This is a genomic window from Pseudarthrobacter sp. S9 (assembly GCF_050156545.1).
Classification (GTDB): Bacteria; Actinomycetota; Actinomycetes; order Actinomycetales; family Micrococcaceae; genus Arthrobacter.
In genome coordinates, this window is record NZ_CP189576.1 from 1,699,974 (window position 1) to 1,756,815 (window position 56,842).

50 protein-coding genes, 1 tRNA gene and 1 pseudogene (2 of these 52 only partly in view) are annotated in these 56,842 nt (G+C 67.1%); 25 read left to right on the forward strand and 27 right to left on the reverse strand.

The window, feature by feature from the left end; translation table 11 throughout:
- Positions 1 to 70: the 3' end of a GGDEF domain-containing protein gene (locus ACQCSY_RS08020; protein ID WP_427134669.1), read on the forward strand. The gene continues 758 nt to the left of window position 1, outside the view; the window shows 70 of its 828 coding nt (coding positions 759-828); its start codon lies off the left edge, out of view; its stop codon occupies positions 68 to 70.
- Positions 71 to 89: 19 nt separating this feature from the next.
- On the opposite strand, the gene ACQCSY_RS08025 is transcribed toward ACQCSY_RS08020, so the two are convergent.
- Entirely contained in the window at positions 90 to 590 is a 501-nt protein-coding gene (locus ACQCSY_RS08025; protein WP_427134671.1) for a MarR family winged helix-turn-helix transcriptional regulator, read from the reverse strand.
- Positions 591 to 1,048: 458 nt separating this feature from the next.
- On the opposite strand from ACQCSY_RS08025, the gene ACQCSY_RS08030 reads away from it, so the two are divergent.
- The 4 genes from ACQCSY_RS08030 to ACQCSY_RS08045 are packed head-to-tail and all read left to right on the forward strand — an operon-like array spanning position 1,049 to position 8,787.
- Entirely contained in the window at positions 1,049 to 4,231 is a 3,183-nt protein-coding gene (locus ACQCSY_RS08030; RefSeq protein WP_427134673.1) for an efflux RND transporter permease subunit, read from the forward strand.
- A complete protein-coding gene (locus ACQCSY_RS08035; protein ID WP_427134675.1) occupies positions 4,228 to 4,698 on the forward strand; it encodes a hypothetical protein in 471 nt (156 codons plus the stop codon). Before ACQCSY_RS08030 ends, ACQCSY_RS08035 begins: the two co-directional genes overlap by 4 nt.
- A gap of 1 nt (position 4,699) precedes the next feature.
- Positions 4,700 to 7,840 (forward strand): efflux RND transporter permease subunit, encoded by a 3,141-nt coding sequence (locus ACQCSY_RS08040; protein WP_427134677.1) that lies wholly within the window; start codon positions 4,700 to 4,702, stop codon positions 7,838 to 7,840.
- A 41-nt stretch (positions 7,841 to 7,881) separates the two neighbouring features.
- Positions 7,882 to 8,787, forward strand: coding sequence for a hypothetical protein (locus tag ACQCSY_RS08045; RefSeq protein WP_427134678.1), 906 nt, complete (start codon positions 7,882 to 7,884; stop codon positions 8,785 to 8,787).
- Positions 8,788 to 8,880: 93 nt separating this feature from the next.
- On the opposite strand, the gene ACQCSY_RS08050 is transcribed toward ACQCSY_RS08045, so the two are convergent.
- Positions 8,881 to 8,953 (reverse strand) — tRNA-Lys (locus ACQCSY_RS08050).
- A 194-nt stretch (positions 8,954 to 9,147) separates the two neighbouring features.
- On the opposite strand from ACQCSY_RS08050, the gene ACQCSY_RS08055 reads away from it, so the two are divergent.
- From ACQCSY_RS08055 to ACQCSY_RS08065, 3 genes are all read left to right on the forward strand, one after another.
- The gene (locus tag ACQCSY_RS08055; RefSeq protein ID WP_427134680.1) at positions 9,148 to 9,804 is read left to right on the forward strand and encodes a hypothetical protein; all 657 of its coding nucleotides are present in this window, start codon (positions 9,148 to 9,150) and stop codon (positions 9,802 to 9,804) included.
- Between the two features lie 360 nt (positions 9,805 to 10,164).
- Positions 10,165 to 10,782: a DUF47 domain-containing protein gene (locus ACQCSY_RS08060; RefSeq protein WP_427134682.1), complete on the forward strand. Its 618-nt coding sequence runs from the start codon at positions 10,165 to 10,167 to the stop codon at positions 10,780 to 10,782.
- Between the two features lie 4 nt (positions 10,783 to 10,786).
- The gene (locus ACQCSY_RS08065; protein WP_427135741.1) at positions 10,787 to 11,800 is read left to right on the forward strand and encodes an inorganic phosphate transporter; all 1,014 of its coding nucleotides are present in this window, start codon (positions 10,787 to 10,789) and stop codon (positions 11,798 to 11,800) included.
- Between the two features lie 85 nt (positions 11,801 to 11,885).
- Here the strand turns inward: ACQCSY_RS08065 and pstB are convergent, their stop codons facing one another.
- From pstB to pstS, 4 genes are all read right to left on the reverse strand, one after another.
- The gene (gene pstB, locus ACQCSY_RS08070; protein WP_427134684.1) at positions 11,886 to 12,665 is read right to left on the reverse strand and encodes a phosphate ABC transporter ATP-binding protein PstB; all 780 of its coding nucleotides are present in this window, start codon (positions 12,663 to 12,665) and stop codon (positions 11,886 to 11,888) included.
- A gap of 49 nt (positions 12,666 to 12,714) precedes the next feature.
- Positions 12,715 to 13,824, reverse strand: coding sequence for a phosphate ABC transporter permease PstA (pstA, locus tag ACQCSY_RS08075; RefSeq protein WP_427134686.1), 1,110 nt, complete (start codon positions 13,822 to 13,824; stop codon positions 12,715 to 12,717).
- A complete protein-coding gene (gene pstC / locus ACQCSY_RS08080) occupies positions 13,825 to 14,757 on the reverse strand; it encodes a phosphate ABC transporter permease subunit PstC (RefSeq protein WP_427134687.1) in 933 nt (310 codons plus the stop codon).
- Positions 14,758 to 14,911: 154 nt separating this feature from the next.
- A complete protein-coding gene (gene pstS / locus ACQCSY_RS08085) occupies positions 14,912 to 16,033 on the reverse strand; it encodes a phosphate ABC transporter substrate-binding protein PstS (protein WP_427134689.1) in 1,122 nt (373 codons plus the stop codon).
- Positions 16,034 to 16,286: 253 nt separating this feature from the next.
- Between pstS and ACQCSY_RS08090 the strand changes: the two genes are divergently transcribed.
- The 4 genes from ACQCSY_RS08090 (at position 16,287) to ACQCSY_RS08105 (ending at position 19,479) form a co-directional block, all read left to right on the forward strand.
- Positions 16,287 to 17,414 (forward strand): FUSC family protein, encoded by a 1,128-nt coding sequence (locus tag ACQCSY_RS08090; protein WP_427134691.1) that lies wholly within the window; start codon positions 16,287 to 16,289, stop codon positions 17,412 to 17,414.
- Between the two features lie 60 nt (positions 17,415 to 17,474).
- Positions 17,475 to 18,848: a DNA repair protein RadA gene (radA, locus tag ACQCSY_RS08095; RefSeq protein WP_427134693.1), complete on the forward strand. Its 1,374-nt coding sequence runs from the start codon at positions 17,475 to 17,477 to the stop codon at positions 18,846 to 18,848.
- Positions 18,849 to 18,982: 134 nt separating this feature from the next.
- The gene (locus ACQCSY_RS08100) at positions 18,983 to 19,333 is read left to right on the forward strand and encodes an SHOCT domain-containing protein (RefSeq protein WP_427134695.1); all 351 of its coding nucleotides are present in this window, start codon (positions 18,983 to 18,985) and stop codon (positions 19,331 to 19,333) included.
- Complete coding sequence (locus tag ACQCSY_RS08105) at positions 19,333 to 19,479, forward strand: hypothetical protein (RefSeq protein WP_427136043.1); 147 nt, start codon at positions 19,333 to 19,335, stop codon at positions 19,477 to 19,479. Before ACQCSY_RS08100 ends, ACQCSY_RS08105 begins: the two co-directional genes overlap by 1 nt.
- Before the next feature lie 64 nt (positions 19,480 to 19,543).
- Here ACQCSY_RS08105 and ACQCSY_RS08110 read toward each other — a convergent pair whose 3' ends face one another.
- Both ACQCSY_RS08110 and ACQCSY_RS08115 read right to left on the reverse strand, forming a co-directional pair.
- On the reverse strand, positions 19,544 to 20,764 hold the full coding sequence (locus ACQCSY_RS08110; RefSeq protein WP_427134697.1) for a fatty acid desaturase family protein: 1,221 nt from the start codon (positions 20,762 to 20,764) through the stop codon (positions 19,544 to 19,546).
- 13 nt (positions 20,765 to 20,777) lie between these two features.
- Positions 20,778 to 21,860 carry a ferredoxin reductase gene (locus ACQCSY_RS08115; protein WP_427134699.1) on the reverse strand — a complete coding sequence of 361 codons (1,083 nt, stop codon included), beginning with the start codon at positions 21,858 to 21,860 and terminating at the stop codon, positions 20,778 to 20,780.
- 97 nt (positions 21,861 to 21,957) lie between these two features.
- Here ACQCSY_RS08115 and ACQCSY_RS08120 point away from each other — a divergent pair, with 97 nt between their 5' ends.
- Positions 21,958 to 23,160: a PucR family transcriptional regulator gene (locus tag ACQCSY_RS08120; RefSeq protein ID WP_427134701.1), complete on the forward strand. Its 1,203-nt coding sequence runs from the start codon at positions 21,958 to 21,960 to the stop codon at positions 23,158 to 23,160.
- A 187-nt stretch (positions 23,161 to 23,347) separates the two neighbouring features.
- Here the strand turns inward: ACQCSY_RS08120 and ACQCSY_RS08125 are convergent.
- The 3 genes and pseudogenes from ACQCSY_RS08125 to ACQCSY_RS08135 all read right to left on the reverse strand — a co-directional run.
- A pseudogene (locus ACQCSY_RS08125) lies at positions 23,348 to 23,553 on the reverse strand (transposase); the annotation flags it as partial.
- A gap of 565 nt (positions 23,554 to 24,118) precedes the next feature.
- Positions 24,119 to 24,472, reverse strand: a complete 354-nt coding sequence (locus ACQCSY_RS08130; RefSeq protein ID WP_427134703.1) for a hypothetical protein — start codon at positions 24,470 to 24,472, stop codon at positions 24,119 to 24,121.
- A 438-nt stretch (positions 24,473 to 24,910) separates the two neighbouring features.
- Positions 24,911 to 26,524 carry a peptide chain release factor 3 gene (locus tag ACQCSY_RS08135; RefSeq protein WP_427134705.1) on the reverse strand — a complete coding sequence of 538 codons (1,614 nt, stop codon included), beginning with the start codon at positions 26,522 to 26,524 and terminating at the stop codon, positions 24,911 to 24,913.
- Positions 26,525 to 26,859: 335 nt separating this feature from the next.
- Here ACQCSY_RS08135 and disA point away from each other — a divergent pair, with 335 nt between their 5' ends.
- Positions 26,860 to 27,936 carry a DNA integrity scanning diadenylate cyclase DisA gene (gene disA, locus ACQCSY_RS08140; RefSeq protein WP_427134707.1) on the forward strand — a complete coding sequence of 359 codons (1,077 nt, stop codon included), beginning with the start codon at positions 26,860 to 26,862 and terminating at the stop codon, positions 27,934 to 27,936.
- Between the two features lie 80 nt (positions 27,937 to 28,016).
- On the opposite strand, the gene ACQCSY_RS08145 is transcribed toward disA, so the two are convergent.
- Entirely contained in the window at positions 28,017 to 28,769 is a 753-nt protein-coding gene (locus ACQCSY_RS08145) for a hypothetical protein (protein WP_427134709.1), read from the reverse strand.
- Between the two features lie 280 nt (positions 28,770 to 29,049).
- On the opposite strand from ACQCSY_RS08145, the gene ACQCSY_RS08150 reads away from it, so the two are divergent.
- The 3 genes from ACQCSY_RS08150 to ACQCSY_RS08160 are packed head-to-tail and all read left to right on the forward strand — an operon-like array spanning position 29,050 to position 31,112.
- Positions 29,050 to 29,868: an A/G-specific adenine glycosylase gene (locus tag ACQCSY_RS08150; protein ID WP_427135743.1), complete on the forward strand. Its 819-nt coding sequence runs from the start codon at positions 29,050 to 29,052 to the stop codon at positions 29,866 to 29,868.
- A gap of 28 nt (positions 29,869 to 29,896) precedes the next feature.
- Positions 29,897 to 30,394, forward strand: a complete 498-nt coding sequence (locus ACQCSY_RS08155; protein WP_427134710.1) for a hypothetical protein — start codon at positions 29,897 to 29,899, stop codon at positions 30,392 to 30,394.
- Between the two features lie 25 nt (positions 30,395 to 30,419).
- The gene (locus ACQCSY_RS08160; RefSeq protein ID WP_427134712.1) at positions 30,420 to 31,112 is read left to right on the forward strand and encodes a hypothetical protein; all 693 of its coding nucleotides are present in this window, start codon (positions 30,420 to 30,422) and stop codon (positions 31,110 to 31,112) included.
- Positions 31,113 to 31,122: 10 nt separating this feature from the next.
- On the opposite strand, the gene dhaM is transcribed toward ACQCSY_RS08160, so the two are convergent.
- From dhaM to lysS, 9 genes are all read right to left on the reverse strand, one after another.
- Complete coding sequence (gene dhaM / locus ACQCSY_RS08165) at positions 31,123 to 31,800, reverse strand: dihydroxyacetone kinase phosphoryl donor subunit DhaM (protein WP_427134714.1); 678 nt, start codon at positions 31,798 to 31,800, stop codon at positions 31,123 to 31,125.
- A complete protein-coding gene (dhaL, locus tag ACQCSY_RS08170) occupies positions 31,797 to 32,432 on the reverse strand; it encodes a dihydroxyacetone kinase subunit DhaL (RefSeq protein ID WP_427134716.1) in 636 nt (211 codons plus the stop codon). Before dhaL ends, dhaM begins: the two co-directional genes overlap by 4 nt.
- A gap of 2 nt (positions 32,433 to 32,434) precedes the next feature.
- Positions 32,435 to 33,436, reverse strand: coding sequence for a dihydroxyacetone kinase subunit DhaK (gene dhaK / locus ACQCSY_RS08175; RefSeq protein WP_427134718.1), 1,002 nt, complete (start codon positions 33,434 to 33,436; stop codon positions 32,435 to 32,437).
- A gap of 294 nt (positions 33,437 to 33,730) precedes the next feature.
- A complete protein-coding gene (locus ACQCSY_RS08180) occupies positions 33,731 to 34,240 on the reverse strand; it encodes an amino-acid N-acetyltransferase (protein WP_427134720.1) in 510 nt (169 codons plus the stop codon).
- Between the two features lie 52 nt (positions 34,241 to 34,292).
- Entirely contained in the window at positions 34,293 to 36,431 is a 2,139-nt protein-coding gene (locus ACQCSY_RS08185; RefSeq protein ID WP_427134722.1) for a prolyl oligopeptidase family serine peptidase, read from the reverse strand.
- A gap of 159 nt (positions 36,432 to 36,590) precedes the next feature.
- On the reverse strand, positions 36,591 to 39,083 hold the full coding sequence (locus ACQCSY_RS08190; protein WP_427134724.1) for an ATP-dependent Clp protease ATP-binding subunit: 2,493 nt from the start codon (positions 39,081 to 39,083) through the stop codon (positions 36,591 to 36,593).
- A gap of 336 nt (positions 39,084 to 39,419) precedes the next feature.
- A complete protein-coding gene (locus ACQCSY_RS08195; RefSeq protein WP_427134725.1) occupies positions 39,420 to 39,746 on the reverse strand; it encodes a histone-like nucleoid-structuring protein Lsr2 in 327 nt (108 codons plus the stop codon).
- 135 nt (positions 39,747 to 39,881) lie between these two features.
- Positions 39,882 to 40,070, reverse strand: a complete 189-nt coding sequence (locus tag ACQCSY_RS08200) for a hypothetical protein (RefSeq protein WP_427134727.1) — start codon at positions 40,068 to 40,070, stop codon at positions 39,882 to 39,884.
- Between the two features lie 2 nt (positions 40,071 to 40,072).
- The gene (gene lysS / locus ACQCSY_RS08205) at positions 40,073 to 41,605 is read right to left on the reverse strand and encodes a lysine--tRNA ligase (protein ID WP_427134729.1); all 1,533 of its coding nucleotides are present in this window, start codon (positions 41,603 to 41,605) and stop codon (positions 40,073 to 40,075) included.
- A gap of 89 nt (positions 41,606 to 41,694) precedes the next feature.
- Here lysS and ACQCSY_RS08210 point away from each other — a divergent pair, with 89 nt between their 5' ends.
- From ACQCSY_RS08210 to ACQCSY_RS08220, 3 genes are all read left to right on the forward strand, one after another.
- Positions 41,695 to 42,657, forward strand: coding sequence for an alpha/beta fold hydrolase (locus ACQCSY_RS08210; RefSeq protein ID WP_427134731.1), 963 nt, complete (start codon positions 41,695 to 41,697; stop codon positions 42,655 to 42,657).
- Positions 42,658 to 42,703: 46 nt separating this feature from the next.
- A complete protein-coding gene (locus ACQCSY_RS08215; protein WP_427134732.1) occupies positions 42,704 to 43,330 on the forward strand; it encodes a thymidine kinase in 627 nt (208 codons plus the stop codon).
- Positions 43,331 to 43,404: 74 nt separating this feature from the next.
- Entirely contained in the window at positions 43,405 to 44,238 is an 834-nt protein-coding gene (locus tag ACQCSY_RS08220; protein WP_427134734.1) for an alpha/beta fold hydrolase, read from the forward strand.
- 8 nt (positions 44,239 to 44,246) lie between these two features.
- Here ACQCSY_RS08220 and ACQCSY_RS08225 read toward each other — a convergent pair whose 3' ends face one another.
- On the reverse strand, positions 44,247 to 45,161 hold the full coding sequence (locus ACQCSY_RS08225; protein WP_427134736.1) for an Lrp/AsnC family transcriptional regulator: 915 nt from the start codon (positions 45,159 to 45,161) through the stop codon (positions 44,247 to 44,249).
- 251 nt (positions 45,162 to 45,412) lie between these two features.
- Between ACQCSY_RS08225 and ACQCSY_RS08230 the strand changes: the two genes are divergently transcribed.
- From ACQCSY_RS08230 to ACQCSY_RS08250, 5 genes are all read left to right on the forward strand, one after another.
- Positions 45,413 to 46,267: a transporter substrate-binding domain-containing protein gene (locus tag ACQCSY_RS08230; protein ID WP_427134738.1), complete on the forward strand. Its 855-nt coding sequence runs from the start codon at positions 45,413 to 45,415 to the stop codon at positions 46,265 to 46,267.
- Between the two features lie 32 nt (positions 46,268 to 46,299).
- Positions 46,300 to 47,028, forward strand: a complete 729-nt coding sequence (locus ACQCSY_RS08235; protein WP_427134739.1) for an amino acid ABC transporter permease — start codon at positions 46,300 to 46,302, stop codon at positions 47,026 to 47,028.
- A complete protein-coding gene (locus tag ACQCSY_RS08240) occupies positions 47,025 to 47,801 on the forward strand; it encodes an amino acid ABC transporter ATP-binding protein (protein ID WP_427134741.1) in 777 nt (258 codons plus the stop codon). The genes ACQCSY_RS08235 and ACQCSY_RS08240 overlap by 4 nt, the downstream gene beginning before the upstream one ends.
- A gap of 193 nt (positions 47,802 to 47,994) precedes the next feature.
- On the forward strand, positions 47,995 to 49,593 hold the full coding sequence (locus tag ACQCSY_RS08245) for a 5-guanidino-2-oxopentanoate decarboxylase (protein WP_427134743.1): 1,599 nt from the start codon (positions 47,995 to 47,997) through the stop codon (positions 49,591 to 49,593).
- 34 nt (positions 49,594 to 49,627) lie between these two features.
- On the forward strand, positions 49,628 to 51,301 hold the full coding sequence (locus tag ACQCSY_RS08250) for an amidohydrolase (RefSeq protein ID WP_427134745.1): 1,674 nt from the start codon (positions 49,628 to 49,630) through the stop codon (positions 51,299 to 51,301).
- Positions 51,302 to 51,342: 41 nt separating this feature from the next.
- Here ACQCSY_RS08250 and ACQCSY_RS08255 read toward each other — a convergent pair whose 3' ends face one another.
- The 5 genes from ACQCSY_RS08255 to ACQCSY_RS08275 all read right to left on the reverse strand — a co-directional run.
- Complete coding sequence (locus ACQCSY_RS08255; protein WP_427134747.1) at positions 51,343 to 52,815, reverse strand: MDR family MFS transporter; 1,473 nt, start codon at positions 52,813 to 52,815, stop codon at positions 51,343 to 51,345.
- A 97-nt stretch (positions 52,816 to 52,912) separates the two neighbouring features.
- Positions 52,913 to 53,818: a pantoate--beta-alanine ligase gene (gene panC, locus ACQCSY_RS08260; protein ID WP_427134749.1), complete on the reverse strand. Its 906-nt coding sequence runs from the start codon at positions 53,816 to 53,818 to the stop codon at positions 52,913 to 52,915.
- 14 nt (positions 53,819 to 53,832) lie between these two features.
- Positions 53,833 to 54,753 (reverse strand): Rossmann-like and DUF2520 domain-containing protein, encoded by a 921-nt coding sequence (locus tag ACQCSY_RS08265; protein ID WP_427134751.1) that lies wholly within the window; start codon positions 54,751 to 54,753, stop codon positions 53,833 to 53,835.
- Complete coding sequence (locus ACQCSY_RS08270) at positions 54,746 to 56,377, reverse strand: PH domain-containing protein (RefSeq protein ID WP_427134753.1); 1,632 nt, start codon at positions 56,375 to 56,377, stop codon at positions 54,746 to 54,748. Before ACQCSY_RS08270 ends, ACQCSY_RS08265 begins: the two co-directional genes overlap by 8 nt.
- A 24-nt stretch (positions 56,378 to 56,401) precedes the next feature.
- A protein-coding gene (locus tag ACQCSY_RS08275; protein WP_427134755.1) for a PH domain-containing protein crosses the window boundary here: on the reverse strand, positions 56,402 to 56,842 show its 3' portion. 72 nt of this gene lie beyond the right edge of the window; the window shows 441 of its 513 coding nt (coding positions 73-513); its start codon lies off the right edge, out of view; the stop codon is at positions 56,402 to 56,404.

Here is a 56,842-nt window from a genome sequence, read left to right on the forward strand (position 1 = left end):
GGCCGCGGGGCGCAGCCGCGCCGTCGTCGGGTTGGCCATGGCCGGCAAAGAGGCCCGGCTGACTAGTTAAACAAACTAACTACCGGTCCTTAACGCTGCGGGGGCTCGGTAATCGCCTCGCTCATGCGCCGGAGAAATTTGATGACTATCCGCGCATCCTCGACGCTCAGTTCTTCTGCAACGGCCATCATCCTGCGGTGCAGGTCCCCGAGCGTCGCCCGGACTGCCGAGTCCGTTACCACGGTCGGCACGATGACGAGCGAGCGCCGGTCCGTGGGGTGGGGGTCCCGGCGGACATGGCCACTGGCCACCAGCCTGTCGATCAGGGAGGTCGTGGACGCGGTGGTGATGCCCAGGATGCGGCTCAGGTCCTTGGGGCCCACACGTTCGCCGCCGGCCTCGGCCCGCAGCAGATAGCGGAGGGCAAGGAGGTCCGTCTCGCCCATTCCCATGGAAGCCTGGGTGGAACGCCGCGTGGCGGCTTCCGAAATGCGGTAGTCACGCAGCGCCTGCAGAATGGCGCCGGGCGGATCCAGGCGGTCATCGGGGCCGTACCAATATCCCGAACCGGGCGAACTGTGCGAGCTCATTCGGCAATCCTAGCTGAACTGATAACTAGGCGGACTTGCAATTCTAACGTCCGAATTCCGGCAAGGAAAGGCACGATCTGCCATCCCCGCAAATCCTTACCATATTTATATGATGAAATGCCGACATTTACCTGTGAAAAGCCTCAGAATTCGTCTATGGCGCATTGACGCCGGTGTGCCCGGGGATCATTATTACTCTTGACGGCTGGGGGGCGCTAAGGCACTGAACCAAGGAGCCGCGCCGTGGATAGCAACTCAGCAGTTTGCTCAACAGCATTAGCATTTGGCCGACACTTCCCGGGAATCAATTCCGAGGCAGAACCGCGCCCAAGCATCCCCCCACCAACGATCAAACCCGACGGCCCGGGCTACCGACGACGCCGAAGCCGCCGCCATTGCGCCTCGGCCCAGGGCAAATCGGCCCAGGGCAAAGCTGTGAAGCCGGCGGGGTTCCGGCCATGATGAGCGCGATACTCCGTTGGGTCCTGCAGTTCCGGCTTCTGGTCCTGGCCATGGCGGCGGGAATCCTGGCTATCGGGTTCACGAGCCTGCCGAGCATGTCCGTGGATGCCTTCCCGGAATTCGCCCCGCCGCAGGTCGAGATCCAGACTGAAGCCCTGGGCCTTTCTGCGGCCGAGGTCGAACAGCTGATCACCTCCCCCATGGAGGCCGACCTCCTGAACGGGGTGGCTTGGGTGGAGGCGATCCGCTCCAAATCCGTCCCGGGCCTTTCCTCGATCCAGATGGTCTTCAAGCCGGGGACCGACCTCTTTCGCGCACGCCAGCTTGTCTCAGAGCGACTGACCCAGGCGCGCGCGCTGCCAAACGTATCGGCGGCGCCCGTTCTGATGCAGCCGCTCTCCTCGACCAGCCGCGTCATGATGATTCGGCTTACCTCCAACGACATGTCCGCCATCGACATGTCCGTCCTGGCCCGGTGGACCATGAAGCCCGGACTCCTGGCCGTACCCGGCGTCGCGAACGTGGCGATCTGGGGCCTGCGCGACCAGCAACTTCAGGTCCTGGTGGATCCCGCCCAGCTCCAAGCCAAGGGCGTAACGCTGGACCAGGTCATCAAGACCACCGGCAACTCCGTGTGGGTTTCGCCGTTGAGCTACCTGGAGGCATCCACACCGGGCACCGGCGGCTTCTTCGAGACGGGCCACCAGCGGATCGGTGTCCAGCACGTCCTGCCGATCACCACGCCAGAGGACCTGGGCCAGATTCCCATCGAGGGTCCGGCTGGCAAGTTGCTTCTCGGGGACGTGGCCAAGGTCCAGACAGACCATCAGCCGTTGATCGGCGATGCCCTGCTCAGCAAAGAGGCTGAACTGTTGCTGGTCATCGAGAAGTTCCCGGACACAAACACGATTGACGTGACCCGCGGCGTTGATGAGGCGCTCCGCGCACTCCAGCCCGGGTTGCCGGGCGTCACGATCGACACCTCCGTTTACCGGCAGGCATCATTTATCCAGGAAGAGGTCGGCACGCTTGGCATCGCCCTGCTGATCACCCTGCTGTTGATCGTGGCCATGTTTGGCCTGGTCTTCCGTTCGTGGCGCACAGCCCTGATCAGCCTCATCACGATTCCGGTGTCCCTGACAGCGGCGGCGCTGGTGCTCTACCTGCGCGGTGTCGGGATGAACACCTTGGTCCTGGCAGGCATGGTCCTGGCGCTGGCCGTCATGGTGGGTGATGTCGCCGAAGACCTCAACGGCGTCGCCCGGGCAGGCAACACCGCCGCCAGGACCCGCGACGGCGGGCCACAGGGCAAAGAGGCGCAGAACAACCAGCGCGACGCCCTGATCCCGGGGGCCCTGCGGGCAGTCCGTACGCCGATTCTCTACTCGATGTTGATCATGGCGCTGGCCGTCATGCCTGCACTCTTCATTGCCGGCCAGAACGGGGCCCTCTTCGGCCCCTTGGTGCTGAGCTACCTGCTCACCCTGGCTGTCTCGATGATCGTCGCACTGACGGTTACCGCCGCGCTCGCGTTCTTCCTTCCCGTGGGGTCCTCCGCGCCGCCGGAACGCCAGTCCCTGAAGCGTCTTGAAGGCGGTTACGGCCAGCTCGTGACACGCCCGACCGGGAAGACCCGGTGGGTATTCGCCGCCTCCGCGGTTGTGGCACTGGTCGGACTCGCACTCGTGCCCCAACTGGCCGCCAACCACCCCGTGGTGCCGGTGCTTGCGGACAAAACCCTCGTGGTGCACTGGAGCACCATCGCCGGCACAGCGGACCAGGAAATGAGCCGGATCACAGAGTCGGCCGCCGAAGAGCTGCGTACCCTGCCTGGCGTCGCGAACGTGGGAGGTCACGTTGGGCGCGCGATCACCTCGGATCAGGTCGGCGATGTCAGTTCGGGCGAACTGTGGGTGACCGTGGCCTCCGACGCGTCGTACAACGACACGGCCGCCGCCGTCGAGCAGGTGATTGCCGGCTATCCGGGCCTTACCAGCAAGGTATCCACCTATCCGCAGGAGCGCATCGACCAGATCCGCGAAGCAGCCGACACCGGATTCGCCGTCCGGGTCTTTGGCCTCGACACGACGATCCTGCGGCAGAAGGCGGCGGAGGTGCAACAGATTTTGGAGCACACGGCCGGCGTCGTTAACCCCCACATTGACGCCCCCGTCGAACAGCCCATCGCCGAGATCAAGGTGGACCTCGCCGCGGCCCAAAAGGCCGGCGTCGTACCCGGCGATGTCCGGCGCGCGGCTGCCGCCCTGCTCCAGGGCATCGAAGTGGGCAACCTCTACGAACAGCAGAAAGTCTTCTCCGTCATCGTGAAGGGCGCGGCGTCCACGCGGAACAGCCTGGACAGCGTCCGCGACCTGATCATCGACACCCCCAACGGCGGGCACGCCCGCCTAGGCGACGTCGCCCAAGTCACCATGGTCGGGAATGAGTCCGTGATCCTGCACGACGACACTTCGCGCCGCATCGATGTGAAGGCCGAGATCCAGGGCCGCCCGCTGAGCGACATCCAGCATGACATCAATGCGAGCCTCCAGCAGATGCAGTTCCCGATCTCCTACCATGCGGAGATCCTCACCCAATATGCCCAGCAGCAAAGCAATTTCCAGTGGCTCTGGCTGCTCGCGGCGATCGCCGCGGCGGGCATCGTGGTGCTGCTGCAGACCGCGACGGGGAGCTGGCGACTCGCCGCCCCGCTCTTCCTGGGCCTGATCCTGGCACTCTCCGGCGGCGTGCTGGCCGCGTTGGCCACGGGCGGCGTCAACGCCCTCGTCGCCCTGGTCGCGTTCGCCGTAGTCCTGGGGATCGCCGCCCGCGGCACCCTCCTGCTGATAGGCCATGTCCGGATCCTGCGTGCTGAGGACACTACGGCATCGTGGCCTGCGTTGGTGGTCCGCGCTGCGAAGGAGAGGCTGGGGCCAACCATGATGACGGCCGTGATGACGGCGCTGGCGCTGCTGCCCGTGGTACTTTTCGGCGGCGTCGTCGGGACGGAAATCATCCTGCCGCTCGCCGTGATCATCTGGGGCGGGCTGCTGACCTCGACCCTTTTCACCCTGTTTGTTGTGCCCGCCGTGCTGCTTCGGTTCGCTCCGGAGGAAGCACTGAGCCCCGTGACCAGCCATGGCACCCCCGCACGGACTGAAAGTCAGGATGCGTCATGAACTCCACATCTTCGCCCCGCGACACCAAGCTCGCGGCCCTCGTAATTGCGGCGTTCCTGGCGGTGTTCATGGCACTGGCGGTCGCCGGCTGCGGCCAGGCGCCGGCAGAGGCCCTCCCTGCCGGTGACGCCGCTGCGACCGTAGAAGAGGTCGCAGGAACGGACCTTCACCGCATCACCCTGACAGAGCACGCCGTCGAACGGCTCGGGCTCAAGACCGAGGCGACAGCCGTGGATCCGCAGACCCAGAAGCTGACCGTCGCCTACGGGGCGATACTCTACGACAGCGCGGGCAAGACCTGGGTCTACGCCAACCCCGAACCCCGGGTCTTCGTCCGCCAGTCCATCACGGTCGAGCGCATCAACGGCGACGTCGCGGTGCTGACCGACGGCCCGCCGGCCGGCACCGTCGTGGTCACGCTGGGGGCCGAGGAACTCTTCGGCGCCGAATTCGATACGGCCCACTGACATGCGCTGGCTCATCGGGATCAGCCTCAAGTTCAGGACCGTCGTCGTCGCCCTCGCGTGCGCCGTAATGCTGCTCGGTTCCCTGCAGCTGGGCGCGGCGTCCGTGGACGTCTTCCCCGAATTCGCCCCACCCCGTGTGGAAATTCAAACCGCCTGCCTGGGTTTGACCGCCCAGGAAGTCGAAGAGCTTGTCAGCGTGCCGATCGAGGCTGCCGTGGGCGGCATGCCCGGTCTGGACGAGCTGCGGTCGAAATCCGTGCCGCAGTTGTCCTCGATCGTGCTGGTCTTCCATCAGGGCACCGACCTGCTCAACGCCCGCCAGCAGGTCTCGGAGCGGATGGCCTCGGTGACCGCGGCGCTGCCCACCTGGGCGGCCCCGCCGGTGATGCTGCAGCCGCTGTCCGCGACGAGCCGGGTGATGAAGATCGGGATGACCTCGTCCGAGCACTCGCTCATTGAAATGTCCATGCTGTCCTACTGGACCATCCGGGCCCGGCTGCTTCGGGTTCCCGGGGTGGCCAATGTTGCCATTTGGGGCGAGCGGCTCCAGATGCTGCAGGTCCAGGTGGAACCTGACAAGCTCAAGGCCCAGAATGTCTCGCTCAACCAAGTCATGGAAGTCACCGCCGGCGCCCTCGATGCCGGCCTGCTGAAGTACTCGCCGGGACGTTTCATCGGCACAGGCGGCTTCATTGACAGTCCCACCCAGAGAATGGGGGTCCGGCACGTCCAGCCGATCCAGACTCCCGCGGATCTGGCCAAGGTGACCATTCGGGAAAAGGACGGTGTGGCGCTGCATCTGGGCGATGTGGCCCAGGTCGTGGAGGACCACCAGCCGCTCATTGGTGATGCCGTGATCAACAGCGGGCACGGGCTCATGCTGATCGTCGAGAAGCTGCCCTGGGGCAACACCCTGGACGTGACCAAGGGTGTTGAGGAGGCCCTCCGTGAGCTGCAGCCGGGCCTGAGCGGAATCAGCTTCGACACCACCATCTTCCGCCCGGCAAGCTTTGTCGAGGAGTCGATCTCCAACCTCAGCGTCGCCCTGCTGCTGGGCTGCCTGCTCGTCGTCATGATCCTCGTCGCCTTTCTCTTCCAATGGCGAACAGCCCTGATCAGCCTCATCGCGATTCCGTTGTCCCTGCTCACGGCCGCACTGGTGCTGTATTTCACGTCTAGTTCGATCAACACGATGGTCCTTGCGGGGCTGGTCATCGCGGTGGGCGTGGTGGTCGATGACGCGATCATCGACGTCGAAAACATCATGCGCCGGCTGCGGCAGCACCGCGCCCGGGGCAGCGACGAATCCGCCTCTTCGGTGGTTCTGAGAGCCTCGCTCGAGATGCGCAGCCCGATCGTGTACGCGACCCTGATCATTGTGGTCGCCGCCGTGCCCATCTTCTTCTTGGACGGACTGACCGGCGTCTTCTTCCGGCCGCTGGCCATCACCTACACCCTGGCAGTCCTCGCCTCCATGCTGGTGGCACTGACCGTCACGCCGGCCCTGGCCCTGATCCTGCTGGGCAACGCCAAACTGGAACAACGCGACGCTCCCCTGGTCCGCGTGCTCAAACGCGGCTACCACGCCGTCCTGACCAGGGTCATGAACCGGCCCCGCTACGGCTACGCAGGCTTCGGAGTCCTTGCGATGGTGGGCCTGGCAATCTTTCCCCTGCTGGGCCAGTCCCTGTTCCCCACCTTCAAGGAACGGGACTTCCTGATGCACTGGATCTCGCAGCCGGGGACCTCGGCGGAGGAGGAGTACCGGATCTCGCAGCGCGGCTGCGCGGAGTTCCTCCAGGTGCCCGGCGTCCTGAACTGCGGCACGCATATCGGCCAGGCGTTCGCCGCAGACGAGATCGTCGGTGTCAACGCCGGCGAACACTGGATCAGCATCGACCGGCATGCCGATTATGACAAGACACTGGCCGCCGTCCAGGAAGTTGTCGACGGCTACCCGGGCCTGCACCGCGACGTCCAGACCTATCTGAAGGAGCGGATCGAAGAGGTCCTGACGGGCGCCAGCGAACCTATCCTGGTCCGCGTCTACGGGGACGATCTCCACGTGCTCCGGGAACAGGCCCAACGGGTGAAGACCATTCTGGACGACATCAAGGGCACCGAGGACCCACATGTGTCCCTTGAGGTCGAGGTCCCACAGATTTCCGTCACGGTCAACCTTGCCGCGGCGCAGAAATACGGACTCAAACCCGGCGACGTAAGGCGGGCAGCCGCGACGCTCGTGGCCGGCGAAGAGGTCGGGGACGTCTTCCGGGACGGCCGGGCCTACGACGTCCAGGTCTGGAGCACCCCGGCGACCCGTGCCAGCGTCACCAGCATCGAGGACCTGCCGATCGATACGCCCAGCGGCCAGCGGGTCCGCCTCGCCGATGTCGCGGCTGTCAGCCTTCAGGCGGTGCCGAACCAGATCGACCGCACCAACGGATCCCGCCGCGTTGAAGTGGGATCGTTCCTCGCCAAGGGCGCAGATCTCGGAACGGTCGTCGGCGAGCTGCAGACGCGGCTGGACAGCCTGGAGCTGCCAGCCGGCTACAGCGTGCAGCTGCTCGGCGAGTACACCGAACGTGAGGCAGCCACGAACCGCCTCATGATCTTCGCCCTGGCGGCTCTTGCCCTGATCCTTCTGCTGCTGCAGACATCCTTCCGGAGCTGGCGGCTGGCCCTGCTGTCGCTGCTGACGCTGCCGATAGCCCTGGTGGGCGGGGTCATGGCGGCCTTCATCTCCGGCGGGGTCCTGTCCTTGGGATCGGTTGTTGGCTTCCTCACGGTGATGGGGATCGCGGCGCGCAACGGCATCCTACTCATCAACCACTGTCAGCATCTGGAAAGGAACGAGGGCGAGACGTTCGGCCGCGCTCTCGTGCTGCGCGGAGCGGCAGAGCGGCTTTCGCCGATCCTCATGACCACCCTGGCGACCGGGCTGGCCCTGGTGCCCCTGGTGGTCATGGGCAACGTCCCGGGCCATGAAATCGAACACCCCATGGCCGTCGTCATTCTCGGCGGGCTGGTCACGTCCACCCTGCTCAACCTGTTCATTGTGCCGTCGCTCTACCTCAGGTTCGCCAAGTCCAAAAAGGCACTGAACAGGGAACGGCCCGACGACGAGCCTGTGACCGCCTGACCCGGGGACCCAAGAGGTAACACCAAGCAAAGGAAAGTCCGATGTTTCGCAAGCACGTTGCTGTTTTCAGCTGCCTTGTCGCGCTGCCGATGTCATTCTTGACGGTCAGCGCGGCGGAGGCCGGTACAGGACGCCCAGCCAGCGCAGCCCAGGCCGCACCCTCGACCGGTTCCTCGACAGACTGCGGCCCGGGGTCGCTCCCCGACTTCAGTGCCGCAAAATTTCCGGACGAGCCGAAGGTGGACAACAAATGGCTCCCGATGGAACCCGGGACGCGCTCCGAGTTCAACGGCACCGTCACGGACCTCACCACGAGCCCACCGGAGGTCCACACCCACCGCGTGGTATCGATCGTGACAGGCCTGACCAAGGTGGTCGATGGGGTCCGGACCGTTGTCCTGTGGGACCGGGACTACTCCGACGGAACGCTGGAGGAATCCGAGCTGGCCTTCTTTGCGCAGACGGACAAGGGGGCCGTCTGGCTATTGGGCGAGTACCCGGAGGAGTTCGAATCAGGAAAGTTTGCCGGCGCCCCCAACACCTTCATCGCGGGGGTGGACGAGGCACGGGCAGGCATCGCCATGCTGGCCCACCCGGCGAAGGGACTCGGCCCCTATACGCAGGCATCAGCCCCCTCGATTGATTTCCTCGACTGTGGGCAAGTGGCCGGCAGGCACGGGAACGCGCTGAAAATCGACGAGTTCAACCCCCTCGACGGCGCCGCCGCCGGCCATCAGCAGAAGTACTACCGCGCCGGAGTCGGCAGCTACAAAGTCACAGCGTCCGGCGGGGACAGCCAGGAAGTCCTGAACCTCGACAAGACCACGAGGCTCGATGCAGCCGCATTGGACGCGGTCAACAAAAGTGCGCTGGCGCAGGACCGCCATGGATACAAGGTGAGCCCCGATGTCTATGGAACGACAGAACGGGCCCGCGCGCAGTCCTGACGGCCGGCCCTCGTTGAGTTCCGGTGGCCGTCGACAAAAAAATCCCGCAGACACCTCAGTGTCTGCGGGATTTTCCACTCTTCGCTAAAAGAGTGGGCCCTGTGGGGATCGAACCCACGACCCACGGATTAAAAGTCCGATGCTCTACCAACTGAGCTAAAGGCCCCGACTGATTGCTCCGAACCGCAGATAAATCCGCTGTTCCAGAGGGTATCAGCCCAGTCCATTTCTGGACGTTAATACTGTACCCCAGACCGGAGCGGACATTTTGCACAAGCGCCGGATACGCCGTCGTCCGTCCCTGCCACTGCCCCGCCGGCATGCTCGACCACCCGACGGCACTGGAGTAGCGTGGTGGGCATGAGCGAGCAAGCAGGATCCAGCACCCCCGGACCGCCCCGGCACCACAAGCCGAAGCCTTTCGCGCCCATCGACTTCGAACCCTTTGCCGGCGGGGCGGATCCCGCCCGGGTATCGGAGGCCGCCCATCTGGCCGCGCAGGCGCTGGTGCGCCGCGGACGGGACAGCGACGACCCCAAGGTCACCCGGCGGCTCGTCAAGCTCGCCGACGAGCAGGGTCTGGAAGCCATTGCCGAGATGTGGGCCGAGAGCCCGGCCCGGTCCCTCCCGGGCGCCCTCTGGCGCCTGTACGCCCTGCGGGCCGCCACCATCCAGGATCCCGAGCGGATTTCGGTCTATTTCAAGGCAGGCAAGGACACCGCGCAGGTTTCGCATGTGGTTGCCGGCGCGGCCGAGCCGCCTGGGGCTGACGAAATGAAGTCGATGGCGGACGCCATCCTCTCCGGCGCGTTCGACGGCGAGTTCGACGTCGCCCTGGAACGGTCCGCCGCGTTCTGCCGCGTGGTGGCGCTCGGCCAGGCAACCCTCGCCGACGGTGCGGAGCACAGCAACGAGAACCACGCGAGCAAGCTCACCCGCAATTCGCACCTGCTGGTCAAGACCGCCGAGGACCTCGAACACGCCGCCAACGCGTGGCGCTTGGGCGAACTGGACTGACCCGGCGGGCGGCATACCAGGGCGTCCGGGTACGCACGGCGGCGCCGGACTGTCAATGTTGACTTGCATCAATTCACGTAGAAAACTGAAATCGGTGCCGAACCGCGAAACCCCCGGGCTTCAACATTTAGCCGCCTAGAGCGGCCTACCGCCGAGAGGCGTATCCGGTTCGGCACCATTTTCATGCCCTCGTCCTTTCGCCTCGTCGACGCGCAGGCGTCATATTCCCGGGGCGCCTTGGGCTTGCCAGTCCCCCGCCAAGGCTGACGGTAAAGTAATCCTTATGCGCGGGTCATCGTCAAGTCACACGGCCGGCAGACCACACCCGACAACCTTGCTCCCGAAGACCGGTGACCCCACGTGAAGCTGCGCCTTTTCCCCCAGGAGCCTGCCGGGCTGAACCTGCTCTCCCAGATGGCCCGCCAGATCGTCCTCGCAACGGGCACCCTTTCGGAGATCCTCGGGGCGCCGGCGAGCGGACATGCCCGGCTCGTGGAGGACATGCACAACCTCGAGGCCAAATCGACGGAGCTGCACTTTGCCCTGCTGACGCATATGCGGACCAGCTTCGTGAATCCGCTCCCGCGCGAGGACATGTACGCCCTGTCCCGCTACCTTAACGAGGCGATGGAAAAGCTCGACGCCGCCGCCGAGCTCGTGGCCCTCTACAAACTGGAGCGGCTGCCTAGGCGGGCCGCGGACCAGCTGGAGATCATCAGCCGGCAGGCTGAGCTCACCGTTGAGGCGATGCGGCAGTTGAACAACCTGGACGACCTCGAGGACTACTGGATCGAAATCCTCCGCCTGGCCAAGCGCGCGGAGCGGACCCACCGGGTCTGGGTGGCGGACATGCTCAATGACATGAAGTCGGCCCAGTACGCGCGCAACCGCGACATCGCCAACCAGCTGGTGGAAGTGACGAAGGACATGCGGCGGATCGCAACCCAGGTGGGCAGCATCATCGTCAAGGAATCCTGACGTGATGATCTTCTTCTTTGCCCTGGTGGTGGTCTGCGCCGGGGCGTTCGCCTTTCTCAACGGCTTCCGGGACGCCTCCGCCTCGGTGGCCCTGGCAGTCCGGACGCGCGCGCTGACTCCCACGGTCGCGGTGCTGCTGGCCGGGATGTTCAACTTCATCGGCGCCGGGCTCAGCGCCACGCTGGCGCTGGCGGTCAGCCGGTCCTGGGTTACGCTTCCGCATGGCGAAAACGGCCTCACGATCCTCCTAGCCGGGCTTCTTAGCGCCGTCGCCTGGGGCATCTACACGTGGTGGCGCGGCATCCCGTCCTCGTCCACTCATGCCCTGGTCGGCGGGCTGGCTGGCGCCGGTGTCGCGAGCATCGCCGTGGGCGGCAACGCCGTGACGGGCGTGGACGACTCCCTGCTGTTCCAGGTGGTGCTGCCGCTGCTGCTGTCGCCGGTGATCGCCTTCGCCGGCGCCTACCTGCTGGTCTGGCCCGCAACCTGGGCGGCCCGCTATACGCCGCCGAACGTCGTGAACAGCCGGTCCCGGCGGGCACAGTCCATCACCGCCGCCGCCGTCGCCTTCGGCCACGGGCTGCAGGACGGCCAGCGCACCAGCGCCGTCGTGATCCTTGCGCTGCTGGCCTCCGGGCTGTCCGACGGCGGCTCCCTGCCGCTCTGGGTGGCGCTCCTCACGGCTGCAATGCTGACCGCGGGGACCCTGGCTGGCGGCTGGCGGATTTCCTACACGATCGGCTACCGGCTGACCCGGATCGATCCCCTGCGCGGGTTCGTCGCACAGCTGTACAGTTCGGTGATCCTGCTCCTGGGCGCGATCGGGCTGCACTGGCCCATCTCAACGACGCACACCGTGACGGCGGCGGTCCTGGGGGCCGGGACCAACCAGGGGTTCCCGGCCACCAACCGCCGGGTGGTGATCCGGATCCTGGCGTTCTGGGTGCTGACGCCGGTTGTCACGGCTGCGGCGGCGTTCGTACTGCAACTGGCGCTCTCACCCCTCACGGGGCACTAGGCTCCAGGGACGCATCGGTTGCTCCACAAGTGCCCTTTTGAGGGGTCAAAACGGCGGTCATGGAACAACCGACGAGTGAGAGTGGTTATCCGAAGCGTCCGGAGACGTAGTCCTCGGTGGCCTTCTGGGTCGGGTTGCTGAAGATCGTGTGGGTGTCGCCGAATTCAATTAGCTTGCCCGGCTTGCCGGTGCCGGCAATGTTGAAGAAGGCCGTCCTGTCCGAGACGCGGGCGGCCTGCTGCATGTTGTGTGTCACGATCACCACGGTGTACTGGTCCTTGAGCTCGTTGATGAGGTCCTCAATGGCGAGCGTGGAGATCGGGTCAAGGGCCGAGCAGGGCTCGTCCATCAGGATCACCTGGGGTTCCACGGCGATCGCGCGGGCAATGCACAGGCGCTGCTGCTGGCCGCCGGACAGGCCCGAGCCGGGCTTGGCCAGGCGGTCCTTGACCTCGTTCCACAGATTGGCGCTGCTCAGTGAACGCTCCAGCAGGGCCTCGGCCTCGCCTCTGGAGATCTTCTGGTTGTTCAGCTTCACGCCGGCCAGCACGTTGTCCCGAATGGACATGGTGGGGAACGGGTTGGGGCGCTGGAACACCATGCCGATCTGCGAGCGCACCGTGACGGGGTCGACACCGGGGCCGTAGAGGTTGTCTCCGTCCAGCAGCACCTCACCTTCGACGCGGGCGCCGGGAATGACCTCGTGCATGCGGTTCAGGGTGCGCAGGAAGGTGGACTTGCCGCATCCGGAGGGGCCGATGAAGGCGGTGACGGACTTGGCGTCGATGTTGATGTTGACGTCCTCGACGGCCAGGAATTTGCCGTAGTAGACGTTCAAGTCCTTGACGTCGATGCGCTTAGACATGGTGTTCCTTCACTTGCTGGAGGTGGGGACGGCGGGCGCTGGCGTTGGCCTAGCGGCCGGCCTTGGGGGCGAAGATGCGGGCAACAAGGCGGGCAACCAGGTTGAGCAGCATCACCAGGATGATGAGGACCAGGGCCGCACCCCAGGCGCGCTGGGAGGACGGACCCGGGTTGGACGGCGAGGTGGGGTTGAGGATCTGCGTGTAGATGAAGGTGGGCAGCGAGGCCATCCACCCGCCGAACACATTGTTGTTGATCGAGGTGGCGAAGCCTGCCGTGACCAGGATCGGTGCCGTCTCACCAATCACGCGCGCGATCGCCAGGGTGACGCCGGAGGCGATGCCGGAGATCGCCGTCGGGATGACCACCTTCAGGATGGTCCGCCATTTCCGGACGCCCAGGGCGTAGGCCGCCTCGCGGAGTTCGTTGGGGACGATCTTGAGCATTTCCTCGCTCGAGCGGACCACCACCGGAATCATGAGCACGGACAGGGCGACGGCGGCGACGGCACCCGTCTTGGTTCCCGGTCCCACGACGACGAAGAAGAAGGCTGCTGCGAACAAGCCGGCCACGATCGAAGGGATGCCGGTCATGACATCGACGAAGAAGGTAATGGTCCGGGCCAGCGAGCGGTCTTCCCCGTACTCCACCAGATAAATGGCGGTCAACAGGCCGACGGGAACGGAGATGATCGTAGCCAGCAGCGTGATCTGGATGGTGCCCATGAGCGCGTGGTAGATGCCGCCCACCACGGGGGCACCTTCCTCGACAGCCTTGTTATCGAAGGCGCCGGTGACGCCGTTCATGGAGGTGGTGAGGAAGCCAGGGTCCAGCAGGCCAGGAAGTCCATTGACGAGGACCGTCCAGATCACGGAGATCAGCGGCAAGAGGGCTATCAGGAAGGCACCCACCACGAGGCACGTGGCCAGCTTGTCCTTGGCCTTACGAGAGCCTTCCACGATGGCGCTCGAGCCGACCAGGCCGACGGTGAAGAGGATGGCCGAGACGATTCCCCAGCCGAAGGCGTTGAAGCCGATCAGGGCCAGGAGTGCCGCACCGAGAACAAGGGCGAGAGCCAAGACGATGTAGGGCGCGGCCTTGGGCAACTGGCCTTTGGTGAGGGCCGAGCGCTTGCGGACCGGGGTCAGGGTGGAGGTCATTTAGTTGGCTCCCGAAAATTCTTTGTGCCGGGTGATGATCCACCGGGCGATCATGTTCACGCCGAGGGTGATGACGAACAGGACCAGGCCGGCGGCGATCAGCGTGCTGACCTTCAGGCCGCTCGCCTCGGGGAAGTTCAGGGCGATTTCCGCGGCGATGGTCTGGTTGCCGGATTGGATCAGGCTGGCGGTGAGGACGCCGGAGGAAAGGACCAGCGCGACGGCCATGGTCTCTCCCAGTGCGCGGCCCAGGCCCAGCATCACGGCGCTGACGATTCCGGGCCGGCCGAACGGCAGCACGGCCATGCGGATCATTTCCCAGCGGGTGGCGCCGAGCGCCAGCGCGGCCTCTTCGTGAAGCTTGGGGGTCTGCAGGAAGATTTCGCGGGTCAGCGACGTGATGATCGGCAGGACCATGACGGCGAGCACGATCCCGGCGGTGAGGATGGTTTTTCCGGTGGCCGAGGCCGGGCCTTGGAAGATCGGCAGCCAGCCCATGTTGTTGGCCAGCCAGTTGTAGGCCGGCGAGATTTCCCTGGCCAGGAACGCCGCGCCCCAGGCACCGTAGACAACCGAGGGGATGGCGGCCAGCAGGTCGATCACGTAGCCGAGACCGGAGGCGAGTCCGCGCGGCGCGAAATGCGAGATGAACAGCGCGACGCCGATCGCGACCGGAGTGGCGATCACGAGGGCGATGACCGCGGCGATCAGCGTGCCGATGACGATCGGCCAGATGTAGGCGAAGAAGCCCTGGCCGCCCTGGATTTTGTCCGGGGAAGCCGTGAGCGCAGGGATAGCCTGGATGACAAGGAAGAGCGCCACACCGAAGAGCACGGCAAGGATCAGGCACCCTGCGGCCAGGGTGGCTGCGGAAAAGACTCTGTCTCCGGCGCGGCCTGCGCCCCGGGACGAGGTCAGGGAGGTGGTGGTCACTTCACGGTCCTTCAGCTTCGATCGGTGAATCTTGGGTAGTTCGAATAAACACGTCGGTTCCCTGCCCCGGGCCGGCCGTCGGTGACAGCCGTATCGGAGCAGGGAACCACAGTCAGGCTGGTGTTTCCACTATGCCTCTACGCGCAGGGTATCCCTAGGCCTTGGCCTTGATGGATTCGATGGACTTCATGGCCTTGTCCTGGAGGGTCTTGGACAGCGGCGCGGACTTGGCGGCCTCGGCGGCTGCCTTCTGACCGGCGTCGGACACGACGTAGCTCTCGAACGCCTTCACGAGGTCGGCGGTCTCCTTCTTGTCGTAGGTGGTGCAGACGACATGGAAGGAGACGAGCACGATCGGGTAGGCGCCCTCGATGGTGGTCGTACGGTCCAGCTTGATGGAGAGGTCGTTGGCGCTACGGCCTTCAACCGGCTTGCCGGCGTCGACTGCCTTGGCTGCTGCATCGGCGGAGATCTTCGTGAAGGAAGAGCCGACCTTGATCTGGGCGGTGCCGAGCTTGCCGCTCACTGCGGAGTCGTCAGCGTAGGTGACTGCGCCGGGCGTGTCGGTGACGGTCTTGACGACGCCGGACGTGCCCTTGGCGTTCTCGCCCTGCAGCGATGCCGGCCAGATGCCTGCAGCCTTGTCGGTCCAGACCTCGGGCGCGGCGGCGGCGAGGTAGTCGGTGAAGTTGGAGGTAGTGCCGGAGTCGTCGGAGCGGTTGACCGGGGTGACCTTGAGGTCCGGCAGCTTGGCGTCCGGGTTCAGCGCGGCGATGGCCGGATCGTTCCAGTTCGCGATCTGGCCGCGGAAGATCTTGGCGACGGTCGGAGCATCGAGCTTCAGCTCCTTGATGTCCGGGAGGTTGAAGGCCACGGCGATCGGGGAGACGTAAACGGGGATGTTGATGGCGCCGTCGGGGCCGCAGACCGTCTTGGAGCCGGCCAGCTCATCGTCCTTGAGGTAGGCGTCCGAGCCGCCGAACTGGGCCGAACCGTCCAGGATCGCCTTGCGGCCGGCGCCGGAGCCGTCCGGGGAGTACTGCACGGTGGCGCCCTGGTTCGCGGAAGCGAAGCTGGTCTTCCAGGCGTCCATGGCTGCACCCTGCGCAGAGGAGCCGATGCCGGTCAGGGTGCCGGTGACCTTGACGCCCGCGGCGGACGGCGTGGCGGACTGGGCGGTGTTCGTTGCGTTGTCCGAACCACAAGCGGTGAGCGCGAGTGCGCCGGCTGCGATGACAGCGATAGCCGCGTGGCGGCCGAAGCGGAGTGCCTTCACTAGATGTACCCCTTCCAGGGATTTTCTGTGCGTGCCGGGCCGGAGAAGGCCGCGGGCAGGAATGCGTACGGTTTGTACCTCTATTGAAGTTAGGTTCCCCAGATGAAGAGAATTGGGGTCCAAAGTGAACGGCCGGTTAACGACGCCGGGACATTGGCTTACATCTGCCGCGTTCCCATTGCGTCCGGCGCGGCTCAGTCGTACTGGCCGCTGTAGGTGACCGGCGGGCGTGGCCAGCAAATAGACTGAACCCATGGCCGCCGCGACTGGACTCTCCGCAAGCAGACGATTCCTGCGCGGCCGGATCCGCACCGGGATGGTCCGGAGCCGGAACTCCCTGCTGCCGGCCATCCAGATGACCGCCTGCGCGGTCGGCGCCTACGCCTTCGCCGAATACGTCCTGGGCCACACCGGGCCGCTGTTTGCGGCCACATCGTCCCTCATTGCCCTGGGCTTCTCCCGCGATCCCCGGCTGCGCCGCGTCGTGGAAGTCGGCCTGGGCTGCACCATCGGGATCGTCGTGGGGGACCTGCTGCTGCACTGGCTCGGCGCGGGGATCTGGCAGGCCGCCGTCGTCCTGCTCTTTTCCATCCTGCTGGCACGTTTCCTGGACAGCGGCACGATCTTCACCACCCAGCTGGGGCTGCAGTCCCTGCTTGTGGTGCTGCTGCCCGCGCCGGCCGGCGGGCCGTTCACCCGCAGCATCGACGCCCTGGTGGGCGGGACCTTTGCGCTGCTGGTGACGATCCTGATTCCGAAGGATCCGCGCCGGGAACCCCGCAACGACGTCAAGAAGCTCCTGCACGAGCTCGCGGAGGTGCTGCGCGAATGCGCTTCCGCCCTGAGTTACAGCGATTCCACCCAGGCATGGCATGCGCTGATCCGGGGACGGAACTGCCAGCCCCTCGTCGATGCCATGCGCCAGTCCCTGCGCGCCTCCGGGGAAGTCGCAACGCTGGCACCCGCCTACCGGCGGCACCGGGAGGAGCTGGACAAGATGGAGCAGTCCCTCAACTTCATCGACCTGGCGCTGCGCAACAGCCGGGTCTTTGCCCGCCGGCTGACCAGCGCCATCAACCATGCGGCGCTCTCGGACGAGGCCACGCAGAACATCGCCGAGGTCCTGCGGGAAACCGCCGACGCCGTTGACGACCTCTCCGTGGGCCTGTCGGAAGTCCACGACGGCGTCCGGCGCGCCCACCTGCGGGCCGCGAAGACGGACCTCAGCGAGGTCGCCGGCCGGCTGCATCCCCGTCTGCTGGAGGTCCGGCTGCTGGAGGGCGAAACGGTGGTCATGCTTTTCCGCCCGCTGATGGTGGACCTGCTCGAAGCCGCTGGCGTGGATTCCAAGGAAGCCCGGGACATCCTGCCGCCGCTGTAAGCCGGGGCCGGCCCGTGCCGCCAGCCCGTGGATGTCGCCGTCCCCGGATAGTGTGGGGCAATGGCTACCAAGACTTCCCGGGCGTCCAAGGCACCGGGCTACAAATGCGCCGAGTGCGGCTGGACCACGGCCAAGTGGGTGGGCCGCTGCGGCGAGTGCCAGGCATGGGGCAGCGTTGAGGAGACCGGCGCCGCCGTGGCACGGACGACGGCGGCCACCACCGTGCTGGAACCGGCCCGCCGGATCGCCGACGTCGACGCCACCACCGCCGCGTTCCTGCCCACCGGCGTGGACGAGTTGGACCGCGTACTGGGCGGCGGGCTCGTGCCCGGCGCCGTCATCCTGCTCGCCGGCGAACCCGGCGTCGGCAAGTCCACGCTGCTGCTCGACGTCGCGGCCAAGTTTGCCCGCACCGCGCAGGATGTCCTCTACATCACTGGCGAGGAATCCGCGGCGCAGGTGAAGCTCCGCGCGGACCGGATCGACGCCGTCGCCGAATCGCTGTACCTCTCCGCCGAAACGGACCTCGGCCAGGCCCTGGGGCAGGTGGACCGGCTTGAACCCCGGCTGCTGGTGGTGGACTCGGTCCAGACCCTGAGCAGCGCCGATGTCGAGGGCAGCGCCGGAGGCGTGTCCCAGGTGCGCGAGGTTGCGGCGTCCCTGATCGCCGCGGCCAAGCGCCGCAATATGACCACGCTGTTAGTGGGGCACGTGACCAAGGACGGCTCCATCGCCGGACCCAGGCTTCTTGAGCACCTCGTAGACGTGGTGTGCCAGTTCGAGGGCGAGCGCCATTCGCGCCTGCGGCTTCTCCGCGCCGTCAAGAACCGCTACGGGCCCACCGACGACGTCGGGTGTTTTGACTTGAACGAGGACGGCATTGTGGGGCTGGCCGATCCCAGCGGGCTGTTTGTCTCGCGGACCAAGGAGCCGGTGTCCGGCACCTGCATCACTGTGACGCTGGAGGGTCGCCGCCCGCTGCTGGCCGAAGTGCAGTCGCTGCTGGCCGAGAGCTCCAGCTCCCAGCCGCGCCGGGCCACCAGCGGGCTGGACAGCTCACGCGTGGCGATGCTGCTGGCCGTGCTGCAGCAGCGGGCAGGCTGCCTGCTGCACAAGGATGATTCCTACGTGGCGACGGTCGGCGGCGTGAAGCTGAGTGAACCCGCCACGGATCTGGCCGTCGCGCTGGCCGTGGCCTCCGCGAAAGCCAAAAAACCCCTGCCGCAGCGGCTCATTGCCTTCGGCGAGGTGGGCCTGGCCGGCGAGGTCCGTCCCGTGCCGGGCATCAACCAGCGCATCCAGGAGGCCCACCGGCTGGGATTCACCCATGCGGTGGTTCCCGCGAGTCCGAACGGGCCCGGTCCCGTCCCCGCCGGGTTCTCGGTCCGGGAGGTCGGGCACCTGGCCGAGGCGCTGGGGCTGCTGATCAGCTGACGGCCGGCCGCGATGGCCCACCCTCAGCGTCAGGCATGGTGCCGCCGCTCCACAAGCGACTAAGGACCCTAGTCGCCGGCGGGCGGCGGGCGCACCATGGGATGAGAGGCGGCCACCGGCGAAGGGATCTGGCCATGATGTGGGGTTACGGAAACGGCATGGGCCTCGTCTGGCTCTGGGGGCTGCTGCTGCTGATCGGGATCGCGGTGCTTGTGCTGCTGGCGGTCCGCATCTTCACGGGTGGAGTCAGCCGCGGCGGTCCTGGACCAGGCGGGCCGGGACACTATGGCCCGGGCCCGTTCAACACTGGACAATTCAACACAGGACAATTCGGCGCGCCGGGCCCGGGCGCTCCCCCCGGCGGCCCCGGACCATCGGGCGGAAGGAGCCAGGCGCGCCTCATCCTTGATGAACGCTTTGCGCGAGGGGAGCTCACCGCGGAGCAATACCGCGAGAACCTGTTGGTGCTGGGCGAGGAGCCGTAGTGCAGCCCACCAGCCGCCGCAACGCCCTGCACCAGGTCGGGCTCGGCCCGGCCGGCGCCGTGCTGATGCCCGCTTCCACGATCGTCGTTGCCCTGGATGCCCAGCCGCTGCGGGGCCTGAAACTCAATCCCGCAGAGGTGCACTAGCGGGGAAAGAAAAAAGGTGCGCCTGCCGCGACGGCAGGCCCACCTTCTCAATCGTTCTTGGGCCCTAGGCCTTCTTGGAAGGCAGGGCCAGCTTAAAGACCTTGGCCCAGGTGGAACCGACCTGCTTCAGCAGCGGGCCCGTTGTGTAGGTCAGGCCATAGCGCTTGCAGATCTCCTGCACCTTGGGCGCCACCTCGGCGTAGCGGTTGGACGGCAGGTCCGGGAAGAGGTGATGCTCGATCTGGTGCGAGAGGTTGCCCGTCATCAGGTGCATGAACTTGGACCCGGAGATATTGGCCGAGCCGATCATCTGCCGGACATACCAGTCGCCGCGCGTCTCGCCCTCGACCATTTCTTCGGTGAACGTGTCAGTGCCCTCGGGGAAGTGACCACAGAAGATCACCGCGTGCGCCCACACGTTGCGGACGGCGTTGGCGGTCAGGGTGCCGTAGAGGGCCTGCTTGCCGGAGCCGGTCAGCATGGCGACGGCGGGCGTGGCGGCGTAGTCCTTGGTGAACTGCTTGAGCGCCTTCCGGCCGAGGGCCTTGAGGTCCTTGACGAGGGCGGCCTTGGTCTTCTTGCCCTCCTTGTAATCGTTCAGTTCGAGGTCGTAGATCGCAATGCCCCACTCGAAGATCGGTGCCAGCAGCGCGTTGTAGAGCGGATTGCCCAGGTTGAAGGGCTTCCATTCCTGCTGGGGGTCCATGCGCAGAAGGTTGTACCCGACGTCGTTGTCCTTGCCGATGACGTTGGTCCAGCGGTGGTGCAGATCGTTGTGCGTGTGCTGCCAGGCGCGCGCGGGGGTGACGAAGTCCCATTCCCACGTGGTGGAGTGGATGTCCGGGTCCCGCATCCAGTCCCACTGTCCATGCAGGATGTTGTGCCCGAGCTCCATGTTTTCCAGGATCTTCGCGAAGCTCAGCAGCGTCGTGCCGGCGATCCAGGCGGGCTTCTTGCGGCTAACCAGCAGCAGGGCACGGCCGGAAAGCTCCAGCCCGCGCTGGATCTTGATCATGCGGCGGATGTAGGCGGCGTCGGACGCTCCGCGCTTGGCGAGGACGTCGTCCCGGATGGCATCGAGTTCTCGGCCCAGCTCGGCAACCTGCTCGTCGGAGAGGTGCGCGGCGGAGGGCGGACGCAGCAACGGGCTTCCGGACTCGGCGAGCGCACCGGGCCGCGTCTTCACGGCCGTGGTCGCCTTTGCCGGGGGAACGCCGTCGTTGGAACCGCCCTCCCGGGCAGCGCCATCTTCGGAAATGTCCGGTCTGTTCGAAACAATCGTCATACGGTGGTACTCCTCAGAGGTCGAGGTTAACGGGTCCGGCGGCTGCCGACACGCACGTCTGGATTAGTTGGCCCGGCTCGCCATGGACTTCGCCGGTGCGGAGGTCACGGATCTGGCCGGCCCTGAGCGGGATGAGGCAGCTGTGGCAGATGCCCATGCGGCAGCCGCTGGGCATCAGGACCCCGGCGTCCTCGCCGACGTCGAGCAGGGGCGTGTCGCCGTCCGCTTCGACTTCGCGGTCGGAGGCCTCGAAGGTGACCAGTCCGCCGTCGTGCCCCTCGCCGCCGGCCAGGCTGGTGCTGAAGCGTTCGATGGTGAGCGTGGCGGCCTGCGCTGCCCCGGCAGGGGTGGATTCCGCGATCTCCGCTTCCCAGAGCGCCTCGGCGTCGTCGAGGAAGCCTTCCGGACCGCAGGCGTAGGCGGCGCGTTGGCGCCAGTCGGGGCAGAGCTGTTCCAGCTCAGCGGCGGAACTGAAGTCCAGCCGTCCGCGTTCCCCCGTGAACCAGTGGGTGACGCGGAAGTTGGGGAACTGGTCTGCGAGCTCGGCGAGTTCCTCACGGAAGATGGCGTCCGCCGCGGTGCGCGCGGTGTGGATGAGCACGACGTCGGAGTCTGGACGGTGCGGTACGAGTGTGCGGATCATCGACATGACAGGTGTGATTCCGCTGCCGGCGGTGAGCATGAGCAGCGGTCGCGGGTGCTCCGGCAGGACGAAGTCACCTTGCGGGGGCGCCAGGAAGAGGACGTCGCCGGGCTTGGTGGTGCGCACAAGGGTCCCGGAGACGGCACCCATGTCGGTGACAGTGATGGCCGGGTCCTTGCCGGCGGGAGCGCTGAGCGAGTAGGACCGCCAGTGGCGGACACCGTCGAGCTCGACGCCGATACGGGCCCACTGGCCGGCAAGGTGTGCTTGCCAGCCGCGGCCGGGGCGGAAGAAAATGGTGGCGGAATCGGCCGTTTCTGGAACCACCCGGGTGACCACGCCGCGCAACTGGCGGGCGGAAAATACGGGATTGAACAGCGACAGAATGTCTTCTGGAGCTAGGGGGGTGGTCAGTAGAGATGCGGCGCGCGCCAGCTTACGGAGCCGGATCATTCATCAAGCTTATGTCAGTTTGGGTCATAGTTCTTCACCCAAGGCATACGATCGACTCTAGGAAACTATCTCCACCGAACAACGTTTTGGATTGTTGATGAACGCAACACCTGCCCGCGAACCCGCCGCCCCCGCCTACGAGCCCCCGTGGCTGGCCCTGCCGCGGGAGGTCAGTGACATGCTGCGGCCCATGATGCCGGGCATCGTCGAGGCCATCATCGAGGCCGTCCCTCAGCTGGTGCCCGCCTATGCCAGGCCCATTGAAGGCCGCTTCGGCCGCGGCCTGCGACGGGGCGTGGCGGCCGCGCTGGACCGCTTCCTGCAGCTGCCGGGGACCAGGCTGCCGGCACTGTCCGAGGAGAGCCGGCAGCTGGTGGCCGGGCTGGGAAGCGGCGAATTCCGGCAGGGCCGGAGCATGGACGCGCTCCTGAGCGCCTACCGCATGGGCGCCCGCGTGACCTTCCGGGAGATGTCCCGGGTGTCCGTGGAACACCATCTGGGCCAGAGCGTGGTGGTGGACCTGGGTGAGTCGATTCTTGCCTACATCGACGAGCTGTCGGCCGTCAGCGCCGAGGCCTACGCCTTTGAGCAGTCCGAACGGGCAGGCGCGGTGGACCGGCGCCGCACCGAGCTGCTGGACTTGCTCCTGCTGGGCCAGGCCGATGAGGCGGCCCTTCGCCAGACGGCGGCCATGGCGGACTGGTCCCTGCCGCAGCGGATGGCGGTGGTGACGCTGCCGGTGGAACGGGCGGCCGGACTGCGCCTGCGGCTGGGGCCGGGAACGCTGGTGATCGAACGCGAGACCGACGCCGTCGCACTGGTCCCGGCGGGAAAGTCCAAGGCCGCCCGTGCCGACCTGGAAAAAGCCCTGCTGGGGCGCGGCGCCTCCGTGGGCCCCGCCGGCGGCTGGGAGAAAGTCCCGGATTCCTTGCGGCTGGCCGTGCTGGCGGCGTCCGTGGTGCCGCCCCGGGACGGGCCGGAGGAACCTCCCATCTGGGCGGATGAGCACCTGGCCCAGGTCATCCTCGGCGCGGAACCCTCGGCGATCGCCGAGCTGGCCAACCGCCGGCTGGCGCCCCTGGAGGGGCTGCGCCCGGCGCAGCGCGAACGGCTCGCGGAAACGCTGCTCTCCTGGCTCCGCCACTGGGGCCAGCGCGGTCCGGTGGCGGCCGAGCTCGGGATCCATCCTCAAACCGTGGGCTACCGGGCGGCGCAGCTGCGTGAGCTGTTCGGCGACGCGCTGGAGGACCCGAAGGCACGGTTCGAGCTGGAACTGGCGCTGCACGCCGGTCGGCGCTAGGCGACCCTTCTATGGGTGCTTGTCAAGCCATGAGGGTCCTGAGCTAGCGGTAGAGTTGCCGGGCGATGTAGCGCTTGAGGCTGCGGCGGATTTCCCGACGGGTTCTGCCCTCCTTGGTGCGGCGTTCGGTGTAGGCGCGGCTGTCGGGGTCGCTCGTCATGCGGGTGCGGGCGATGACATCAAGGGCGCGGTTCAGCTGTCGGTCGCCGTGCCGGTTCAGCCGGTGCCAGGTGGTGTTTCCCGAAGATGCCGGGATGGGGCTGGCGCGGCGAGGGCGGCGAAGGCGGCCTCGGAACGGAGCCTGCCCGTGTGGGAGTAAGCGGTGAGGATTATCGTTGCTGTGACCGGCCCGATGCCCTGAATGTCCTGGATGCCGTTGGCGAGTTCGTTCACGTGCTTGGAGAGCGCGCCGTGGTTGTCCTCGAGGGCACGGGTGAGGACCGCGGTCGCCAGCCGCCGCGCTTCCGCCCGGGCGACTGCCGCTGCGGGATCGTCGCCGGTCCGGCTCCGCCAGGCCTAGATTGTTGGACCTGGGTCTCGCTGAACGGTTTGCGGGCGTCGATACCCAAGTCTGCGCCGCGAACCAGGGCAGTCAGCGCGTTGCGGTCGGCCGTGCGTTGACCGTCCATTGATCGCCGGGCGGCCCAGCAGAACCCTCAGGGCCGAACGCAGGTCAGGGCCTGCGTGTCGGTGCCGAGACCTGCCAGGTGTTGCGGCGGCCGATCCACTCGATCGGGCGGGAGATTCCTGCCGCGGTCGTGGGGAACGTCGCCGTGTCGGTCACCGCACCGACCTCGACACCTGCCCCACGCCGCCGCGCAGCTCCGCCCCAGGCCGAGAAATAACCAGCCCCTCAGACCCACAGCTCAAGAACCTCTGGCTGCGGGTTTTGACGCCCTTTGATTTCGGTTACGGGTTCTGAATAAAAATCAAAGGGCTGCCTGCAAAGTCGGAGGACCTAGTTTTTCGTGTACCTCAGGGGCGGGAAATCGCTCGCCAAATCAGACGCCGGTGTGAGCATCCAGCCTTCTCGGTCTCTCTCGTAGCTGATCACCATGGATGGGTTGGCGTCACTTGCCGTATCTATGGCCAGCAACAACGCATCCTGCATCTGCCGTGCGTGGTCAAGCCTTTCGGTCTGGGTTCCCATGAGGTCGCTGTCGTCGATAAGGGTGAAGGCCTTACCTCCCGCGACGGCTTTCACCGCATATCCCGTCTCCTCGTGGACCGATCCACGAGAAGTTCCAATTTCAGTGACTTTGTCGGCCCGAATCAGGCCCTGGTTGGCGGTACGAATCCACACGTCACCCATTGAAACTCCCTTGGTCTCGATTTACGTAAGGATCTTGTCCTCCATGGAAACGGTAGTCCGCAAGGATCTGCTTGTGCAGCCCCGCAGTCGCCATTCCCACCTGTTATGAGCCTCGAAACCCTTCACGAGGTCACGCACAGGGTCAGTCAACGCACCACCCCGCAGACGGCCCTCTCGCGCAACGCGGCCGAGAGTGTTACCGATGATTTGCCCCTAATGCTGGGCGCAAGCCCCTGGCGACCGCCGAAGGACACCGATTGACTGCGGAAGGCCGCGCGCTGGTCATCAAAAAGGGTCGATATCCTTAGCTCCCCAGCTGTTGTCCGTTGTGTAGATCACGGGGTTTGAGAGTCTGGTTGCTTCGTTTTGGAAGGGCTAGGGTCTTTTCCGTCTACGAGGCAGCTGACGGTTCTCCCGCCGGGCGCCGGGCTGTTTCCCCTACTTGGCGGGGTTGTGGGTGCCGATCGGCAGCAGAGTCAGGTCCGGGTGGTTCTTTTCGATCCGGCGCAGCGCCCAGACGTCATTGAACAAGGCGAGGTATTCGCCGTCGGACCGCAGCAGCACCTCGGCGCCCGGCACGTTGGCCAGCGCCGGCATGGCGTCCGCCGTCGAAATCCGGGCAATGGAGTACGGCAGCCGTTCCAGCCTCATCGGGGCACTGAAATCGTGCGCCATGCGGTCCTCCACGACTTCGAACTGCATGGGGCCGACGGCGGCAAGCACCGGCGCCTGGTCGCCGCGGATGTCGGAGCGGAGCACCTGGATGACGCCCTCGTGCTCCAGCTGTTCGATGCCGCGGCGGAACTGCTTGAAGCGGCTGGGGTCCTTGGAGCGCGCCACCTGGAAGTGTTCCGGGGCGAACAGCGGGATGGCGGGGAACTCCACCGGCCGATCCAGGAACAGGCTGTCACCCACCCGCAGGGAGGACGCATTCACCAGGCCCACGACGTCTCCGGGGAACGCCTCGTCAATGACTTCGCGTTCGCGGCCGAATACCTGCTGGGCGTACTTGGTGGCGAACGACTTGCCGGTCCTGCCCTGGGTGACCACCATGCCGCGCTCGAAGATGCCGGAGCAGACGCGGATGAAGGCGACGTGGTCGCGGTGGGCCTTGTTCATGCCGGCCTGAACCTTGAAGACGAATCCGGCGAAGGGGGCATCGACGGGGCGCGGGTCCCCGTCGACGTCGGGCCGGGACGCGGCGTGCGGGGCGAAGTCCACGAGGGCGTCGAGGATTTCCTTCACGCCGAAGTTCAGGGCGGCCGAGCTGAATAGGATCGGTGTGGCCTTGCCGGCGTGGAAGGCCTCGACGTCGAACGCCAGGTTGGACTCGATGACCAGCCCGGCCTCGTCAACGGCGTTGGACCAGTCGTCGCCTTGGCTGGCGGCGGCCTCGTCCGGGGTGAAGTACTCGGTGAGGGCGATGTTGGCGCCGGCGTTGTTGCGTTTGAACTGCGCGAAGCGGTCATTGCGCAGGTCCCACACGCCGCGGAAGTCGCCGGAGATGCCCACGGCCCAGGTCAGCGGCATCGGCTGCAGCCCGGTGCGCTCGGTGATCTCGTCCATGAGCGCCAGCGCGTCCAGGCCAGGGCGGTCCCATTTGTTGATCACGGTGATGATGGGCAGGTTGCGCTGCTTGCAGACCTCGAATAGCTTCATGGTCTGGGTTTCCAGGCCCTTCGCGGCGTCCACGAGCATCACGGCGCAATCCACGGCTGCCAGCACACGGTAGGTGTCCTCGGAGAAGTCGGCGTGGCCGGGTGTGTCCAGGAGGTTGATTACGGTGTCCCGGTAGGCGAACTGCAGGGCCGCGGAGCTGATCGAGATGCCGCGGTCCTTTTCCATCTGCATCCAGTCGGAGACCGTCTCCTTGCGGTTGGCCTTGCCGCTGGAGGCGCCGGCGGTGCCGATCACCTTCGCGTGCAGCGCGAGCGCCTCGGTCAGGGTGGACTTGCCGGCGTCGGGGTGTGAGATGACAGCGAATGTCCGACGCCGGGCCGCCTGCTTGTGAATCTCCTGGACTCGGGCGGGGCTAAGGACTTCTTGAGACACGGTGCTACTTTCGCTGCGGGCTGGGAATGATCGCGATACGGGGGCCGCGGCGCCTGCACGCCGGCCATACACCCAAGACTCCCAGTTTATCGCAGGCCGCGGGGCCCCGGCACTGGGGCCCAAAGTGCCCTTGCCGGGCGTGGTCCCCGGGTCCGTTCCGGGGTCGTCTTGCGGCAGGTCCGGATGAGCCACTTTGAGGCTTGCCTGTGCGGTTAACGCCCTGTTTTACCTCTACTATGGACAGACCGGGCAACCGAGTATTTTTGATCATGCCGGAAACCTTGGAAACCGGCGTACCTGCGGGCTGGACCCTGCAACTTTGAAGGGGAAAATCTATGGCTCGGAGCCCTGAAGATTCACTCAAGGCGACTCTGGGCAGAGTGGCACCGGGCACCGCCCTCCGCGACGGACTGGAGCGCATTCTCCGCGGCCGGACCGGGGCCCTGATCGTGCTGGGCATCGACCGGACCATCGAATCCATCTGCTCCGGCGGCTTCGACATCGGCATCGACTTCTCGCCCACCCGCCTGCGGGAACTGGCCAAAATGGACGGCGCCATCATCTGCGACAAGGACGCCAGCAACATCCTGCGTGCGGCCGTCCAGCTGGTCCCGGACTCCAGCATCGAGACCCAGGAGTCCGGCACCCGGCACCGGACCGCGGAGCGTGTTGCCATCCAGACCGGAGTGCCCGTTATCTCGGTCAGCCAGTCGATGCAGATCATCGCCCTGTATGTGAACGGGCTGCGGCACGTCCTGGAAGGCTCGGAGAAGGTCCTGGCCCGCGCCAATCAGGCCCTGGCAACCCTGGAACGCTACCGCTCCCGCCTGGACCAGGTGACCAGCTCGCTTTCCGCCCTCGAAATCGAGGCCATGGTGACCGTCCGCGACGTTGCCGTGACGCTGCAGCGCCAGGAAATGGTGCGCCGGATCTCCGAGGAGATCTCGCAGTACGTCCTGGAACTCGGCGAAGACGGCCGCCTGCTGTCACTGCAGCTGGACGAACTGACAGTCGGCCGCGGCCCCGGCAGCGATGTGATCATCCGCGACTACTCGGGCCCGGATGCAACCGCGGAGGACATTGAGAAAGCAGTCAAAGCCCTCGTGAACCTGGGGCCCACCGAGCTGATTGATCTGGGCAAGATCGCCGGGATCGTCGGCTTCGCAGGCGGCGAGGCCAACCTCGACGCCGTCGTCCAGCCGCGCGGTTACCGCCTGCTCTCCGGCCTGAAAGCGGTGCCGAAGGCCGTCGCCGACCGCCTGGTGGACCACTTCGGCGGCCTGCAGTTCCTCATGGCGGCCACGATCGATGACCTCATGACCGTCGACGGGATCGGCGACCAGCGCGCCCGGACCGTCCGCGAGGGCCTGAGCCGCATGGCCGAGGCAAGCCTGCTGGACAGGTTCCTCTGACGCGGCCCCGCAACCCCCGTCGGTTGCTCCGCAACTGCCCTTTTGGCGGCCCGGAACGGCAGCTATGGAGCAATCGATGGTCAGTTGAGCTGGAACACGGCCTTGGGGCTGGTCTTGTTCGCCAGCCTGGCGGTGAAGACGTAATAGGCGCCGCCGGCTCCGGGCTTGGCCTCGATGGGCGTGCAGCCCTGCACCGTGCGGTTGCGCGGCCAGGGGAAGTTCGCGGTTTCGCTTTGGCCCGGCGCGATGGTCGTCACCAGCTCCGTGCTCTCCGCCTGGCAGTCCCTGGATGAGAAAATCCGGTCCGAGCCGCTGATGATCAGGTATTCCATCTGTGACGTCCCGATATTCACCTCGCACGGCACCTTGTTGCCGTTCGTGACTTTCAGGCTGAGCAGCGGATCCTCACCGGCGGCGTAGGCCGGCTTGTCGGTGGCAGCTGTGACGGTCACCAGGTTATGGTCGCAGCCGTCGATTGCCGTGGGGGTCGGCGCGGCCGCGGGGGCCGTGGACGCTGCCGGAGTCCCGCCGGCCGGACCCGCCGGCTGGTTCACTTGGGCGGACCCGCCGGAAGGCTGCCCGCCGGAACCCTGCCCTGAAGCCTTCCCGCCGCCGTTGATGGCGCCGGAGACTGCAACAAAGCCGCCGAAGGCAACGGCGATCACCAGCAGCAGGACTGAGCCGACGAACAGCCGGCGGCGACGGTAGACGGGGCTGAGCGGGGCCCGCCCGGGTTTCCGCACGGATTTCCGGCTGCCGGAAACACCGCCGGAAACGCTGCCGGAAACCTTCGGCCTTGAACCGTTCGTTCCTGAATCGCCTTGCCTGACCATCCTTCTAGCCTAGAGAACCGCGCAGGGTATGGCCTCCGACCACGCCGCGGGGCGGACCACGGCCGGCATCTATTACGCTGAATGGATCAAATCTCTAGCCGAATCCCCTCTTATCCCAGCTGCCACGCCTCGGGAACCCCTCTCCGGCGGGCTCCTCCCCGACGCCGAGGATCTCTCCGGACTCCATGCGGGGCTGGCTGCCTGGTTCGGGTCCAACGCCCGGGAGCTGCCGTGGCGGGCTGCGGAATGCACGCCCTGGGGCGTACTGGTCAGTGAGATCATGCTCCAGCAGACGCCAGTGGTCCGTGTCCTGCCGGTCTGGGAGGAGTGGCTGCGGCGCTGGCCAGAGCCGGCCGCTCTGGCCCGGGAACCCGCAGGCGAGGCCGTCCGGTCCTGGGGGCGACTCGGGTATCCCCGGCGGGCCCTGCGCCTGTACGCGGCCGCCGTCGCCATCCGGGACAACCATGGCGGGAAGGTTCCGGGCACGTATGCGGATCTGCTGGAGCTTCCGGGCGTGGGCAGCTACACGGCCGCGGCCGTTGCGGCCTTCGCCTTCGGCCGCCGCGAGACGGTGGTGGACACCAATATCCGCCGGGTCCACGCGCGCCTGTTCGCGGGCACTGCCCTGCCGTCGCGGGCCCTGACCGCGGCGGAAATGAGGCTGGCCGCGCAGGTGCTGCCGGACGACGTCGGCGCCTCCGTGCGCTGGAATGCCTCCGTCATGGAACTCGGGGCGCTGGTGTGCACGGCGCGGTCGCCGAAGTGCGGGGACTGCCCGGTCCGCGACTCGTGCGCGTGGCTCGCGGCCGGCGAACCGCCGCCGACGTACACGCCGAAGGGGCAGTCCTGGCACGGCACGGACCGGCAGGTGCGCGGTGCTGTGATGGCGGTCCTCCGCGTGGCGGAGGCGCCCGTGGAGCCGGAGCTGTTCCAGCGCGCCGCGGCGGACCTTGGCTTCGAGCCCGAGGGGATCGGCATCCCGCTCGCTGCCCTGCACCGGCTCAACTCGGCTCCGGAACAGCTGGAACGCGCGCTTGCCGGCCTGCTGAGTGACGGCCTCGCGGAGCTTCACCTGGGCGGCTTGCGCCTGCCTAGCTGAACACGGCCCCCGGCCCTAGGCTGGGGGTATGCGCAAGTTGGCCGTCATTGTGGCCCTCACGGCCACGGTTTTCCTGGCGTCCTCGTGCCGGGCCGAGACGGTCTGCCCGGCGATCGCCCAGGCTTCGGTGGTGGCATTGACCGTCGCTCCTGAGTACGTCAGCTCAGTGAAATCCATCCATCTCAAGGCATGCCAGGACGGCCGCTGCATGGGGGCCGACTTGGACCTGGTCCCCGGGAGCACCCCCATTGACCAGGGCTGCGAACCTGGGTCCTACGGCGGTGACGGCGTGTGTTCGGCTACCTCTTCCCCGGACGGCACCCTGACCGGCATGCTGATGCTTGAGTCGCTGACCGCGTCCCTCATCGAGGTGACAGTGACGGGGACCGGCGCGGCCGGGCAGCCGTTGCCGGTGCGGGCCCTGGCTTTCACGCCGCGGGTGGCGTACCCGTACGGGGAACAGTGCGGCAGCTTCATCACGGCCGGCGTGGTGCTGGACGCGAACGGCCTCCGGCAGGCGGCGTAGCCCCCGTCGAGAAAGGTGAACGTCAATGAACGCGCAGAACATCAGCCGGTGGATCCGTGCGGGGTTGTGGGCCCTGCCCGTCTACGGCCTGATCACCGCCTGGTCCACGCTGGAGCCGCAGCCGGACCAGGCGAAGGATCCGGACGCCTGGGCGCGGTTTGTCAGCTCAGGCTCCTACCAGATCAGCCACCTGGTCGGCAGCACTGGCGGCACCATCCTCGCGATCTTCGGCGTCCTCGCGCTGGGCTGCTGCCTGGCAAACAGCCGCGTGGGCCGCCTGGCGCTGGCAGCAACGGTCATCGCTGTCGCCGGTACCGCCTTGTTGCTGGTGCCCGCCGCGATCTCCACTTTCGCCATCCCCGCGATCGGAAAGGCATATCTGGGCGGAAACCAGGAAGTCATGCAACTGGAGTTTCCAGCCGCCATGACGGGTTCGTTCCTGCTTGGCCTCCTGCTCGCCCTCGTTGGCAACGTGCTCCTGGGGGTTGCCGTATGGCATTCCCGGACACTTCCGCGCTGGGCCGGCGCAATATGGGTGGCCGGCGCCGTACTCTTCTACGTCCTGGGCGTGGTGCTGGGGCAGGCGACCACGGGAAGCAGCCTGCCGACCCAGCCCATCGGAGCCCTGCTCACGGCGGCCGCCGGCGGATGGATGGCGTGGAGCCTGTCACGGCAGGACCAGGCAGAACCGGACCTGACCACAGCCGGCACGGGCTGAGGCTCCGGCCCTAGGGTTCCCCGAAGCCGGACTTCACCAGGCGGTCCAGATAGTCGATTGCCTTGGCCGCGTCCGGGCCGCTTGCCTCGACGTGCAACACCGTTCCCTTGCCGGCGGCGAGCATCATGAGTGCGGTCATCGATGCCCCGTCAACGCCGTTGACTGTCACGTCGGCGTCCAGGCCTGACAGACCGCCCGCAATCTTCGCCGCCGGCCGAGCATGCATGCCCGTCTGGTTGACGAGTTCGAAGTCGCCCATAGCGTCCGGCGGCTGCTGGTGCTCGTGCACGGGCGCTTCCCGCGCAACCGGCGGCCGGTAGACGGCCTCGGCGGCCTCCTTCACCGCCTCCGCGTCCGCCCCGGCCTGGGCTGCCACCGCGGCAGCCACAAGTCCCTCCACCAGGGGCGCATCGGCCAGCAGCACGGACCCGGGATCCGCCGAGAATTCCACCGCCGATTCCGCGGTCATCACCGCCGATCCGAGATCGGTCAGTACGACAATGCCGACGCCCCCGCTGGCGGCCTGTTCGAGGGCCGCCATCACCTTCTCCAGGCTCGTGCCGATCCGGCCGTCGTCGGTACCCCCGGCGGCAAGGATCACGACATCGGGCGCCATCTGCGCGGCAAGTTCAACTGCGCCGTCGGCGATTTTTTCACTGTGGGATACGACGACGAGCCGGACCGTCATTCGGCAGCTCCGGCCGCGGCGCGCAGGATCAGGGCGCTGGAAACGGCTCCCGGATCGCGGTGGCCGATGCTGCGCTCCCCCAGATAGCTGGCGCGGCCCTTGCGGGCGAGCATCGGATCAGTGGACACGGCCCCGGTCTCGGCCGCCTCCGCTGCGGCCAGCAACACCTTATGGACGTCGCCGTTTCCGGCGGAAACGGCGGCCGCAGCAGCAGCCTCGACGGCGGGAGTCCAGGCGTCCACCATCGTCTTGTCCCCCGACTCCGCCTTGCCGCGGGCGACAATGCCGTCGCGGGCGGCCTGCAGGGCCGCCGCCAGGGTGGCGGCGTCGACGTCGGCCGTCTCCCCGAGCGCCGTCGCAGCGCGCAGGAAGGCGGTGCCGTAGAGCGGCCCGGCAGCTCCCCCCACCTTCGACATCAGGGTCATGGCAGTCAGTTTCAGGGCCGCCGCCGGGGTTTCCGGAGGCGATTCGGCGAGTTTGTCCATCACGGCCTTGAAGCCGCGGTCCATGTTCTCGCCGTGATCGGAATCTCCGATCGGCCGGTCCAGCTCGATCAGCTCCACCCGGTGATCCGCCATGGCCTGGGCGGACAGGGTGAGCCACCGCACCGCCCAGTTGACGTCCAGTCCCACGGTCAGACGCCCCAACGGAGGGCCGCAGTGTGGACGGGAGCGTCCCAGAGGGCCGTCATTTCGTCGTCGAGGCGCAGGACCGTGATGGAGCAGCCCTGCATCTCGAGGGCGGTGATGTAGTTGCCCACCAGCGAGCGCGCCACGGTGACGCCCTTCCCGGCAAGCACCTGCGCGGCCCGTCGGTAGACGATGTACAGCTCGCTCAGCGGCGTGCCGCCCATGCCGTTGACGAACAGAAGCACCTTCTCCCCGGAGGCGAGCCCGAGGTCGCTGACGACGGGGTCCAGCAGGCGGTCCGTGATGCCGTCGGCGTTTTCCATCGGGATGCGGTGCCGGCCCGGCTCCCCGTGGATGCCGATCCCGATCTCGATCTCGTTTTCCTCAAGCTCGAAGCTGGGCACCCCAGCGTGCGGGACGGTGCAGGCGGACAACGCCACGCCCATGCTGCGGACGTTCTGGTTGACGCGGTCACCGACTGCGGCGACCGCGTCAAGGTTGTCTCCGCGCTCGGCGGCCGCGCCGGCGATCTTCTCCACGAGGACGGTGCCGCCCACGCCGCGCCGCCCGGCGGTGTACAGCGAGTCCTGCACGGCGACGTCGTCGTTGACCAGGACTGTCCGGATTTCCACGCCTTCGGCCTGGGCCAGTTCCGCTGCGGTCTCGAAGTTGAGCACGTCGCCGGTGTAGTTCTTCACGATATGCACGACGCCGGCACCTGAGTTCACGGCAAGCGTCGCGGGAAGGATCTGGTCGGGTGTGGGCGAGGTGAACACGGCACCCGGCACGGCGGCGTCGAGCATTCCCCTGCCCACATAGCCGCCATGAAGCGGCTCATGGCCGCTGCCTCCGCCGGAGACGAGACCCACTTTGCCCGCCACGGGGGCGTCCTTCCGGACGATGTACTTGGGGTCCGGGCTGACGGTCACGAGGTCGGCATGAGCAAGCCCGAACCCCTCCACTGACTCGTCGACCACGGCACGGGGATCGTTGATGAGCTTCTTCATGGCTGTGCTCCCTGGATGGTGTCCTGGCTGCTTGCTTAGACCCTACTACCGGGGCCCTGCCAGCGGTAGGCTCCCGGTTTCAAACGGCTGAGGCGGATCGCGCAGCCTGCACGAACCGCCTGATTCGCAGCAGCCGCGGAGCCGGCGCGGGTCAGGTTTGCTTGTCCGCCCACGCCGGGAAGTTCGGCCAGGCGTCGCCGCCCAGCCACGAAAACGGTGGCTGTCCGAGCCGGCCCTTGCCGACGTCTGGTCCGGGCAAATTTATTGATCGGAAGACCCCGAGCCGCAGCGCCTCTACAGCGCCTTGATCATCCTGGTGTTGCCCAGGGTGTTTGGCTTCACCCGCGCGAGGTCCAGGAACTCGGCGACACCCTCGTCATGCGAACGCAGCAGCTCCGAATAGACCACCGGGTCCACGGCACTCTGGTCCGCCATGACCTCGAACCCGTGTTTCTTGAAGAAGCCCACCTCGAACGTCAGGCAGAACACACGGGACACCCCCAAGGCCTTGGCATCCTCCAGGAGGCGCTCCACCAGCAGATGCCCCACGCCCTTGCCGCGCCAGTCGTCGGAGGCCGCGAGCGTGCGCACCTCGGCCAGGTCCTCCCACATGACGTGCAGCGCCCCGCAGCCGATCACCTCGCCGTCGGCGGATTCGGCGATCCGGAACTCCTGCAGGCTTTCGTAGTAGGCCACTGTCTCCTTCGCCATGAGGATCCGATGCTCGGCCAGCGGCGCCACCAGCGACTTGATGGCCGCCACATCACTGGTGCGGGCAGGGCGGATGCGGATCGTCTCAGTCACAGCCCAATCTTACGGCGACGCCGTACTGTGCTTGGTTCAGGCCGGGAGCGACCTACAACCCGAGCTCGGCAGGGACAGGGATGTCCTTGTCGAGCAGGTTTTTGGCGAGGAAGTGCTCGACCACTCCGTACCAGACCTTCGCGTGCTGCGGGTGCAGGATCCAGTGGTTCTCGTCCGGGAAGTACAGGAATCGGTGGTCGGTGTCGCCGTTCTCGTCGGCCGCCAGCTGCGATTTGGAGAGCAGTTCGTACCAGAGCCGCAGCCCCTCGCCGATCGGCACGCGGTAGTCCTTGTCGCCGTGGATGACCAGCATGGGGGTGCTGATGTTCTCCACGTGCAGGTGCGGGGAGTTCTCCAGCGCCATCTCGGCCGTCATTTCCTTGAGCCAGTACTGGGCGGCATCGGTGGTCGGGCCGAACTGGTCGAGGGCCCAGAGGCTGGCATGCGTCACGATCGCCTTGAAGCGGCCGGTGTGGCCGGCAACCCAGTTGGCCATGTAGCCGCCGAACGAGCCGCCCATGGCGGCCGTGCGCGTCTCGTCGATGTCCGGGCGCTGCACGACGGCGTCAGTGATGGCCATCAGGTCCGTATACGGGGCCTTGCCCCATTCACCCCAGCCGCGCTGGATGTGGTCCTGGCCGTAGCCGGTGGAGAGGGCCGGGTCCGGCAGCAGGACGGCGTAGCCGCGGGCCACGAGCAGCCACGGGTTCCAGCGCCACGTCCAGGCGTTCCAGGATCCGAGCGGGCCGCCGTGGATCCAGAGCAGCAGCGGGGCCGGGTTTCCGGCCGAGGCGCCTTCCGGCATGGCCAGGTACGCCGGTACCCGGGAGCCGTCTGCCGCCGTCGTCTCCACGCGTTCCAGCGAGCCGCGGTACTGCGGGCGCTCGGCGGGAGCCGGGAGGCGGACGACGCCGCCGCTGGCGAGGTCGATCCGCACGGCTTCCGCGGGGAACTCGTAGGAGCTGCGCAGCGCATAGGCGCTGCGCCCGTCCGGGGAGACCACGACGTCGGTGTAGGCCGCCGTGTCGGCGGTCACGCGGGTGGCCTGGCTGGCGTCGGCGGTCCCGCCGGGGACTCCGATCCGGAAAACCGGCGAGGAGCCGTCCTCGTCGGCAGTGACCAGCAGGCCGGATCCGTCCGGCAGCCACGCCGCGGGGCGGGGCCAGCGGTCCCAGTCACGGGCGAGCGGCGCCAGGCCTGCTTTGCCTGCGTCACCGGAAACTGCGGCGTCGCCGGAAACGTCGAGCAGGTGCAGCTTGACCTGCGGGGCTGCGAGAGGAGTCGTGTCGCTTTCGCTGCGTACCACGAGGGTCCGGTTGTCGGGGCTGACCGGCCCCGGGAAATAGCTCATACCCTCGACGTCGAGCAGGACGGTTCGGGTTCCGGTGGCCACGTCGATCGCGACCAGCACGGACCGCGTGTCCGCGTTCGCGAGCGGCTTGTTGAAGCTGCTGTAGATGGTCTTCCCGTCCGGGCTGACGACCGAATCCGCTTCACGGAGCCCGTTTCCGACGTCCGGAGTCAGGTTGCGGAGCTTGAGGGGCGCGGTGGCGTCCACCGTGGCGGGCTTGCCCGGTTCCTTCTCCTCGCCGGGCTCGACGGCGAAAAGCCGCGGCTGCGCCGGCCCCAGATCGGCATCCCAGTAGCGCACGGGGTAGCCGCTGTGCAGGATGGCGGCCACCTTGTTGTCCTTGCGGGCCTTGCGGCGCTGCTCGTCATTGTCCTCGCCGGTGGAACCGGCCAGCACGGCGGCGCTCACGAACAGCCCGCCGGTCTCCTTGGCGGCCAGGACTCCACTGATCCCGCCGGCGCGCGAGAGCACGACGCGGGCCTCGCCGCCGTCGGACGGAAGCAGCCACAGTGCGCTGACGGGGTCCGCCTCGGGGCTGTCCGGATCGGGACGGGCGGAGGTGAAGTAGAGATCGCCGTTGGCCGCGAACACGGCGCCGGCCTCCCCCTTGGCGCTGCGCGTGATCCGGCGGGCCTGCCTCTGCCCTTCCGGATCGAGTTCCCACAGGGCGGTACAAAATTCGGTGCCCTTGGCGTTGAGCGTGGCCACGGTGGTGACCAGCCGCCCGCCATCGGGGCTCAGCGTCAGGCCGCTGACCCTGGGAATCGCAAGGTAGTGGTCCAGGTCATGGAACGGGGTTTCGGGTTTTTCGCTCAGGATCTCTGAATCGGTGGAAGCCATGCACCGATTCAACACCCCCTGTGGCCCGGATCACACCAAGTTCACTGAGAGTGAAACGGTACTTTCAGATCATCACTAGGCCGGCAGGCCCGAGGGCGGGGCAAAGCAAAGGCCCCACCCACTCCTTGCTGGAGCGGACGGGGCCTTTTGCGTGGGAACTTAGACGCTCGGAGCGATCTCCGGGATGCGCGGCTTGGCGTTGCCGGCGAAGGTGAACTTGGCGTCGTCGCCTTCGCCGTCCACATCCACCACCACGATGTCGCCACCGTGCAGCTCCCCGAAGAGGATCTTTTCCGAGAGCTGGTCCTCGATCTCGCGCTGGATGGTGCGGCGCAGCGGCCGGGCACCCATCGCGGGATCGTAGCCGCGGGTTGCCAGGAGCACCTTGGCCGCGGTCGTGAGCTCGATGCCCATGTCCTTGTCCTTGAGGCGCTTCTCCAGCCGGCCGATCATCATGTCCACGATCTCGATGATCTCGTCCTGGGTCAGCTGCGGGAAGACCACAACGTCGTCAACACGGTTCAGGAACTCGGGACGGAAGTGCTGCTTGAGCTCCTCCGTGACGCGGGCGCGCATCCGGTTGTAGCCGGTCTGCGTATCCGTGCCGGACTGGAAGCCGGTGGCCACGCTCTTGGAGATGTCGCGGGTGCCGAGGTTGGTGGTCATGATGATCACGGTGTTCTTGAAGTCCACCACGCGGCCCTGGGAGTCGGTCAGCCGGCCGTCTTCCAGGATCTGCAGCAGCGAGTTGAAGAGATCGGCGTGCGCCTTCTCCACTTCGTCGAACAGCACCACGGAGAACGGACGACGGCGGACCTTCTCGGTCAGCTGTCCGCCTTCCTCGTAGCCCACGTAGCCCGGAGGGGCACCGAAGAGACGCGATACCGTGTGCTTCTCCGAGTACTCGGACATGTCCAGGGTGATCAGTGCGTCTTCTTCGCCGAACAGGAACTCGGCGAGGGCCTTGGCGAGCTCCGTCTTGCCGACGCCCGTGGGGCCGGCGAAGATGAACGAACCGCCCGGACGCTTCGGGTCCTTGAGGCCCGCACGGGTGCGGCGGATGGCCTGGGACAGGGCGCGAATGGCCTCGTCCTGGCCAACGACGCGCTTGTGCAGCTCGTCCTCCATCTTCAGCAGGCGCGAGGACTCTTCCTCGGTGAGCTTGAAGACCGGAATGCCGGTGGAGTTCGCCAGCACCTCGGCGATGAGGTCCTCATCAACTTCGGAGATGTCGTCCATGCCGCCGGTCTTCCACAGGCGTTCCTTCTCGGCACGCTCGGCAATGAGCTTCTGCTCCTTGTCGCGCAGCGCCGCGGCGCCTTCGAAGTCCTGCGCGTCGATCGCGGATTCCTTCTCCAGCTTCATCGCCGCGATGCGCTCGTCCATGACCTTCAGCTCGGGCGGGGCCGTCATCCGGCGGATGCGCAGCCGTGCGCCGGCCTCGTCGATCAGGTCGATCGCCTTGTCCGGCAGGAAACGGTCCGAAACATAACGATCCGAGAGTTGCGCCGCCGAGGCGAGGGCGCCGTCGGTGATCGTGACCCGGTGGTGTGCCTCGTACCGATCGCGGAGTCCCTTGAGGATCTCGATCGCGTGCGCAACCGAAGGCTCCTTGACCTGGATCGGCTGGAAACGGCGTTCCAGGGCAGCATCCTTCTCGATGTGCTTGCGGTATTCATCCAGCGTGGTCGCACCGATGGTCTGGAGCTCGCCGCGGGCCAGCATGGGCTTCAGGATCGAGGCCGCATCGATGGCACCTTCGGCGGCTCCCGCACCCACAAGCGTGTGGATCTCGTCGATGAACAGGATGATGTCACCACGGGTGCGGATCTCCTTGAGCACCTTCTTGAGGCGCTCTTCGAAGTCACCGCGGTAGCGGGAGCCGGCCACGAGGGACCCGAGGTCCAGGGTGTACAGCTGCTTGTCCTTCAGCGTCTCGGGTACGTCGCCGCGGACAATCGCCTGGGCAAGGCCCTCGACGACGGCGGTCTTGCCGACGCCCGGCTCGCCGATCAGCACCGGGTTGTTCTTGGTACGGCGGGAAAGGACCTGCATGACGCGTTCCATTTCATGCTCGCGCCCGATCACGGGGTCAAGCTTGTTCTCGCGTGCAGCCTGGGTCAGGTTGCGGCCGAACTGGTCCAGGACGACGGAACCGGCGGGGGTGCCCTCGGCCTGGCCTGGGCCGACGCCTGCGCCCGTGGTTTCCTTGCCCTGGTAGCCGGACAGCAGTTGGATGACCTGTTGGCGGACCCGGTTCAGGTCAGCGCCGAGCTTGACCAGCACCTGGGCGGCAACGCCTTCACCCTCGCGGATGAGGCCGAGCAGGATGTGCTCGGTGCCGATGTAGTTGTGTCCCAGCTGCAGGGCCTCGCGCAGCGAGAGCTCCAGTACCTTCTTGGCGCGCGGCGTGAAGGGGATGTGGCCGGACGGGGCCTGCTGGCCCTGGCCGATGATCTCCTGCACCTGCTCGCGGACACCGTCGAGCGAAATACCCAAGGACTCAAGGGCTTTGGCGGCAACACCTTCACCCTCATGGATCAGACCCAAGAGGATGTGTTCGGTACCAATGTAATTGTGGTTCAGCATGCGTGCCTCTTCTTGGGCAAGCACAACTACGCGACGGGCACGGTCCGTAAATCGCTCAAACATTTCGCCACACTCCTAGCTACGACGTACTTTGATGCTACGTGGCCGGGTTCAAGAATTGGGGCTTGTTCGCCACAGGGGAAACCGGGGCGCGTCCGGGCCGCCAGCCGGGGCGTCCCGGCAGCGCACTTAAGCCGTCGAAGTGAGACTTCGCGCCCATGTCTTGGCCAGACATGGGCGCGAAGTCTCACCTCGTCGTGCAGGATGCAGCCGAGGCGCCGGCCCGGTGTCGCCGTCGGCGGTTGACCCTTGACGCGGTTGACCGGCCAAATGACTTTGCCCCCGCCAAACGGCGGGGGCAAAGTCATTTGATGTGGTGCCTGCAAGCAGGGCGTCCGGCTAGGAATTTGCCTTTTGGTAGGCTTCCTGAATTTCCGCCTGGATACGTCCGCGGCTGTTTACCGCATAGCCGTTGTCACGGGCCCACTGACGGATCTGGGCAGAGTCCTGATTCCGTCCGCTTGAAATTTTGGTGCGCGTGGCGCGGCCGCTTGATGTCTTGCGTGCGTGTGAAACAAACCGCTCCACTGCGGTGCGGAGTTCTGAGGCATTACTCGACGACAGGTCTATTTCATAGCTGACGCCGTCAAGGCCAAACCGGACAGTTTCGTCCGCGGATCCCCCATCCAGATCATCGACAAGGATGATTTTTACTTTCTGTGCCATAAAGACTCTCTTTCCAAAAGGACGAGCGTTTAGAAAAGCAGGATGTATCTGTAAAAAGTATCCTCCGGTTTACGGCAGGGAGTCAAAGCGGCAAACACTTTCCAAAGGAAAACCACAGTCCGCAATAGGGCGCTATTAGTTCTGTCCCGGGAATTGACCGTCCGCAGGGCCGGCATCCTGCCCTTGGCTACGTTCTTCTGCCTCCGCCTGGGCGCGCGCCTCGGCCTGCCGCTCGGATTTGTCGGCATTGAATATGGATTTCATGGCAAACCAGAAAATCAGGCCGACGACGACGGACGGCAGCAATACGGCAATGTAGTCCACGCTCAGTGTCCTTCGGGCTTCAGCAGGGGGAAAAGTATGGTCTCGCGGATGCCTGCACCGGTGAAGAGCATGACCAGCCGGTCGATGCCCAGGCCGATTCCGCCCATCGGCGGGGCGCCGTATTCCAGGGCACGGAGGAAGTCCTCGTCCAAATGCATGGCCTCGACATCGCCCGCGGCGGAGCGGCGGGACTGCTCGGTGAGGCGTTCGCGCTGGATGACGGGGTCGATCAGTTCGGAGAACGCGGTACCGCGCTCCATGCCGCCGATGATCAGGTCCCAGGCCTCGATCAGCCGGTCGTCCTTGCGGTGCTGGCGGGCCAGCGGCTGGGCGGACGGCGGATAGTCGTAGACGAAGGTGGGGTTGAGCAGGGTGGGTTCCACCAGCTCACCGAAGAGCTCGACGACGAGCTTCTCGGCCTCCCAGTTGGCGTCGACCTTGACCTCGTGCCTGGCGGCAAGCTCCAGCAGCTCGGAGGCCGGGGTGTCGGGGGTGACTTCCTGGCCCACGGCTTCGGAGAGCCCCGGGTAGACAGCCATCCAGGCCCAGTCGCCGTCGAGGTTGATCTCGCCGGCCTCGGTCTGCAGGACGCGGCCCACACCGGCGGCGTCGGCGGCGTCGAGGATGATTTCCTTGATCCGGTCCGCCATGACGAACTGGTCGGCCCAGGCCTCGTAGCTCTCCAGGGTGGTGAACTCGGGGCTGTGGGTGGAGTCCACGCCCTCGTTGCGGAAGACGCGGCCCATGTCATAGACGCGGTCGATGCCGCCGACCACCGTGCGCTTGAGGTACAGCTCGGTGGCGATGCGCAGCGTCATCTTCTGGTCGAACGCGTTCATGTGCGTCTCGAAGGGGCGCGCCGTGGCGCCGCCATGGACCAGCTGCAGCATCGGGGTTTCCACCTCGACGTAGCCCTGGCGGTGCAGGGTCTCCCGGATGGAACGGGTGACCGCGGCCCGGGTGTAGACCATCTCGCGTGCCTCGTCGCGGACCATGAGGTCCACGTAACGCTGGCGGACGCGGGTTTCCTCGTTGAGTTCGGCGTGCAGCACGGGCAGCGGGCGCAGTGCCTTGGATGCCATGGACCAGGAGTCGGCCATGACGGAGAGCTCGCCGCGCCGGGAAGAGATGACCTCGCCCTTGATGAAGACGTGGTCTCCGAGGTCCACGAGGGCCTTCCAGTCCGCGAGCGCCTCCTCACCGATGTTGGCCAGGCTCAGCATGGCCTGGAGCCGGACGGCCTTGCCGTCGACGCCGCCCTCCTGGAGGGTGGCGAAGCAGAGCTTGCCGGTGTTCCGGATGAAGACGATGCGGCCGGTCACGCCGACGACGTCGCCCGTGGTCTCGTCAGCCTGGAGGTGCGCGTACTTTTCGCGGATTTCACTCAGCGAATGCGTGCGCTCGACACCCACCGGATACGCCTCGACGCCGCGCTCGATCAGCTTGGCGCGCTTCTCCATGCGGATGCGCGTCTGCTCGCTGGCGTCGTGGGGCTCGGCGGCGGTGTTCGGGGCGGGGGTGTTTTGGGAAGTCACAATCCCCAAGTTTACCGGGAGTTCCGCCCGTGCAGTTCTGCCCGGCCGGCACCCGGGTGGGGGAGCGCTGCGGGAATAGACTCGGGGCTGTGGAGACGTGGATTATCGGGACGGACGACGGCGAGGGGCACCTCGAACTGCACACCTTCCGGCCGGTAACCGCGGACACCGCCACGGAGGCGGGCGCGGCAGCGGCGCCAGCCGGCACCGGAACGGTAACGCGGCCCGCCCCCGCAGGGGCAGCCGGCGTCGTCGTCGTGCACGGGACCCTGGTGACCGACGCGCTCTACCTGCCCTTTGCCCGGAAACTCAGCCGCCTGCTGGGGCGGCCGGTGCACTGTTACAACCGGCGCGGGCGCGCCGGATCCTCGCCCCAGCCCGCCGGGTACTCGGCAGCGACGGAAATCGCGGATCTGGCCGCCGTGCTGCGCGAGACCGGCGCAAGTGATGCCGTGGCGCACAGCTACGGCGGATTCGTGGCCCTCCAGACGGCGCAGACCGTGCCGATCCGCCGCATGGTGACCTATGACGCTGCGGTGAGCCTCTCCGGGGACCTCAACCGGCGCTGGCGGCCGGAACTGGAGCGTTCGGTGGCCGCCGGAAAGCTCGACGAGGCGTGGGCCCACCTGGTCCAGGGCCTGGAGACCGCGGGGCCGGTTTCCAAGCTGCCGCTGGGCGCGCTGCGCATGCTCAGCATCCTTTCCGCCCGGACCAGGCTGGGCGCCGAGATGCGGGAACTGCTGCCAACGGCCGTCGCCGAGCTGCGGGCCGTGCTGGCTGCCGACGCCGAGCTGGCGGACTTCGCCGCCGTGACCACCCCGACGCTGATGCTCAGCGGCGGCTGGAGTCCTGCGTACTTCGCCGAAACCGGGCGGCAGCTTGCCGCCGCCGTGCCCGCCATCAGCTTCGCGGTAGTCCCGGGGCAGCTGCACGAAGGCCCCATCCGGCCGGGAAACCGGCTCGCCCTCACCGTCGCGAAGTTCCTGCTCGGCGGATCCGGGGCCCTGCCGCCGCTCGGGGCGCGCAGACGGCGGCTCAGGCCTGGCCGCTGAAGCCCGCACCTTAGAATCGGTGGGCGACCCTTTCGAAAGGACCCCCTTGGCCAAGCTCTACTTCCGCTACGGCGCGATGAACTCCGGCAAATCGACGGGGCTCCTGCAGACGGCCTTCAACTACGAGGAACGCGGCCAGCGGGTCCTGCTCGCCAAGCCCGATGTGGACACCAAGGGCGACGCCGCCGTCGTCTCCCGCCTGGGCATGACCCGTTCTGTGGACTTCCTGATCCCGGCCGGGGCCTCCGCCCGCGGGCTGTTCGCCGCGCACGCCGCCGGGGACGATCCCGATGCACTGCTGGAGCACATGGACCAGCAGCCAGTGGCCTGCCTGCTGGTGGACGAGGCCCAGTTCCTCGAACCGGAACAGGTGGAGGACCTCTTCCGCATCGCCGTCCTGGACAACGTCCCGGTGCTCGCCTACGGCATCCGAACGGACTTCCGGACCCGCGCCTTCCCCGGCTCGCTCCGGCTCCTTGAGATTGCGCACACGCTCGAAGAGCTCAAGACCATCTGCCGCTGCGGCCGCAAGGCCATCTTCAACACCCGCCGGGCCGGCGAGCAGGTGGTGTTCGACGGCGACCAGGTCGCCATCGACGGCCAGGACGTCTGGTACGAGTCGCTCTGCGGCTCCTGCTACCTCGAGGTCTCCGGCGGCCGGCTGGGCAGCTAGCGGTACCCGGCCAGCCCGGGCACCCTACTGCGCTGCTTACTGCACTGCGGCGCGTGCTCGGCTAGGCTCGGAACATGACCCGCGAGAACATCAGAACCCCCGACGGCGGAACGATTGAGCTTTTGAGCACGGGCGCCGAGCTGACCTCGGCGGGCTCGGGCATCGTCGTCGTGCCTGCGTCCATGGTGACCGCCGCCGACTACACCCGGTTCGCGCAGAAACTCAGCGCTTCCCTCGGCAGGCCGGTCCACACCTTCAACAGGCGCGGCCGCGGCTCCTCCTCCGCGCAGCCGGAGGACTACACCCTTGACGTGGACATCTACGACCTCGACGCGGTGATGAAGCACACCTCCAGCACCGACGTCTTCGGACACAGCTTCGGCGGCGCGGTCGCGCTGCACGCGGCCCGCACCCTGCCGGTGGAACGCCTGGCCGTGTACGACCCCGCCGTGTCCGTGAACCACAGCGTCACCGCGGACTGGACCGCCGAATACCAGCGGGCGACGGCGGCCGGCGACGACGACCGCGCCCTCGCCGTGCTGGTCAGGGGCCTTGAGACCGGCAGCGCCCTGTCCCGGATGCCGCTGTCCATGCTGACCCTCGCGAACAAGCTCACGGCCGGCACCCCGATCGGCAAGCAGATGCGCGACCTCATGCAGACCGGCGTCCGCGAGATCAAGGCCATCATCGCCGCCGACATGCCGGCCGAACCGTTCCTGGCACTGCCCCTGGAGACACTGATCATTGTGGGCGAAAGGAGCCCGGCGTACTTCGGGGTGGCCTGCGCCCAGATCCACGACGTGCTCTCCGGCTCCAGCTACACCATCCTGCCCGGCATGGGCCACGACGGCGTCAACAAGGCGCCGGACAAGCTCATCTCCGAGCTCAGCGCGTTCTTCGCCGGCTAGGCACATCGTCACACTGCTGCTTCGAGAACCGCGGCCGGGACGGGCCATTCGTACCGCTCCTTGAAAACCTCAAGGTGTGTCCAGGACTCGATCTTGACCACGTCGTCAACATTCCTGAGCCGGTCGATGAGTTGGCGGAGGGTCGCCGCGGAGTCAGCGGACAGCGTGGCGACCAGATCGAACCGGCCGATTGTGCGGGCCAGGAACTCGATGCCGGGCAGGGCGGCCATGACATCAATCACCGATGCCCCATCACCCCGCAGGTTCACGCCAAGCCCCGTCGCGACGTTGCGGGTTCTGCCCCGCCGGTTGTGGGCGGCCCCAATGCGGATCACGTGATTGTCGAGCAGGTAGTTGACGCGGTTCCGCACCGCGCTGGGAGAAAGCCCCAGGAGCGGAGCCAGATCCTTGTAGCTCATGCGGCCGTCCTGCTCGAGCTGGCGCATGAGCCGCAGATCGACGTCGTCGACCTTGACGTTCTCCGGCAGCGCATGCCGCGGCATGAAGATGCCCTTGACCACATCAACATAGACCAGGGTGTTCACGGTCATGACCCCCGGCAGGGAACGGATCCGGCCGATCGTGGCATAGAGGTCCACCTGGTTGGGGAGCCGGATTTCGACCACGAGGTTGTGGATGCCGCCCACGCCCAACACCAGCACGACGGCCGGCCAGGAGGAAAGCGCCTCAATGACAGGGTCCGAGGGTCCGTCTGTCTGGATCGACACGTGCGAGATGGAGTGAAGGCCCAGGAAGTCGGGGTGGGTTGCCGAGACGACGCGAAGTGAGCCATCGGCCATGAGCGCATCGACCCGGGCAGTGATCGCGGCCCGCGATACCCCGATGTGGTGCGCCATGGCGGAGTAACTGGCACGCCCGTCGTCCTGCAGCAGGGAGAAGATCTGTTCGTCGATGTCGACCATGGCTACCCTCCGGACCCCGAGCGGAATAATCCCGAAAGAATCTTATCTCAGTCGAACTGACGAAAAGCGAGAAACTAACGATTGATTCAGGCCGAAGAGTGGCCCTTCTGTCGAGTCGCCGAACAAAAGAATCACCAAGTCCGCTATGTAACAATTCGATTGCTTGTCACGGACTCGACATGGGGCTACGGTCATCTCATCCACTGGCCGGTGTGAGCTACACCACTAACTAACTCGAAAGCGAGATGGCCTTGAAGAAGACTGCCAGCCTCCTCGGCACAGCAATCCTCGCGCTGTCACTCTCCGCCTGCGGAGGCGGATCCGGTCCCGCAAGCACCGCCTCAACGGCCGCCGCGGTAGAGGCCGCGCCGAGCGGGCTCATCAGCGGCGGCCAGCTGAAGATCTGCATCGACCCCGAATACGCCCCACTCGAGTACTTCAGCAACGGAACCACCGGAGACATCATCGGCTTTGACGCCGACGGTGCGCGCGCCCTCGCGTCCTACTGGGGCCTCACCCCGACCTTCCAGCAGGCCGCCTTCGACGGTCTCATGCCTGCCCTGCAGGCCAAGCGCTGCGACGTCATGTGGTCCGGCCTGTACACGAGCGAGGCCCGCCTGCAGGTGGCCGACGGCGCCAAGTACCTCAACACGGGCCCCGGCATCATCGTCAATGCCAAGAACAAGGACAACATCAAGGTCGCAGACGATCTGTGCGGCAAGACAGTGGCGGCTCAGAACGGCGGGGCCAACGCCGCCACCGTCCGGGCGCTGGGCGAGAAGTGCGTCCAGGGCGGCAAAGGAAACATCAACGTGGCCGAATATCCCAAGGTCGCCGAGACGGTCCTGGCCGTAACCAACGGCAAGGCCGACGCACTGGTGGAAACCGACGTCGCGATCGCGGACATCGTGTCCAAGAGCAACGGCGCACTGGTCCCCGTCGAGGGGATCTTCCCGACCGACACGACGTTCGGTGTGTTCACGGTCAAGGGCGGCCCGCTGAGCGAGCCCGTGGCCAAGGCCGTCAAGGCGCTCATCAGCAAGGGGACGCTTGCTGAGCTCGCCAAGAAGTACGGCCTAAGCCCCGACAAATTGGTCAAGGACTAGGATCCGAATGTCAGCGTTGAAGATGAGACGCCATGCAGTTTGATCCGGCGATCTTCTGGCAGCAACTCTTTTCCCTGGAGTACGTGCAGGGTGCCGGCATCGCCCTAGGGCTGGCCGCGCTCTCCCAGGTCCTGGCCATCCTGATCGGCTTCGCCCTCGCGGTGGGCCGCATCGGCAAGAAGAAGACAGCCCGCGCCATCGCCGGCTCCTATGTCTGGTTCTTCCGGGCAATTCCCACCCTGCTGGTGCTGCTGATCGTCTGGAATGCGGGCCCGCAGCTCATTCCGGCTCTGACGGAAAGCTGGTACACACCGTTCCTGGCCGCCCTGATCGCACTGTCCGTCGTCGAGGGCGCGTACATGGCGGAAATTCTGCGCTCGGCGCTGCTGAGCGTGGATGAGGGACAGCCCCTCGCCGCCCGGGCCCTGGGCATGACGCCGACCCAGGTCATGCTCAAGGTCATCATTCCCCAGGCCACCCGCATCGCGATCCCGCCCACGGGCAACGAGTTCATCGGCCTGGTCAAGTACACGTCCCTGGCCAGTGTCATCTCGCTGCGGGAACTGCTCACTACGGCGCAGGTGGGCGTCTCCGTGACGTTCCGGTACGCCGAATACTACGCGGCCGCCATCATTTACTACCTCGTCATCGTCTCCGTCCTGATGATCCTGCAGAGCTACGTCGAGCGGAAATTCCGCTGGACCACCAAGGCGGCAAAGGTCATCCGGACGCGCCCCGGGAAGGAAGAGGTCGCACTATGAGTGAATCGACAGATCAGCCGATCCTGCGGGTCAAGAACCTGCAGAAAAGCTACGGCTACAATCCCGTCCTCAAGGGCGTCGATTTCGAGATCCAGCGCGGTCAGGTCAAGGCGGTCCTGGGCCCCTCCGGCTCCGGCAAGTCCACGATGCTCCGCCTGATGGCACTCCTTGAGACCGCCGACGACGGCGAGATCTACCTGGAGTCCAAGCGCATCGGTGTGGCGGAACACAGGGGCCATTTTGTGCCGCTCTCCGAACGCGCCATGGCGCACCAACGCGCCGACATCGGCATGGTGTTCCAGAAGTTCAACCTGTTCCCGCACCTGAACGCGCTGCACAACGTCATGGTCGGCATGACCACCGTCCGCAAGATGCACAAGAAGGAAGCCGAAAGGACCGCGCACGAGATGTTGGGCCGCGTGGGCCTGGCCAGTCGGGCGCACGCCTTCCCCTCGGAACTCTCCGGCGGACAGCAGCAGCGCGTTGCGATTGCCCGGGCCCTGGTCATGAACCCGAAGGTCCTGCTCTTCGACGAGCCGACCTCGGCTCTGGACCCGGAGCTGGTCGGCGAGGTCCTGGAGGTCATGGAGAGCCTGGCCCGCGAGGGCATGACGATGGTCGTGGTGACGCACGAGGTCAAGTTTGCCCAGCGCGTGGCCTCCGAGGTGGTCATGTTCGACGGCGGCTACATCATCGAGCAGTCGGCCCCGGAACAGTTCTTCGGCAACCCGCAACACGAGCGGACCAAGAAGTTCCTCAGCCACGTCCACTAGCCATTCCGACGGCAGTCGGGGCGAAGGTCGGCCCGGGTTGAGGGGCTCCCCCGACGACACGCCGCAGGCCGAGGCAGCTTCGGCGCGCCCGAATGCTCCCCCAGCGGGAATCGGAAGCGCGGCCAAAGCTCTACCGATGCCGGCCTCAGCGCCGGGCATCTCCCGACCACCACTTTGACGCGGAGAAAGTGATATGAAATTCGGACAGGCAGCAGTCAAACTCCTTGAGCACTACGACGTCGACACGGTTTTCGGGATCCCCGGGGTCCACACGATCGAGCTGTACCGCGGACTCGGCGAGACCGGAATCCGCTCGATCCCCGCCCGGCACGAGCAGGGATCCGGTTTTATGGCGGACGGCTATGCCCGCGTTAGCGGCAAGCCCGGCGTCTGCCTGCTCATCTCCGGCCCCGGCGTGCTCAACGCGCTGACCCCCATGGCTCAGGCCTGGCACGATTCCGTGCCGATGCTGGTCCTCGCCTCCACGACCGAGACGGCGCTGCTGGGCCGGAACCGTGGCCCTCTGCATGACATTCCGGACCAGGCCGGGCTCGTGGGCAAGCTGACGTCCCCCTCCGTGACCGTGACCGACCCCGAGCAGTGTGCCCATGTGCTGGCCGAAATCTGGCAAGGCTTCCGGAGCGGTCGGCCGCGCCCGGCGCACATCGCGATCCCCATCGACATCCTGGCCAAGGAGGTCGGGACGATCACGCCCGTGTTCCTGCCCGCTCCGGCGCCGGGCTGGACCACTGCGCAGATCCGCGAGGCGGCCGAGCTGCTGCGCACTGCGTCGCGCGCCGTCGTCCTCGCCGGCGGCGGCTCCCTGTTGGCCTCGGACGCACTCATCCGTTTAGCCGAACACTTCGACGCCCCGGTCATCGCCACAACCAACGCCAAGGGCATCATCCCCGCAGACCACCCGCTGTCCGCATCCAACACGCTGCCCTTCTCCGGAACGCAGGCTGAACTCCGCGGTGCCGACGTCGTCGTCGCCATCGGCACCGAATTCTCAGAGACCGAAACCATCTACACGGGCAGTCCCGTCCGTGTCGGGGGCCGCATCATCCGCATCGACGTGGACCCCGCCCAGCTCAACGTCCCCTTCAACGCAGCAGTGGGCCTGGCCGGCCGCGCCGAGACCGTGCTGCCCGCGCTCCTCGACGCGACGGCGGATCTGCCGCCCGCCGCCCACGACGGCGCCGTGCGGGCCGCCGCCATGCGCTCGGCGATCGAATGGGTCGACGCCTCCCGGGTGCACATGCCATGGCTGGACGCCCTGGCCGAGGCGACACCGCAGGACACCATCACGGTGCTGGACTCGACCCAGCTGGCCTACACGGCCCAGCAGTACCTGCCGCATTCCACCCCCGGCACCTGGATCGCCGGCTACGGGCTGGGCACCCTGGGCGCGGCCCTCCCGATGGCCGTCGGTGCCCGGATCGCGGAACCTACGAGCCGCGTGCTGGCCATCGCCGGCGACGGCGGCTCCCTCTTCACGCTGACCGAACTGGCCAGCGCCGTGGACCGCAGGTCCCAGCTGACCGTGGTCCTGTGGGACAACGCCGGCTACGGCGAAATTCGGGACTCCTTCGACCGCGCCAACGCGACCCGCGTCGACACGGAGGTCACCGCCGTTGACCATGTCAAGATCGCCGAGGGCTTCGGCGCCCGCTCCTCTCGGGTCGAGGACCCCGACGCCTTCGGCGGGGCCCTGAAGGAAAGTTACGAGCACGACGGCGTCAGCGTCATCGTCGCCACCGCCCCCGACATGCCGGCCGGCATCCGCCGCTAGCCCCAGCCACCCCCTGCACAGCGAGGTCAACAACATGCGCAAGCTTCACCACCTGGAAGCGTCCCCCCTGGATGCCGTCACCACCATCTTCACCGGTGCCACGGTCCACACCGTGGACCCACGGCTGGGCAGCGCCGAGGCGTTCCTGGTCCACGGCTCGCACGTGGCAGCGGTCGGCACCGAGGCCGAATGTCGCGCCGAGGCCCGCCGGCTGGGCTCGACCGAACCCGCAGCAGTGACCCTGTCCGGCAAGGTGGTGGTTCCGGGCTTCATCGACCCGCACGCCCACCCGCTCATGTACGGGCAGATGATGAGCTGGGTGGACTGCGGCCCCGCGAAGGCGGCCAGCATCCCGGAGATCGTGGCTCTGCTGCGCGAGGCCGCTGAACGACTGCCCGACACCACGCCCGTGCGCGGCTACGGCTACGAGCACAAGAACCTGGCGGAGGGCCGGCACCCGCGCAAGGAGGAACTGGACCAGGTCGCCACCGACCGCGAGGTCTATCTCATGAATGCCAGCGGGCACGGCGGAGTCGTCAACAACTACACGCTCGCCCTGCATGGCGTGGACCGGGAGACCCCCAACCCCGCGGGCGGCGAGTTCTTCCGGGACCCCGACGGCGAGCTCACAGGTGAGCTCTCGGACGCGGCCTGCAACATTCTGACCGGCGTCGATGGCGTCAAGGTGGGCCATCACGGCCCCAACTTCCATCTGGAGGATGAGCCCGAGGAGCACCTGCGCCAGCTGCGCGCGGCCCAGGAGAAGTTCCTGCGGGGCGGCGTCACGAGCATCGGCGACTGCCAGGTGACCCGGCGCGAGCTGGACATGTACCTGCGCCTGTCCGCCCAGAACGAACTCAAGACCCGGGTGAGCATGTACCTGCTCTCACACCTGCTGGAGCAGGCCATCGAGATCGGCATCCAGGGCGCCTTCGGCAACTCCCACCTGGCCGTCGGCGGCATCAAGTTCTACGCCGACGGTACGCTTGGCGGCTGGACGGCGTACTTCCCTGACGGCTATGTGGGCGACCCGTGCCGCACAGGCCAGCTCTACCATGAGCCGAGCGAGTACACCGAACTCATCACCCGGGCCCATTCGGTGGGCCTTCAGACCGCCACGCACGCGCAGTCCCCCACCGCGATCGGCATGGTTCTGGATGCGATCGAGGCCGCGCAGGCGGCCTTCCCCGATTCGGACGCCCGGCACCGGATCGAGCACTGCGGCCTGCCCAGCCCCGAGCATATTGTGCGGATGAGGGAGCTGGGCGTCTACCCCGTTAACCAGCCGCAGCACTACTTCAACTGGGGCGAAGGCGTAACCGAGGCGATCGGCACGCCCGGCGAACGCTTCAATCCGCTGGGCGAGTTTGTGGCGGCCGGCGTGCCGGTCACGCTCAGCTCCGACGCGCCCGTGGCCGAACCCAAGCCGCTCGAGGCCATCCAGGCGGCGGTGACCCGGGTGACGCGGCGGGGCCACCGGCTGGGGGCGGACAATCTGCGGATCACGGCGGAACAGGCCTTGGCCGCCCACACGATCAACGGCGCCGTGGCCCTGGGCCGCGAGGACGACCTGGGCAGCATCTCCCCCGGCAAGCGCGCAGACTTTGTGGTGCTCAGCGCCGACCCGCTGACCGTGGCGGCGGGGGACATCTCCAAGATCTCGGTCCTGGAGACCTGGGTCGACGGCGCCCGCGCCTACACTGCGTAGTTCCGCCGACAGGGTCGCCCCTGTGGGATGAGCTCAATGGCTCAATGTCCCGGCGCCGCACCCGCCGTCTTGCGCATCATGGCCGACAGCACGACGGCCGCGAGGGCTATGACTGCAGCGGTCAGGAACGCCGCGTGCATGCCGGCGACGATGCCTGTCCCGGCGGAGACCGCAGCGTAAATCGAGACAAGGAGCGCCGTCCCGGCGGCGCCGGCCACCTGCTGCAGCGTGCTCATGGTGGCCGAGCCGTGCGAATAGAGGTGCGGCGGCAGCGGGTTCAGCCCTGTAGTGAAGGCCGGGGTGAACAGGAGCGCCAGCCCCAGGCTCAGGGCCACATGCAGCGCAACGATCCACGCCACCGGCGTGTCCGCGTCGAGCATGGAGAACTGCCACAGCGACACCACCATCATGGCCGAGCCCGTGACGGTCAGCGGGAGGGGGCCGACCTTGTCGAAAACACGGCCGATGAACGGCCCCAGCAGGCCCATGGCGAGTCCTCCGGGGAGCAGGGCCAGGCCCGTCTCCAGCGACTTCAGCCCGCGGATCTGCTGCAGGTACAACGGCAGCAGGATCACCGCGCCGAACAGGGCGATCATGGCCACGACGAGCAGCAGCACGGACACCGTGAACATCCGGAAGTTGAAGGCGCGCAGGTCCAGCAGGGGCGCGTCGGACTTCTGCAGTTTCAGCTGGCGGAGCACGAACGTCAGCAGGGCCACCACGCCAACGGCCAGCGCAACCACGGCGGGAGCGCTTGGTCCGCCTGGTCCGCCCTGGCCGCCGCCGATCTGGCTCAGGCCGTACACGAGCCCGCCGAAAGCGGGAACCGTCAGTACGACGGACAGCGCATCAAGCCGGGTCTTCTCGGTTTCGCCGATGTTGACTAGATACTTGGCGCCGAGGGCAAACGCGGCAAGGGCGATCGGCAGGACAAAGACGAACATGAATCGCCAGGAAAAGTGTTCCAGGATCAGGCCGGAAACCGTGGGGCCCATGGCCGGCGCCACCGAGATGGCGATGCTCACGTTGCCCATCACTGCGCCACGGCGTTCCACCGGCACCAGGGTGAGGATGGTGGTCATCAGGAGGGGCAGCATGATGGCCGTGCCGCCGGCCTGGACGATGCGGGCCAGAAGGAGGACTTCGAATCCCGGCGCCACCGCGGCGAGGAGCGTGCCGCCTGAAAACAGTCCCATGGCCAGCATGAACACGGCACGGGTGGAGAGCCGTTGCAGGATGAACCCCGTTGTGGGGATAACGACGGCCATGGTGAGCATGAAGCCCGTGGACAGCCACTGCACGGTGGGGGCGTCGATCCTGAGGTCCACCATCAGCCGCTGCAGGGCGACGTTCATGATGGTTTCGTTGAGGATCACGACAAACGTGGCCACCAGCAACGTGACGATGATGGTGACGGATTCGCGGGACATCTTCACCGGCGGCGACACGGCCGGCGGCGACACGGGAGCCGGCGCTGGACCACCGTGGGCGTTTGAAGAGACCTCTGTTGCCATAGTGGTTCCCTCGGGGAGTTCGAAGTGGGGTCCGGCGAGCGTCGGCGCTACTGCAGGTTCCAACAGTGTAGTCCCCGGGGTAATTCCCGTGCTGGATTCAGGAATCCAGCGGCACGTTGTCGATCAGGCGCACCGGGCCCACCCTGGCGGCAATGATCGCCAGGCCTTCGCCGCGGAACGGCGTGTCCTTGCAGTTCTCCGCGAGGGGCTCGAGGGTCCGCGGATCCACGACGTCGAAATAGTCCAGCTCCACGAGCGGCTGCGACTCGACCAGTGCCTGCGCGGATTCCAGATCCAGGGGCACATGGGCGTTGGCGCGCGCCTCGACCAGCAGCAGGGCACGGGAGAGCACCAGGGCCGCCTCCCGCTCCTCCGCCGACAGGAAACGGTTGCGGCTGGACAGCGCGAGGCCTTCCTCGGAGCGGACGATCGGCACGGGCACGATCTCCACCGGGAAGTTCAGGTCCTCCACCATGCGCTTGACCAGGGCCAACTGCTGCGCGTCCTTCTGGCCGAAATACGCCCGGTACGCCGGGAGCCCCCCGCCGCCGGACAGCCCTGTTCCCGGCATTCCGAAGTGGAGCAGCTTCGCCACCACGGTCAGGGCGCCGTCGAAGTGCCCGGGGCGGGAGGCGCCTTCCCACTTTCCGCCCAGGGGGCCCGCGGTGATCCGCACCACGGGCTCCCCGCCGGGATACACCTCGTCCGCGGACGGCGCGAACACCAGGTCCACGCCCTCGGCATCGAGGAGGGCCATGTCCGCCTCCAGCGTCCGGGGGTACCGTTCCAGATCCACGGCTTCGCCGAACTGCAAGGGGTTGACGAAGATGCTGGCCACCACGACGTCGTTCTGGCCGACGGCGGTCCGCGCCAGCCGGGCGTGCCCCTCGTGCAGGGCGCCCATGGTGGGCACGAGCCCTTGGGACGTACCGCCCTTCTGCGTCAGCAGCCGCGCGCTTTCGGCGCGGAGCTGGGCAGCCGTCGAAACGAGTTGGATTGCCATCTCATGGTCCTTCCTTAGGACTGCGCCGCGTCTTGGTCCGGGTAAGGGCCTGGGCCGTCGAGCGCCTGCCTGATGCCGTCGAGTTGTTCCGGCTTCAACAGTCCGCGGCTTCCTGCCCGGCGGGCCGTCGCCCGGGCCATGGCCAGGTACGCCTCCAGAATATCGCCGCCGGAGCCGCCGTCGTGTTCCCGGAGGGCGTCCGCATGCGCGGCCACCGTGCCCGCATCGCCGCGGGCCACGGGCCCGGTCAGGGCAGATTCGCCCGAGGCGAGCGCGTTTTCGAGAGTGGCGCGCAGCAGCGGGCCGAGCATCTGCTCCGGGGCGTCGACGCCGACTTCCCTGAGCAGTTGCGAGGCCTGTGCCACGAGGGTGACGAGGTGGTTTGAGCCATGGGCCAGGGCGGCGTGATACAGAACCCGGTCGGCCTCGGCGATGGCGACGGGCTCGGCGCCCATCTCCACCACGAGTGCCTGGGCGATCGGCAGCATGGCGGCGTCGGCCGTGACGCCGAAGGTGCAATCGAGCAGCCTCGTGAGGTCCAGGCTCATGCCCGTGAAGGTCATGGCCGGGTGCAGCGCCAGCGGCACGGCGCCGGCCGCGCGGACCGGATGCAGGATCCCTACGCCGAAGCGGCCGGAGGTATGGGCCACGAGCTGGCCGGGCTGCCAGGCGCGGAGCTTGGCGAGGCCCTCCACGAGAGGGCCCAGGGCATCATCCGGGACGGCGAGCAGCACCAGTTCGGCGCGCTCCACGATGTCCCGCACGTCCAGGACGGGCACGCCGGGCAGCAGGGTTTCAGCGCGTTCGCGGCTGGCGTCCGAGACGGCGGACACTCCGATGATGGCGTGCTCGGCTCCGCGAAGCGCTGCCCCCAGGACGGCACCCACCTTGCCGGCGCCGATGATTCCGACGCCGAGGCGTCCTGGCTTAGCCATGTTGCGTGCCCTCCTGCGTACTTTGTTCCCGGTGACCGGGCGTGTCCAGCTCCGGGGTTTTGACCGGCGCAACCACCGGGGGTTCGACCGGCGCAACCACCGGCGGTCCGTGCCGGACCTGGTCCAGCCAGTGTTCGCTGGTCTGGCGTTTCCGCGCGGCCCGGGCGCGCGCGGACTGGGCATCGAGCAGGGCCCGGCCTTCTTCCAGGCCCGCCTGGATGAGCCGCGGGGCGACCGGGCCGGCCGTGGTGTGCAGGACCAGGTCCGCCACCCGGAACCGCCGGGCCAGCGGCCCCTGCTGCAGCGCCATCGACTGCGTGCGCTGGTGCGGCACCAGCACAAGGTGCCGCCACCAGCGGCCCGACCGGAGCAGCAGGGCGGTCTCGGTCGCGGTGAAGCCGTTGCGCCGCCAGCCCAGCGGCGCCAGCAGCCGGGCGCGGCGCGGGGTGGTGACGAAGCCGCCGTCGGCGTCCCGGCCTGAAGTGGCTCCCGAAACGGCTCCTGACGCGCCTGAAGCATCCGCCAGGCCGGTGAGGCCTGCCGTGAAGATCCGCACCGGTTCCGGGGTCCCGGGATCGGGCAGCACCAGGGCGAGCATGGTCAGCACCTCGGCGAGGGTTCCCACTGGGAGGAGCGTGGTCCGGGCTGAGCCCTCACCGTTGCTTCCCGCAACGCCGTAGCCGGCCACGTTGACCTGCATCCGGTACCAGCCGAAGATCCGCCACAGCGGCGGCTGGCTGACCCGGAGCGCCTGGATCCGGCCCGGCGGCAGGGTCTGCGTCTGGGTGTCCAGCAGCCCGTAGCGCAGCCGGATGCCGTCCGGGGAAATGCCGGCCGTGAAGTTGTAGCCCTTGTTGAACGAGGACCAGTACGCCGCCACCAGGCCCAGCGCGGCAGGGATCAGGTAGAAGTAGAAGCTGCGGTTCTCGGTGACGGCGGACAGCACCACAGACACCACGCCGCCCACCACCACGAAAAAGCTCTGCTCGCTCAGGAGCAGCGAGCCGACCAGGCGCGGCGGCGGCACCGTCAGCACCGCTTGCACGGGCGCCTCCACGGCGACGGCCTCCGGGTGCCCCGGATCCGGCAGCACGCCGGCGGCGCGGGACAGGATGGTCGCCCGGAGCTGCCGGGCCTCGTCCGCACGGAGGTAGGACAGGCGCACGGCGGATTCTCCGGCGTCGGCAACTTCGAACCGGAGCTCGGCCAGTCCGAAGATCCGGGCCAGCAGTGGCTGCACGATATCGATCGCCTGCACCCGGTCCAGCCGGGCCTGCCGCTGCTGCTTGAAGAGGAAGCCGGTGTTGACCCGGACGTAGCCCTCCGCCACCTGGTAGCGCGTGAAGTACCAAGTCAGGATGTAGCCGAGCACGGTCAGCAGCAGCACGGTTCCGCCGCCGAGCAGCAGCCACGGCGCCCGGCCGGCGAACCGTTCGTCGATGAGGGGGCCGCCCTGGAGCAGCCGTTCAAAGGTGTCCCGGCCGAAAAAGAAGCCGATCGCGGCCAGCGCCACCCAGCCGCGGACGAAAGGGGACGCCGGGTGCACGCGCAGCCAGCCGCCGTCGGGCGATCCCGCCGCACCGGCACCGGCGACCGGCGGCGGGGCAATCCCGCCCTGTGTCACAGCAATCCCTTCACAGTTATCCCGTCACAGCCCGGCCAGTCGGGCTTCACCGCGGGCGGACAGCTGCTCGCGGAGCCGCGCCCCCTCGGCGGCGGGCAGGCCCGGAATCTCGGCGTTGGTCCCGGCGGAGGCGGTGTGGAGCTTCAGGGTGCACAGGCCCAGGGCCCGTTCCACCGGCCCCGCCCCGATGTCCACGTACTGCATGCGGCCGTAGGGGACCACGAGGGTGCGCTGGAAGAAGATGCCGCGGCGGATCAGGAGGTCGTCCTCGCGCTCGGCGTAGCCGATCGAACGCACTTGCCGCGGGATGAGCAGCAGCCGCCAGAGGGCCAGGAGCAGCATCACGGCCGGCACGGCAACGGCCAGCCAGAGCGGCGGCCACGTCCACCAGCCGGACTGGACAAACACGAGGGGAAGCGACAGTCCGGACACCACGATGAGGTTTCCAAGCGCCCACCCGGCGAG

Bases quoted from the DNA above. Each gene is read 5' to 3' on its own strand.
- ACQCSY_RS08025 (WP_427134671.1), bottom strand. From the start codon at position 590: ATGAGCTCGCACAGTTCGCCCGGTTCGGGATATTGGTACGGCCCCGAT.
- ACQCSY_RS08030 (WP_427134673.1), top strand. From the start codon at position 1,049: ATGATGAGCGCGATACTCCGTTGGGTCCTGCAGTTCCGGCTTCTGGTC.
- ACQCSY_RS08035 (WP_427134675.1), top strand. From the start codon at position 4,228: ATGAACTCCACATCTTCGCCCCGCGACACCAAGCTCGCGGCCCTCGTA.
- ACQCSY_RS08040 (WP_427134677.1), top strand. From the start codon at position 4,700: ATGCGCTGGCTCATCGGGATCAGCCTCAAGTTCAGGACCGTCGTCGTC.
- ACQCSY_RS08045 (WP_427134678.1), top strand. From the start codon at position 7,882: ATGTTTCGCAAGCACGTTGCTGTTTTCAGCTGCCTTGTCGCGCTGCCG.
- ACQCSY_RS08055 (WP_427134680.1), top strand. From the start codon at position 9,148: ATGAGCGAGCAAGCAGGATCCAGCACCCCCGGACCGCCCCGGCACCAC.
- ACQCSY_RS08065 (WP_427135741.1), top strand. From the start codon at position 10,787: ATGATCTTCTTCTTTGCCCTGGTGGTGGTCTGCGCCGGGGCGTTCGCC.
- pstB (WP_427134684.1), bottom strand. From the start codon at position 12,665: ATGTCTAAGCGCATCGACGTCAAGGACTTGAACGTCTACTACGGCAAA.
- pstA (WP_427134686.1), bottom strand. From the start codon at position 13,824: ATGACCTCCACCCTGACCCCGGTCCGCAAGCGCTCGGCCCTCACCAAA.
- ACQCSY_RS08090 (WP_427134691.1), top strand. From the start codon at position 16,287: ATGGCCGCCGCGACTGGACTCTCCGCAAGCAGACGATTCCTGCGCGGC.
- radA (WP_427134693.1), top strand. From the start codon at position 17,475: ATGGCTACCAAGACTTCCCGGGCGTCCAAGGCACCGGGCTACAAATGC.
- ACQCSY_RS08100 (WP_427134695.1), top strand. From the start codon at position 18,983: ATGATGTGGGGTTACGGAAACGGCATGGGCCTCGTCTGGCTCTGGGGG.
- ACQCSY_RS08110 (WP_427134697.1), bottom strand. From the start codon at position 20,764: ATGACGATTGTTTCGAACAGACCGGACATTTCCGAAGATGGCGCTGCC.
- ACQCSY_RS08115 (WP_427134699.1), bottom strand. From the start codon at position 21,860: ATGATCCGGCTCCGTAAGCTGGCGCGCGCCGCATCTCTACTGACCACC.
- ACQCSY_RS08120 (WP_427134701.1), top strand. From the start codon at position 21,958: ATGAACGCAACACCTGCCCGCGAACCCGCCGCCCCCGCCTACGAGCCC.
- ACQCSY_RS08130 (WP_427134703.1), bottom strand. From the start codon at position 24,472: ATGGGTGACGTGTGGATTCGTACCGCCAACCAGGGCCTGATTCGGGCC.
- disA (WP_427134707.1), top strand. From the start codon at position 26,860: ATGGCTCGGAGCCCTGAAGATTCACTCAAGGCGACTCTGGGCAGAGTG.
- ACQCSY_RS08145 (WP_427134709.1), bottom strand. From the start codon at position 28,769: ATGGTCAGGCAAGGCGATTCAGGAACGAACGGTTCAAGGCCGAAGGTT.
- ACQCSY_RS08150 (WP_427135743.1), top strand. From the start codon at position 29,050: ATGCTCCAGCAGACGCCAGTGGTCCGTGTCCTGCCGGTCTGGGAGGAG.
- ACQCSY_RS08155 (WP_427134710.1), top strand. From the start codon at position 29,897: ATGCGCAAGTTGGCCGTCATTGTGGCCCTCACGGCCACGGTTTTCCTG.
- ACQCSY_RS08160 (WP_427134712.1), top strand. From the start codon at position 30,420: ATGAACGCGCAGAACATCAGCCGGTGGATCCGTGCGGGGTTGTGGGCC.
- dhaM (WP_427134714.1), bottom strand. From the start codon at position 31,800: ATGACGGTCCGGCTCGTCGTCGTATCCCACAGTGAAAAAATCGCCGAC.
- dhaK (WP_427134718.1), bottom strand. From the start codon at position 33,436: ATGAAGAAGCTCATCAACGATCCCCGTGCCGTGGTCGACGAGTCAGTG.
- ACQCSY_RS08185 (WP_427134722.1), bottom strand. From the start codon at position 36,431: ATGGCTTCCACCGATTCAGAGATCCTGAGCGAAAAACCCGAAACCCCG.
- ACQCSY_RS08190 (WP_427134724.1), bottom strand. From the start codon at position 39,083: ATGTTTGAGCGATTTACGGACCGTGCCCGTCGCGTAGTTGTGCTTGCC.
- ACQCSY_RS08195 (WP_427134725.1), bottom strand. From the start codon at position 39,746: ATGGCACAGAAAGTAAAAATCATCCTTGTCGATGATCTGGATGGGGGA.
- ACQCSY_RS08220 (WP_427134734.1), top strand. From the start codon at position 43,405: ATGACCCGCGAGAACATCAGAACCCCCGACGGCGGAACGATTGAGCTT.
- ACQCSY_RS08225 (WP_427134736.1), bottom strand. From the start codon at position 45,161: ATGGTCGACATCGACGAACAGATCTTCTCCCTGCTGCAGGACGACGGG.
- ACQCSY_RS08235 (WP_427134739.1), top strand. From the start codon at position 46,300: ATGCAGTTTGATCCGGCGATCTTCTGGCAGCAACTCTTTTCCCTGGAG.
- ACQCSY_RS08240 (WP_427134741.1), top strand. From the start codon at position 47,025: ATGAGTGAATCGACAGATCAGCCGATCCTGCGGGTCAAGAACCTGCAG.
- ACQCSY_RS08245 (WP_427134743.1), top strand. From the start codon at position 47,995: ATGAAATTCGGACAGGCAGCAGTCAAACTCCTTGAGCACTACGACGTC.
- ACQCSY_RS08250 (WP_427134745.1), top strand. From the start codon at position 49,628: ATGCGCAAGCTTCACCACCTGGAAGCGTCCCCCCTGGATGCCGTCACC.
- ACQCSY_RS08255 (WP_427134747.1), bottom strand. From the start codon at position 52,815: ATGGCAACAGAGGTCTCTTCAAACGCCCACGGTGGTCCAGCGCCGGCT.
- panC (WP_427134749.1), bottom strand. From the start codon at position 53,818: ATGGCAATCCAACTCGTTTCGACGGCTGCCCAGCTCCGCGCCGAAAGC.
- ACQCSY_RS08265 (WP_427134751.1), bottom strand. From the start codon at position 54,753: ATGGCTAAGCCAGGACGCCTCGGCGTCGGAATCATCGGCGCCGGCAAG.